Source organism: Streptomyces monticola (genome assembly GCF_042665355.1).
Lineage (GTDB): Bacteria > Actinomycetota > Actinomycetes > Streptomycetales > Streptomycetaceae > Streptomyces > Streptomyces monticola.
Genome location: NZ_JBHTCF010000015.1, coordinates 1 through 56,227 on the forward strand (window position 1 = coordinate 1; position 56,227 = coordinate 56,227).

A 56,227-nucleotide genomic window follows, 5' to 3' on the forward strand; every position below is an offset into this window, starting at 1 on the left:
AGACGGGGTATCAACATATCTGGCGTTGACTTTTGGCACGCTGTTGAGTTCTCAAGGAACGGACGCTTCCTTTGTACTCACCCTCTCGGGCTTTCCTCCGGGCGCTTCCCTTCGGTCTTGCGTTTCCGACTCTATCAGACTCTTTCGTGTCCGATTCCCGGTCGAAGCGGGTTTCGCTTTCCGGCCTTTCGGCCTTCCGGCGGTGTTGACTCTATCAGATCCTTTCGGGCCTGATTCCCAGTCAACTGGGCTTGTCTTTGCGGCTGTTGGGCCGTTCCGACGAGTGAGACTTTAGCGGAATCGCGGCCCCGGACCTAATCGGGGTGCGTTCTCTCGAACGCGGATTCCTCATTCCGCAAAAGCGCACGAAAAGAAGACCGCGACTGGCGCGGTTCGCTTCGAGAGTTCTTGCTGAATGGCTGTCCGGGGACCAACCGGAGTCGGTGCTCACGTCGGACAACTCGCAGGACTCTACGTAGACGCGTAGGGCGTGTCAACTCGGTGCGTACGGCCCTCGCCTTGCCGTCATAAGGGCCTGTGACGGCCGGCCCGGGAGGTGCGGTACCTAAGGCTCAGCGGTCGTGGCCGTTCGGCCGATCTCCGGGCGGGAGCTGTTTCCTAGCGTGGAAGGCTGTCCGATCGCCTCTGGCTGGAGCCCGACCTTGTCGACTGTGCCGTGCCTTCCCCGACGTATCGCCGCAGTGTCCGCCGCTGTCGCCGCGGCTCTGGCGGTGTCGGCGGCGCCTGCGGGGGCTCATGTGTCGGAGGGCGGTGAGCACATCGCCGTGCTGCGGGCCCGGGTTCTCGACCGTGTGAACGCGCAGCTGGAGAGCGAGCTCGTACGGCTGCACGAGAACGGCGGGCGTGCGGCGGAGACGGCCGAGGTGGAGCGGCGGCTGCGGCACGGGTGCGAGGTGGCCGAGCAGCTGCACCTGGTGGCCCGGCCGGACGGACGTTCCTAGCGAGTGGTCAGCCGTTGCCGGAGGCGAGCTGGCGGCTGCGGTCGCGGGCGGCTTCGAGGGCCGCGATGAGGGCCGCGCGTACACCGTGGTTCTCGAGTTCACGGATGGCGTTGATGGTGGTGCCGGCGGGGGACGTGACGTTTTCGCGGAGTTTGACCGGGTGTTCGCCGCTGTCGCGCAGCATCACGGCGGCACCGATGGCGGCCTGGACGATGAGGTCGTGGGCCTTGTCCCTGGGCAGGCCGAGCAGGATGCCGGCGTCGGTCATGGCCTCGACCAGGTAGTAGAAGTACGCCGGGCCCGAGCCGGAGAGGGCGGTGCAGGCGTCCTGCTGGGTCTCGGGGACGCGCAGGGTCTTGCCGACGGCGCCGAAGATCTCCTCGGCGTGGGTGAGGTCGTCGCGGGAGGCGTGGCTGCCGGCCGAGATGACCGACATGCCCTCGTCGACCAGGACCGGGGTGTTCGGCATGACGCGGATGACGGGGGTGCCGTCGGCGAGGCGCTCTTCGATGAAGGCGGTGGTGATACCGGCGGCCGCGCTCACGACCAGGCGGTCGGCGGTGACGTGGGGGGCGAGTTCGTCGAGGAGCTTGCCCATGTCCTGCGGCTTGCAGGCGAGGATCAGGGTGTCCGCCTGCTTGGCGGCGTCGGCGTTGCTGACCGGGTCGACGCCGTAGCGGGTGCGGAGTTCCTCGGCGCGCTCGGCACGGCGGGTGGTGACCAGGAGGTCGGCGGGGGCCCAGCCGGCCCTGATCATTCCGCTGAGCAGGGCCTCGCCGATCTTGCCGGTGCCGAGGACTGCGACTTTCTGGGTCATGAGCGGCTGCCTTCCGTGAGTCGTCCCCGGCCATCCTCGCATCGGGGTCCGGTGGTCGGCCGGGGTGTCCGATGGGCGGTACGCCGTGCGGCTCAGGTGGTGCGGCGGCGCAGGGTGGCGGCGCCCAGGGCGAGGACGAGCAGGGCGCAGGCGGCGACGATGAGGACGTCGCGGATGAAGTCGGCGGTGACGTCGGTGTGCCGCAGGACCTCGTTCATGCCGTCGACGGCGTACGACATGGGCAGGACGTTGGAGATCTGCTCCAGGACGGGGTGCATGTTGCCGCGGGCGGTGAACAGGCCGCAGAGGAGGAGCTGGGGGAAGATCACGGCCGGCATGAACTGGACCGCCTGGAACTCGGACGCGGCGAAGGCGGAGACGAACAGGCCGAGTGCCGTGCCGAGCAGGGCGTCGAGGAGCGCGACGAGCAGCAGCAGCCACGGCGAGCCGATGACGTCGAGGCCGAGGGCCCACAGGGCGAGGCCGGTGGCGAGGGCGGACTGGATGACCGCGAGGGTGCCGAAGGCCAGGGCGTAGCCGGCGATCAGGTCGGCCTTGCCGAGGGGCATGGCGAGGAGGCGTTCGAGGGTGCCCGATGTGCGTTCGCGCAGGGTGGCGATGGACGTGACCAGGAACATCGTGATCAGCGGGAAGATGCCGAGCAGCGAGGCGCCGATGCCGTCGAAGGTGCGCGGGCTGGCGTCGAAGACATAGCGGAGCAGCAGCAGCATCACGCAGGGGACGAGCAGCATCAGGGCGATCGAGCGCGGGTCGTGGCGCAGCTGCCGCAGTACCCGGGCCGCTGTGGCGAGAGTGCGGGCCGCCGAGAAGGTCGTGCCGGTGCCGGCGGGGGCGGCGGTGGTCGCTGTGGTGGTCATCGCGCCGACTCCTTCGGCTGGTCGGTGCCCCGGCGGGCGTTGGCTTCGTCGACGAGGCGCAGGAAGGCGGCCTCGACGGTGTCCGTGTTCATACGGGTGCGCAGGGCGTCCGGGGTGTCGTCGGCCAGGATCTCGCCCTCGCGCATGAGCAGCAGGCGGTGGCAGCGCTCGGCCTCGTCCATGACGTGGGAGGAGACCAGGAGGGTGGTGCCGCGTTCGGCGATGGCGTGGAAGAGGTTCCACAGGTCGCGGCGGAGCACCGGGTCGAGTCCCACGGTCGGCTCGTCGAGGACGAGGACCTCCGGGCTGCCGAGCAGGGCGACCGCGAGGGAGACGCGGCTGCGCTGGCCGCCGGAGAGGTTCCCGGCGAGCGCGTCGGCGTGCGAGGTGAGGTCCACGTCGGCGATGACGTCGGTGACGTTGGCGTGGCGGCGCTGAGCGGCCGCGCGACCCGGGGTGAGGATCGCCGCGAAGTAGTCGAGGTTCTGGCGGACCGTCAAGTCGGCGTAGACGGACGGGGCTTGGGTGACGTAACCGATGCGGGAGCGCAGTGCGGCGTCGCCCGCCGGGCGGCCGAGGACCTCCAGGGTGCCGGTGACCTTGGCCTGGGTGCCGACGATGGCGCGCATCAGGGTCGACTTGCCGCAGCCGGACGGGCCGAGCAGGCCGGTGATCTGGCCCCTTGGCACATCGAAGGCGAGCTGGTGGAGAACGGTTCGAGGGCCGCGTACGACGGTGAGGCCATCGGCGTGGATGGCGGGAGCGGCCGGGTCCGGGGGCGCCGTCTCCGGCGCGGACGCCGAATAATTCATCATGTGATGAATAATGCGCCTGGCCGGGTGAAGCGTCAAGGGGACACGGGGCCCGGCCCCGGCCCCGGCCCCCTGCCGCGGTCGGGGGCCGGGGCTGCCCGGGCCTGGTCCGGCCCCGGCCGGTTCAGCCGAGGTAGGGGACCCTGCGGGCGGCCACGGGGTGGCGGGACACGGTGTGGAGGAGGCGGACGGTGTTGCGGACGACCTGTTCCTTCGTGACGGCGGCGGGGCGGCCCGTGAGGATCAGTTCCCGTGGGGAGTCGTCGGCGCGGACCTTCTGGATCACGCCGTCGTGGCGGCCCAGGCTGACGCACTGGATGAGATAGCCGAAGCGCGGAGGACGTGGGGCCGTGCCCTTGAGGGAGGCGATGACCGAGGCCGCCGCCTGCCCTCCGGTGGGCAGGGCCGTGGCACAGGCCATCCGGAGCAGACTGCCGTCGCGGGCCCGGCGGGCGGACGCGTCGCCGGCAGCGTAGACATCGGGGTGCGAGGTGGAGCGCTGGGTCGCGTCGACCTCGATACGGCGCGAGACAGGGTCGAGGGCGAGCCCGGCGGCGGCCGCGAGTTCGGTGTTGGGGATCATCGAGGCCGCCCAGACGACCGCGTCCGCGTCCACTTCGGCCGGGTCGGACACCCGGCGCCCCTCGGTGAGCGAGACCGTGACGCCGAGGGTGTCGAGGGCGGCGCGGACATGGTCGCGGCCCTTGCGGGAGAGGCTCTCCGCCAGGCCGCTGGAGAGCAGCTCGACCTCCCAGGCGGGGTGGGACTCGGCCAGTTCCGCGGCCATCTCGATCCCCGTGAGACCGCCGCCCACGACGGCGATCCGGCCCGGGCCGTCCAGCAGGCGCTTGTGGAGTCCGGCGGCGGATTCGGCGGTGTAGGCGCGGGGGTCGCCGTTGCCATCGCCATGGCCGTTTCCATTGCCACTGCCACTGCCACTGCCACTGGCGTCGCCGTCGCGGACCGTGTCCTGAACGGCCGGGATGGCGGTGCGGCTGCCCAGGGCGTAGACGAGGCGGTCGTACGTGAGGCTGCGGCCGTCGTCCGTGGTCACTGCGCGCGCGTGGAGGTCGATTCCGGTGGCCCGTGCCGCGAGGTGCTCGATGCCCCTGCGCACGGTGAACACGCTCAAAGGGTGGGTGACTTCGGGGCGGCCCGCTGCCAGTTCGTGCAGGCGGACGCGTTCCGTGAAGCGGTCGCTCGGGTCCACCAGCGTCACGCGCGCGTGCGGGGCGATACGGAGGGCGGACAGGAGGCCCGCGTAGCCCGCGCCGAGGACCACGACGTGTGGGCGGGGGTGCCGGGGGCGGGGGTGCCGGGCTCGAAGTTCGGGAGTCGTCGTCATATCGAGGGGACGACGCAGCCGCTTGCGATGTGACACGGCCCCAGGGGTCAGACCTCGCTCAGGTCCAGGTGGCCGAGCTTGTCCGGGTTGAGGACCGCGTCGACCGCCGTGATCCGGCCCGCGTACACCGTGAACGCGAACACCATCGCGAGGTCCCGCTCCGGGACGACCACGACCAGGCCGGGTGCGCCGTTGACCTCACGTACCGCCACCCGGCCCGTCTCCGGGTCCAGGCCGCGGGCGATACGGGCCGCGAAGCGCGCCACCTGCTCCGCTCCGAGCACCGGCACCCGGGCCGCGAACACCCTGCCGCCGCCGTCCGAGCGCCAGACGACCTCGGGGTCGAGCACCCGCAGGAGCCCGTCCATGTCCCCCTCGACCGCGGCCGCCAGAAACGCGTCGACCGCCTTGCGGTGCTCACCCCGGTCGACCGAGCGGCGCGGCGCCTCGCCTCGTACTCGCCTGCGGGCGCGGGACGCCGACTGCCGTACGGAGTCCGGGGTGCGGCCCACCACGTCGGCGATCTCGCGGAACGGCACCGAGAACACGTCGTGCAGGACGAAGGCGGTGCGCTCGGCCGGAGTGAGCCGTTCCAGAACGGTGAGGACGGCCATGCCCACCGACTCGTCGAGTGTCGCCCGGTCCTCGGGTCCCGGTGCTTGCGGACTCCCCAGGGGCGCCGCCTGTGCGGCCCCGCTCACCACGGGCTCGGGCAGCCAGGGCCCGACGTAGGACTCGCGGCGGGCGCGGGCCGAGCCCAGCTGGTCGTAGCAGATACGGCTGACGACGGTCGTGAGGTAGGCGCGCGGGTCATCGGCCTCGCCGTCCGGCAGGGACTGCCAGCGCAGCCAGGTGTCCTGGACCGCGTCGTCGGCGTCGGCGACCGAGCCGAGGATGCGGTAGGCGATGCCCCACAGGCGGGGGCGGTGTTCCTCGAAGAGCGCGAGTTCCGCCATGAACCGATCATGCCAGCCGATGCGGGCGGCGGTGCGACCCACCCCGGCCAGGTGCGGCCGCACCGTAGCCCTCAACTCCGTACGCCCACCGCGGCCCTCAACTCCGCACGCCCACCGCACCCCTCAACTCCGCACGCCCACCGTCAGATCCACCGCGAACGCCTCCTCGACCATCGCGTCGGGGAAGGTCCGCAGCACCTCGGCCCGCTCCCTGGCGAGAAGCGGGGCGGCGGCCTCCGGGCCTATCGCGGCGAAGTAGGAACGGCTGCCCAGGTGAGCCATGTGGAGGTCGAGGGGAACGCGCCGGCTCCAGTGCAACTGCCGCTGCACCGGGCGCAGTTCGGGAGCGATACGGGCGATGATCGCAGGGGCTTCGGGGGCGATGCCGCGGGCGTGGTAGCCGGGCAGGGTGCGCTTGAGGCGGCGTTCCTGCTCGGCGCACCAGTCGACGGCGGGGTCGGGGAAGTTCCACCACAGGGCGAGGGCGCCGCCGGGGGCGAGGACCCGGCTCGCCTCCGGGAGCGAGCGCTCCGGCTCGGTCCAGTGCCAGGCCTGCGCATAGGTGATCAGGTCGGCGGTGCCGTCCGCGAACGGCAGCGCGTCGCCCACCGCGCGCACCAGCGGGACGTCCGGGAGCCCGGCGCCGAACTGGGCACCCATACCGGGTCCCGGTTCGACCGCGACGACCCGCGCACCGCGCCCGGCGAGCAGACGGGTGGCGATGCCGGTGCCCGCGCCGACGTCGAGGGTGCGGGCGCCGAGCAGCGGACGGCCGATGAACTCCTCGACGGCGTCGAGGAGTTCGGGCGGATAGCCGGGGCGTGCGTCCGCGTACTGGGCGGCCACCGTGTCGAAGGAGAGCGCGAAGTCCGTCATACGGCCATGGTCGGGTGCGGCATGCGGCCATGGTCGGGTGCGGCATGCGGCCATGGTCGGGTGCGGCACCCCGCGCAGGCCGTTACTTCCGCTTCTTCTTGCGGCCCGACGGGTTGCCCGTGCGCCGGGCGGAGCGGCGTTCGTACTGCTCGCGGGCCGTTTCGTACTCACCGCGGCGCAGCTTCTCGCCCGGGGCCTCCGTCAGGGAGCGGAAGAAGTACGCGAGCAGGACGCCGACGAAACCGATGGCCATCATCGTGCGCAGCGACTGCTGTTGCTGCGGGTCGAGGCGTTTGCCGTACGAGTCCCAGGTGCGGCGGAACGCGATGGCGCTGCAGATCGCGAAGACCACCACGACCAGGAGGTTCACGAAGCTGCCCACCTTCGCGATCTCCAGGCCCTGGTAGGCGAAGCGCAGCAGGAAACAGCCCGCGGCCGCCGCGGCGAGGGAGCCGACGGCCACGCCCGCGCGACGCAGGGCGTATCCGCCGGAGTGGTCGACCCAGGTCGTACCGAAGAAACGGATGGACTCGGGCTCGGGGCCGCCGGCGGGGACCTGACTGCGGTCGGTTTCGTCGCTCACGCCCTCGATTATCGCCCGGCACGGCCCTTCGGAGGGATCTCGGGCGGATACGGAGTGGTTGCTACCGCCCCCGCGCCGCCCTGGCTCCCCCGCCGGACCGCTAGTTTGGTGCGGCGGCCGTGGTCCGGGACACAGGGCGGATCCGGAGCGGACTCAGGGCAGAGGGCGGCCGCGTGAGACGGGGGAGGTCGGTGGCTGTGCGGCTGCGGTCAGGCGATCCGGAGGCCATCGGGGGCTATCCGCTCGAGCGACGGCTCGGCGCGGGCGGCATGGGCACCGTCTATCTGGCGCGTACGGCGTCGGGGCGGCGGGTGGCGATCAAGCTCATCCACCGGCAGTACGCGGACGACGAGGAGTTCAGGACCCGGTTCCGGCAGGAGGTGTCGGCGGCCCGGCGGGTCAGCGGCGCCTTCACCGCGGCCGTCGTCGACGCCGACCCCGAGGGCGAGCACCCGTGGATGGCGACGGCGTACATCGAGGGCCCCACGCTCTCCCAGCGGATCACCGACGAGGGCCCGCTCGGCGGCCGCGAGCTGCGCACGCTCGCGGTCGGCCTGACCGAGGCGCTGCGCGACATCCACCGCGCGGGCGTCGTGCACCGCGACCTCAAGCCGTCGAACGTCGTCCTGTCGGGCGAGGGCCCACGGGTGATCGACTTCGGTATCTCGCGGGCCGCGGACAACCAGACACTCACCATGACGGGCCGGGTCATCGGCACCCCGCCGTTCATGTCGCCCGAGCAGCTGCAGTCGCCGCGGGATGTCTCCGCGTCGTCCGATGTGTTCTCCCTCGGCACGCTGCTCGTGTACGCGGCGACCGGGCAGGGGCCCTTCGACGCGGACAGCCCGTACATGACCGCGTATCAAGTGGTCCATGAGGCACCGGAGCTGGGGGCGGTCCCCGAGCCGTTGCGGAGGGTCGTCGAGCCCTGTCTCAGCAAGGACCCGGCGGGCCGGCCGTCCGCCGGTGAGCTCCTGGCCGGGCTGCTCGCGCTGCCGGAGGAGTTCGGGGCGCCGACGGCTGCCGCCGACGCCGGGGCACGGGGCCCGCACGACACGGAGACCCGGCTCCTGTCGGGGGCGGGGCGCCGGTCGGGCACCGAAACGACGGCCGCCCCCGGGGAACGCGGTCGTGGCCGTACCGCCATCGGCCGTGGTCTGCGCACCCGTTGGCGCGCGGTGCTCGCCGCCGCCGTCGCGGTCGCCGCCATCGCGGGCGGCGTCGCGCTGCTCAGGCCGGGCGGCGGCGACGGCCAGGACGCCGCGCAGGGAGCCGACGGCGGGCCCCGCTCGGTGACGGCCACCGGCGAGGCGCTGCCCGCGGGCTTCAAGCCCTGGCAGGTGACGGTGCGCGGCGGTGCGGACGTGCCCGACGAGCTGCGCTGCGAACCGCACGCCGGGGCGCTGTACTGCGGGGGCGGCGGGGTCGTCGCCACCCGCCTGAAGGTCTCCAACGGCAAGGCGGAGTGGACGGTGAAGAGCCCCGGCGTCCCGACGGTGGGCATGCATCTCGTCGGCGTCACCGGCAGCGGCGCCGACACCGCCGTCGTCGGCTACCGCCAGCCCGCCCTCGACTCGGGCGGCCCCTCGAAGGCCGTCGCCCTGACCCAGGACGGCGAGGAGCTCTGGTCGACGCCGCTCGGTTCGGGCTCCGCTGTGCTGCTGGGCCGTACGCAGGAGGCCGTGCTGCATCGCGGCGCCGTCCTGTCCGTGGACGCCGCCGGTACCCGTATCGAGTCCCGCGCGGCGCGTGGCGACGGCTCGCCGCGCTGGACGACGCCGTTCCCGGCGGGCACCGAGTGCACTCCGTACGCCGCAGGGCCCGATGCCGAGCGGCTCTACGCGGTGTGCGCCCCGCAGGCCGAGGAGACGGCCGGAGTGGTCCGCAACCCGGTGGTGCACACCATCGATCCCGACAGCGGCGAGCTGGGGGCGGCGGTACGCCTGAAGGGCCGGCTGCGTCCCGCGGGCGAGGCCGACGGGGCGCTGGTGCTCGTCGAAGACCGTTACCAGGGCGCGGAGTTCACCGGCTGGTCGGGCGTCGCGGTGCTCGATCCACGGACCGGGGGCGTACGCCGGCACCCCGTGCGGCAGGCGTCGGGCGCGGATCCGGCGGTGGTGGGCGGCACTCTCTACTTCACGGCGCGGGACGGCCGGGTGAGCGCCGTCGACCCGGACACCGGCAGGCAGAAGTGGAGCCGGCAGACCGGCGTGGAGTGGGCCTCGGGTCCTGCGGCGGCCGACGGCGTGCTGTATTTCAGCTCGGCCAGCGGCCGGGTCGCCGCCCTGTCCGCGCGGGACGGCGACCGGCTGTGGAGCACCGACCCGCGCGCGGAGAGCCCGGGTGGCGAGGCCCGCGCCACGGGCAGGGTGAAGGTTTCCGGCCGCGCCGTGTTCGTGACCGCGGCCGGGAACACCGTGTTCGGCATCGACGCGAAGCGGCCGCCCGAAGTGGAGTAGCGGGGTTGTCACCCGGGGCGGCCGAGAGGTGCCCGGGGCGGCCCCGGTGGCCGAGAGGTGCCCAGGGCGGCCGAATTGCTCACATCTGCGGGTGCGTCGTGGCTGGTCGCGCCCGCGCGGCGGAGCCGCACATCGACACAGCCCCGCGCCCCTTCGGGGCACGACCTGCCCCTGACCGCCTAGCAGCGCGGCGCCACGTACCCGTCGCTGCCCGTGCGCACATACGTGTCCGAGACGTACCGGCCCGCGCCGATCCGGTCCCAGATGCGTGAGGTGCCGGTCGGGCCGACGATCAGCTGGCCGGGTGTCTGGCAGCCGATGGTGACCTGCGAACCGGCTGAGAGGCGGCCGACCTTGGCGTACGAAGTGCTGGGCCCTGAGCGGACGTTGACGTCGGCGACGACGGTGTAGCTGCGGGCCGCCGTGGCCTCGACGGCCGCTTCGTCGGCGGCACCGGCAGTGGCACCGGCAGTGGTGGTGCCGGCAGTGGCGCCAGTGGTGGTGGCTCTGGTGACGTTCTCGGTCATGCTGCTCTCCCCCGTGGCTGGCGGCGTACGGCCGCCGTTGGCATGTCCCTCACACCATAGACGGGGCCCGCGCACCGGCCGGTTCCCGCCATATCTAGTCTGTACGCGTCAACCTGCGGGGGAGGAGACGGGGCGTGCCGCTGAGCACAGACGATCCGGAGCGCATCGGCGATTACTCGCTGCTCGACCGGCTCGGGTCGGGAGGCATGGGCGTCGTGTACCTCGCCCGTTCGTCGTCCGGGCGACGGGTCGCCGTAAAGGTGGTGCACCAGCAGTTCGCCGACGACGAGGAGTTCCGGATCCGCTTCCGGCAGGAAGTGGCGGCCGCACGCCGGGTGAGCGGCGCGTTCACGGCCGCGGTGATCGACGCCGACCCGGAAGCGGTACGTCCGTGGATGGCCACGTCGTACATCACCGGACCGACCCTCGCCTCCCGGGTCAAGGAGCAAGGGCCGGTGCGCGGGGACGAGTTCAGGAGCCTCGCGGTCGGCCTCACCGAGGCGCTGCGCGACATCCACCGCGCGGGCGTGGTGCACCGTGACCTCAAACCGGCCAACATCGTCCTGTCCGAAGAGGGCCCGCGCGTCATCGACTTCGGGATATCGCGGGCCGCGGACAACCAGACGCTCACGATGACGGGCCGGGTGATGGGCACCCCGCCCTTCATGTCGCCCGAGCAGCTGCAGACCCCGCGCGAGGTCTCGCCCGCGTCCGATGTCTTCTCCCTGGCCGCCGTCCTGGTGTACGCGGCGACGGGACGCGGGCCGTTCGACGCGGACAGCCCGTACATGACGGCCTATCAGGTGGTGCACGAGGCGCCGAGCCTGGAGAACCTGCCGGCGGCGCTGCGGGACGCGATAGAGCCGTGCCTCGAAAAGGACCCGCAGACACGGCCCGCGCCGGCCGAACTCCTCGCGGAATTCCGGGCGTTGCGGGCGGAGTCGCTGGGACTGGAACCGGAACCGGAACCCGAACCCGAACTTGAACTGGAGCTGGGGGCGGAACCCGAGCCGATTCCGGAGCCGGAGCCGCAGCCGCAGCCGGAGCCGCAGCCGCAGCCGGTGACCGAACCCAGGTCGATTCCCGAGCCGAAGCCGGAATCAGAGCCGGAATCGGAGGCGGAGACCGCCGCCCCCGCCCCCACGACGGCCGAGCCCCGCCCCCGTACCGCCAAGAGACGTATGACCGTCATCGGCTCGGTGATCGCCGTGTGCGCGCTCACCGTGGGTGCCGTGCTCACCTTGGGGCCGAAGGGCTTCCCCTCCGTATTCAAGTCGGAGAAGACGGGCAACGGCCCGGAGCTGCCGGAGGCGTGGGACCCCTGGGACACCACGATCGACTCCGCCGCGACCAAGGTCTCCGACGTCGCGGAACCGGGATGCCTGCCGGCCGGTACCGAGGTGTACTGCGGCAGCCTCCGGCACGCCGTGGTCAGCGTGGACGCCGCCACCGGCACGGTGCTGTGGCGAGCCGGAAAGACCAAGACCCCGCATCCTCCGGTCGGTGTGCGGGACGGGGTCGTCGTCGTACAGCAGGAGCTGTCGGACAGGCTCCTCGAAGTGGTGGCGTACGACACCGAGACCGGCAAGCGGCGCTGGTCGCACCGCCTGCCCTCGTCCTGGACCTGGGTGGGCCTCTCCGGCGACCTCGTGGTCGCCGAGACTCCGGACGGCAACCACCTCGTGGCCTGGGACCTGAAGTCCGGTCAGCAGAAGTGGAATTCACGGCTGCCGGAAGGCGGTTACTGCGGCGGCATGATCATGGGCTCCGCCATCCTCGCGCACTGCGACTCCGACGACGCCGGCGCCACCTCGGCCGCGCCGAGGCGGATTCTGCGCTTCGACCCGCGCACCGGGAAGCAGCGTGTGCTCGCCAAGTTCTACTACCACGCCGAGACGGCCGGCTACCACGACGGGGCGGCGCTGTTCCTCGGGTTCGAGGACCGCGGAGACGGCGAGTCCGGCGGCTACACGGTGCTGGTCCGTATGAACGTGGAAACGGGCTCCCTGAGCAGCCTGCCCATCTCCAGCGCCGCTCCCTCCGAACTCGCCGAACCCGCGGTGGTCGGCGGCACGATCTACTTCATGACGACGAAGGGCTCGGTCACCGCCGTCTCGGCACGGACCGGACGGCACATGTGGAGCCGCAAACTGTGGGACCTGCACGAGGGCGACGGATACAACGTGGTGACGATGCCGACGCCCGCCCTCTCCACGGACGGCCGGACGGTGTACTTCGGCAATCTCGACGGCGCCCTCTCCGGAGTCGACCGCAAGACCGGTGAGTTGCGGTGGGAAGCCCCGGCGCGCTGGTCCAAGGGCAAGCGGCCCAAGGGGCAGACGCAGCTGATGACGGTACGGGACGCGCTGATCGTGGGCACGGGGCAGCGGTTGTTCTCGGTGAGTCCGGCGGACCCGGAGGCGCGGCCGTCGATGTCCCCGTAAGCGCACACACGAAGCCCGGCTCGCAGACGGACGCACGAAGGCCCGGCTCCCAGAAGAAGGAGCCGGGCCCACACGCTTCAGCGGCCTCACGGCCTCACGGCCTCAGCCGAGCATGCTCACATCCCGCACAGCGCCCTTGTCCGCGCTGGTCGCCATCGCCGCGTACGCGCGCAGCGCCGCGGAAACCTTGCGCTCGCGGTTCGCCGGGGCGTACACGCCGTCGAGCGCGGCCTCCCGGCGCTTCAACTCCGCGTCGTCCACGAGGAGTTCGATCTGCCGGTTCGGGATGTCGATCCGGATCCGGTCGCCGTCCTGGACCAGCGCGATGGTGCCGCCGGACGCCGCCTCGGGCGAGGCGTGGCCGATGGACAGGCCCGAAGTGCCGCCGGAGAAGCGGCCGTCGGTGACCAGGGCGCAGGCCTTGCCGAGGCCGCGGCCCTTCAAGTACGAGGTCGGGTAGAGCATTTCCTGCATGCCGGGGCCGCCCTTGGGGCCCTCGTACCGGATGACGACCACGTCGCCCTCCTTGACCTGCTGCGTGAGGATCTTCTCGACGGCCTGCTCCTGGGACTCGCAGACGACCGCAGGGCCCTCGAAGGTCCAGATCGACTCGTCGACGCCCGCGGTCTTCACGACGCAGCCGTCCACCGCCAGGTTGCCCTTGAGGACGGCCAGTCCACCGTCCTTGGAGTAGGCGTGCGCCACCGAGCGGATGCAGCCGCCCTCGGCGTCCGTGTCCAGGGTCTCCCAGCGCTCGGACTGCGAGAAGGCCTCGGCGGAGCGCTTGCAGCCGGGCGCCGCGTGCCACAGGTCGAGCGCCTCGGCGGACGGCGACGCGGCGCGCACGTCCCACTCCCCCAGCCACTCGTCGAGCGAAGCGGAGTGGACGGTGTGCACGTCCTTGTTGAGCAGTCCGCCGCGGTGCAGCTCGCCGAGCAGGGCGGGGATGCCGCCCGCGCGGTGCACGTCCTCCATGTAGTACGTGCGGTCCTTGGCGACGTTCGGCGCGACCTTGGCCAGGCAGGGCACGCGGCGCGAGACCGCGTCGATGGCGTCGAGCCCGAAGGGCACGCCCGCCTCCTGGGCGGCGGCGAGCAGATGCAGGATCGTGTTGGTGGAGCCGCCCATGGCGATGTCGAGGGCCATGGCGTTCTCGAAGGCGCTGAACGTCGCGATGTTGCGCGGCAGGACGCTCGCGTCGTCCTCGTCGTAGTAGCGCCGGGTCAGCTCGACGACGGTGCGGCCCGCGCGCTCGTACAGGTCCTTGCGGGCGGTGTGCGTGGCGAGCACCGAGCCGTTGCCCGGCAGGGACAGGCCGATCGCCTCGGTCAGGCAGTTCATCGAGTTGGCGGTGAACATGCCGGAGCAGCTGCCGCAGGTGGGGCAGGCGTTCTCCTCGATCCGGAGCATGTCCTCGTCGGAGATCTTGTCGTTGACGGCGTCCGACATCGCGTCGACCAGGTCGAGGGTGCGCACGGTGCCGTCGACGAGCGTGGCCCGGCCGGACTCCATCGGGCCGCCGGAGACGAAGACCGTCGGGATGTTCAGGCGCAGGGCGGCGTTGAGCATGCCCGGCGTGATCTTGTCGCAGTTGGAGATGCAGATCAGGGCGTCGGCGCAGTGGGCCTCGACCATGTACTCCACGCTGTCGGCGATCAGGTCGCGGGACGGCAGCGAGTAGAGCATGCCGCCGTGGCCCATCGCGATGCCGTCGTCGACGGCGATGGTGTTGAACTCGCGCGGGATGCCGCCCGCCTCCGTGATCGCCTCGGAGACGATCCGGCCGACCGGCTGCAGGTGGGTGTGGCCCGGCACGAACTCCGTGAAGGAGTTGGCTACGGCGATGATCGGCTTTCGGCCGATGTCCGCACCAGGTACACCGGAAGCCCGCATAAGGGCGCGGGCGCCCGCCATGTTGCGGCCGTGGGTGACTGTGCGGGACCTCAGCTCGGGCATCGTCGCTCGCTCCTCAGTAACAGATATGACTGCTGTCGAGCGTACGCCGAAGATCCAAGATCCGGACAGGCCGTCCGGAATACGGGATACCCGGCTCACACCTCGGTCACTTCCGCCGGGACGGCACCGCTCACGCCTCGGTCAGATAGCGCTGCAGGGTGGGCGCGACCATCGCGATGATCTCTTCCTTGTCCACCGATGCCAGCGGCTCGACCTTGACCACGTACCGCACGAAGGCGATCCCGATCATGTGCGAGGCCGCGAGCTCCGCACGGAACTTCGGCTCCGGTACGTCGAGGTCGACCGCCACGCGTTCGAGCAGCCGCCGCAGCACAAAGGTCCGCAGCACCTTCGCCGCGGCCTCGTGGGTCACCGCGGAACGGATCACCGCGAGCATCGGGGCGCGCGTCGCCGGGTTCTCCCAGATGCCGAAGAAGAAGCGGGCGAGCCGCTCCCCGACCCCCTCGGGCCCCTCGCCCACGACGGCCGGGACGATCAGGGCGGGTTCGAAGCTGATCTCGATGGCGGCGGCGAAGACCTCGTCCTTGCTGCCGAAGTAGTGGTGCACGAGCGCCGGGTCCACCCCGGCGGCCTTGGCGATGCCGCGTACGGACGTCTTGTCGTAGCCGCGCTCGGAGAACTCCGCACGCGCGGCGGCGAGAATCCGGTCCCGGGCAGCCGGGCCCTGCTCCGCCTCCGTACGGGAGGGGCGGCCGCGGCGGCGCGGCGCGGCGTCGGTCACGACCGCTCCGAAGAGGCCCTGTTCAGCGCCGAGGCCAGGTGCAGGCGCGTGAAGGCGAGGGCCTCCGCCAGATCGGCCTCACGTTCGGCGCTGGACATCGCACGCCGCGTATTGACCTCGATGACGACATGGCCGTCGAAGCCGCCGAGCGCGAGCCGTTCGAGGAGTTCGGCACAGGGCTGGGTGCCGCGCCCCGGCACCAGGTGCTCGTCCTTGGCCGAGCCCCTGCCGTCGGCGAGATGGACATGGGCGAGCCGGTCGCCCATGCGGTCGATCATCTCCATCGCCTCGGTGCGGGCGGTCGCGGTGTGCGAGAGGTCGACCGTGAAGTGCCGGTAGTCGTCCTTCGTCACATCCCACTCGGGGGCGTACGCGAGCATCTCGCGGTCGCGGTAGCGCCACGGGTACATGTTCTCCACGGCGAACCGCACATCCGTCTCGTCCGCCATCCGCCAGAGGCCGCTGACGAAGTCCCGGGCGTACTGCCGCTGCCAGCGGAACGGCGGATGCACCACGACGGCGGACGCGCCCAGCTTCTCGGCGGCGGCCTGCGCACGCTGCAGCTTCACCCACGGGTCCGTGGACCACACGCGCTGCGTGATCAGCAGGCAGGGCGCGTGCACGGCGAGGATCGGGATGCGGTGATAGTCGGAGAGCCGGCGCAGGGCCTCGATGTCCTGGCTGACGGGATCCGTCCACACCATGACCTCGACACCGTCGTAGCCGAGGCGCGCGGCGATCTCGAAGGCCGTCGCCGTCGACTCCGGGTAGACGGAGGCCGTCGACAGGGCGACCTTCGCATCCGGGATGCGCACCACTGGTTCTGCCACGAAGGACAGGGTACGGGCCGCGCGGCGGCGACCGGCAGGCGACCTCAAGCCGTCGAACGACCGTCCGAACCGCGCTGTCTCACCCGACGGACCCGACCCTTCCGACTCACCTGGCGGACCCGACCCGTCCGGCTCCGGCTCACCTGGCGGATCCGCTCCTTCCGGCTCACCCAGCGGACCCGGCCCGACCCGACCCGTCCGGCTCCGGCTCACCTGGCGGATCCGCTCCTTCCGGCTCACCCAGCGGACCCGGCCCCTTCCGGCAGATGGTCGAGGCGCTTGAGGATCACGCCTTCGCGCAGCGCCCACGGGCAGATCTCCAGGGTCTCGACCCCGAACAGATCCATCGCACCCTCGGCCACGAGGGCCCCGGCGAGCAGCTGCCCGGCCCGGCCCTCGGACACCCCGGGCAGCTCGGCGCGCTCGGCCTCGGTCATCGCCGCGAGCTGCGGAACCCAGTCCTCCAGGGACTTCCGCTTCAGCTCCCGCTGCACATAAAGCCCCTCGGCGGACCGCGCGGCCCCGGCGAGCCTGGCCAGCTGCTTGAACGTCTTCGATGTCGCCACCACATGGTCAGGGGCGCCGAAGCGGCTGAACTCCCCGACCGTACGGGCGATTTGAGCACGGACGTGGCGCCGCAGCGCCTTGACATCCGACGGGTCGGCCGGGTCGCCGGGCAGCCAGGCCGCGGTGAGCCGCCCCGCGCCGAGCGGCAGCGACACGGCGGCGTCGGGGTCCTCGTCGATGCCGTACGCGATCTCCAGGGAGCCGCCCCCGATGTCGAGGACGAGGAGCTTGCCCGCGGACCAGCCGAACCAGCGGCGGGCGGCGAGGAAGGTGAGCCGGGCCTCCTCCTCGCCGGTGAGCACCTGCAGGTCGACGCCGGTGGCCTCTCTGACCTTGCGCAGCACCTCGTCCGCGTTGCCCGCCTCGCGCACCGCGGAGGTGGCGAAGGAGACCACGTCCTCGCAGCCCTTGTCCTCGGCGGCTTCGAGTGCGTCACGGACGGTGGTGACAAGGCGGTCGACGCCTTCGGGGCCGATCGCACCGCCCGCGTCGAGGAGTTGGGCGAGCCGCAGCTCCGCCTTGTGCGAGTGCGCGGGCAGCGGGCGCGCGCCGGGGTGCGCGTCCACCACCAGCAGATGCACCGTGTTCGATCCCACGTCGAGGACACCGAGTCTCATATGGAAAACGCTACTGCGCGTTGGGCGCCCGCCCGTCCATGTACGGCCGCCGCCGCGCATACCCTTGAGGTGTGCCCAAGACGAAAAAGGCGAAGACCGACAAATCCTCCAAGGCCTCGAAGAAGGACGGGAAGCGCCCGAAGGCCGCGCCGCCGAAGCAGAGCAAGGACACCCGGAGCGACGCGCAGGGCAAGGACACCAAGCACGCGACGATCGCGAAGAACCCGAAGGGAGCGAAGCCCGTGCGGGACGAGCAGGGCCTCGATTTCGCCCGCGCCTGGGTCGAGTTCCCCGACCCGGCCGACGACGAGCAGGTCTTCCGCTGCGATCTGACCTGGCTGACCTCGCGCTGGAACTGCATCTTCGGCAGTGGCTGTCAGGGCATCCAGGCGGGCCGCGCGGACGACGGCTGCTGCACGCTCGGGGCGCACTTCTCGGACGAGGACGACGAGAAGCGGGTCGCCGGATATGTGGCCAAGCTCACGCCGGACATCTGGCAGCACCACGATGTCGGCTCGAAGTCGGGCTGGACCGAGGAGGACGAGGACGGCGACCGTCAGACCCGCAGGTACAACGGCTCGTGCATCTTCCAGAACCGCCCCGGTTTCGCCGGCGGCGCGGGCTGCTCGCTGCACATCCTGGCGCTGCAGGAGGGCCGTGAGCCCCTGGAGACCAAGCCGGACGTCTGCTGGCAGCTCCCGGTCCGGCGCACCTACGAGTGGATCGACCGGCCCGACGACACCCGTGTCCTGCAGGTCTCCATCGGTGAGTACGACCGCCGCGGCTGGGGTCCCGGCGGCCATGACCTGCACTGGTGGTGCACCTCCGCCACCTCGGCGCACGGCGCGGGTGACCCCGTCTACGTGTCGTACCGCCCGGAACTCATCGAACTGATGGGCAAGGCGGGCTATGACCGCCTCACCGAACTCTGCGAACAACGTCTGGCCTCCCAACTCCCGTTGGTGGCCCCGCACCCGGCGGACTGACGCGCTCAGCGCCCGGGATCCGCCTGGGGGCCGGGGTGGCTCAGCCCTACGGGCTCGGGGATTCGGAGTCACCGGGCGCGGAGTCCGATGCCGTGGGCGTCGGGTCGGTGGTGCCCGGGTCCGACGGTGACGGGTCGGACGGCGAGGGATCGGACGGCGTGGGGTCCGGGTCCGACGGCGAGGGGTCGGACGGTGACGGGTCCGAGGGCGACGGGTCGGACGGTGTCGGATCCGGGTCGGACGGCGAGGGATCCGAGGGCGAGGGATCCGAGGGCGACGGATCGGACGGCGTGGGGTCGGACGGCGAGGGCGACCCGGCCCCATAACCGTCGATCACCACAACGGAGTTCCCGGGTCCGATCCGGACCCGCGCGCTCCAAGCCCCGGCGGGCTCCCGCGCGGAGTCGGCGTACACCCGGATCGTCGTGGACTCCCCCGGCCGCAGCACACCGGACGACCGGCTCAGCCACAGCCAGGAGACGCCTTCGTACGCCGACCACTCCACCGGCGAACCCCCGGACGCCGTCAGGGTGATGAGGGTCGTGCCCCCGCTCGGCTGTGCGTCGACCGTGAGCCGCCCGGGTCCGACACCCGGCCGGCTCGGTCCGCCGTCGTGACTGATCACCTCGACGGAGACATCCGGGGCCCGACTGCCCGCGGTGAAGCGGGAATCCGGCTCACCGCGCGCGTTCCCCGCGTTCTCGTAGGGGTTCTGTGCCTCGTCGCCGTCGAGCCCGCCGGTGCCGCCTGCCTCGCTGGCGCTGACCGAGCGGCCGTCCTGCCCCTCGCCGGTCAGCGGCGCTCCGCGGTACGCCGCCCACAGGGCGAGCACCGGGGCCGCGACGACCGTGGCGACGACGGTGGTGGTGACGGCACGCGCGCGCAGCCGGTCCCGGCGCGCGGCACGGTCCTTGGGGTCCATGGGGAAACCGCGCCGGTCGAAGCGGGGGGCGTGCGCACGCGCGCGTGGCGTATGCGCCATCGCGACGTGCACGGCCGCGCGGGGTGCCTCGACGACGGGCAGTTCGGCGGGCGTGACGGCGGTGCCCGGCCAGGCCCCGGCACCGGCCCGCTCCGCGGTGCGGCGGCAGCGCGGGCAGTCGTCGACGTGCCGCACGAGTTCACGGCGCAGGGCGGCGCCCAGGAGTACTTGGTTGTCACCGGTGAGGCGGGCGACGCTCGGGCAGGTGCCGGTCTCGACCACGGCGAGCGCCGCGCGGGTGCGCTCCACCTCGCAGGCGGCGGCCGCGAGGAGCTCGCGCGCGGCGGGGGTCTCCATGCCGAGGACGGCGGCGACCTCGGCGGTGCCCAGGTGGTGGCGCACCGCGAGCTCCAGGGCCTCGCGCTGCTCGGGCGTGGTGCCGGCCGCCTCCGGCCAGGCGAGCAGGGCGAGTTCACGCCGTCGCTCCTGGTCGGCCTCGTCGGAGACGGGCGGCTTCCCGGTGCCGTGCTGCGCTCCTTTGCCCGCCACGTGCGCGCCCTGGCGCCGGCGCTTCGCCTCGGCCAGGTGGCGCAGACAGGCCCAGCGCGCGAGGGCGTACAGCCAGGCGCGGCGCTCGGACGCCTCCTGGGGGAAGCGCGAGGACCGGCGCTCGGCGAGCGCGAGGACATCGCCGAGTGCCGTGGTCGCGGCGTCGTGATCGCACAGCACGGACAGGCAGTACGTGAACAGGCCGTCCAGATAAGGCTCGTAGCGCGCGGGCGGGGCCTGCGGAACGGTCCGGGGCGCACGACGGTGCGCCCGGTGTGCGCCGGTGGTGTGCGTGGGGTGCTCCGGACTGCTTGTCGTCACCCGTGCGACCGTAGGCGCCAGGCCCCTCAAGGGTCCGCCCCCTTGGGGACCTTTAATCCTTACGGGTGAACAGATCCCTCAAAAGGGGACAGGAACCCCACATTCCATGGCCTCCACTGTGACAGGGCGCAAGGAAGCACGGTCGTCCGGCGACCGTCCGCGACCGTCGGCGAGCGGCCGCCGGGTCCGATGTCAGAGGTCACCGCTACGGTTTCGCACATGGCTGCCCGTACGAAATCCACCAAGGACCGTCCGTCGTACCGCTGCACGGAGTGCGGCTGGCAGACGGCCAAGTGGCTCGGCCGCTGCCCGGAATGCCAGGCCTGGGGCACGGTCGAGGAGTACGGCGCGCCCGCGGTCCGCACCACCGCCCCCGGCCGCGTCACCTCCTCCGCCCTGCCCATCGGCCAGGTCGACGGCCGCCAGGCCACGGCCCGCTCGACCGGTGTGGACGAGCTGGACCGGGTGCTCGGCGGCGGCCTCGTCCCCGGCGCGGTGGCGCTCCTCGCGGGCGAGCCCGGCGTCGGCAAGTCCACGCTCCTGCTCGATGTGGCGGCGAAGGCGGCGAGCGACGACCACCGCACCCTCTATGTGACGGGTGAGGAATCGGCGAGCCAGGTCCGCCTGCGCGCCGACCGCATCGGCGCTCTGAACGACCACCTGTATCTGGCGGCGGAGACCGATCTGGCCGCGGTGCTCGGCCACTTGGACGCCGTGAAGCCCTCGCTCCTGATCCTCGACTCGGTGCAGACGGTCGCCTCGCCGGAGATCGACGGCGCCCCGGGCGGCATGGCCCAGGTCCGCGAGGTGGCGGGCGCCCTGATCCGCGCCTCCAAGGAGCGCGCCATGTCCACGCTCCTGGTGGGCCATGTCACGAAGGACGGCGCCATCGCGGGCCCCCGTCTCCTGGAGCATCTCGTCGATGTCGTCCTCTCCTTCGAGGGCGACCGCCACGCCAGGCTCAGGCTCGTGCGCGGCGTCAAGAACCGGTACGGCGCGACGGACGAGGTCGGCTGCTTCGAGCTGCACGACGAGGGCATCACCGGCCTCGCCGACCCCAGCGGCCTGTTCCTGACCCGCCGCGCCGAGGCGGTCCCCGGCACTTGTCTGACCGTCACCCTCGAAGGCCGCCGCCCTCTGGTCGCCGAGGTGCAGGCGCTCACGGTCGACTCACAGATCCCCTCCCCGCGGCGTACGACTTCGGGCCTGGAGACCTCCCGCGTCTCGATGATGCTCGCCGTCCTGGAGCAGCGCGGCCGCATCACGGCCCTCGGCAAGCGGGACATCTACAGCGCGACGGTCGGCGGAGTGAAGCTCTCCGAGCCCGCCGCCGACCTCGCCGTGGCCCTCGCCCTGGCCAGCGCCGCGAGCGACACTCCGCTGCCGAAGAACCTGGTGGCGATCGGCGAAGTGGGGCTCGCGGGCGAGGTCAGAAGGGTCACGGGAGTCCAGCGCCGCCTTGCCGAAGCGGCCCGTCTCGGCTTCACGCACGCGCTCGTGCCGAGCGACCCCGGCAAGGTGCCGCCCGGTATGAAGGTCACCGAAGTCGCCGACATGGGGGACGCGCTGCGGGTGCTCCCGAGATCCCGTCGCAGAGAGGCCCCGCGGGAGGCCGATGACCGCCGGTAGACTTTGCCCCGGTCTCGCCCATCCGTACGAACCAGGGGCCGTACGGATGGGGTCCGTACGCACCTCCGCACCGAGGTTCCGTACGCACCCAGGGCAAGGACAACCGCGACCGGAGGAGTGCAGTGGCAGCCAATGACCGGGCGGCAGCTCCCGGCAAGTCGGGTGGGAGCTCCGGCACCGATGGGCTGATGCGCGCCTCACTGAGCGCGGTCGCGCCCGGTACGGCGCTGCGCGACGGCCTGGAGCGCATCCTCCGCGGCAACACCGGCGGACTCATCGTGCTCGGCTCCGACAAGACCGTCGAAGCGATGTGCACCGGCGGGTTCGTGCTCGATGTGGAGTTCACCGCGACCCGGCTGCGCGAGCTGTGCAAGCTCGACGGCGGCATCGTGGTGTCGTCGGACCTCTCCAAGATCCTGCGGGCCGGTGTCCAGCTGGTGCCGGACCCGACCATTCCGACCGAGGAGACCGGCACCCGCCACCGCACCGCGGACCGGGTCAGCAAGCAGGTCGGGTTCCCCGTCGTCTCGGTCTCCCAGTCGATGCGCCTGATCGCCCTGTATGTCGACGGCCAGCGCCGCGTCCTGGAGGACTCGGCGGCGATCCTCTCCCGCGCCAACCAGGCCCTGGCCACCCTGGAGCGCTACAAGCTCCGGCTCGACGAGGTCGCGGGCACGCTCTCCGCCCTGGAGATCGAGGACTTGGTGACGGTCCGCGATGTGACGGCGGTCGCGCAGCGGCTCGAGATGGTCCGCCGGATCGCCACGGAGATCGCCGAGTACGTCGTGGAGCTGGGCACCGACGGCCGTCTCCTCGCCCTGCAGCTGGACGAGTTGATCGCGGGCGTGGAGCCGGAGCGCGAGCTCGTGGTCCGTGACTACGTCCCCGAGCCCACCGCCAAGCGCTCCCGCACGGTCGACGAGGCACTGCTCGAGCTGAACGAACTGACCCACACCGAGCTGCTCGAACTGCCCATAGTGGCAAGGGCCCTCGGCTACAGCGGCTCCCCGGAGACGCTCGACTCGGCGGTCTCGCCGCGCGGCTTCCGGCTGCTCGCGAAGGTGCCGCGCCTGCCAGGGGCGATCATCGACCGCCTGGTGGAGCACTTCGGCGGTCTCCAGAAGCTGCTCGCGGCGAGCGTCGACGACCTGCAGACGGTGGACGGCGTGGGCGAGGCCCGCGCGAGGAGCGTCCGCGAGGGCCTGTCACGCCTTGCGGAATCGTCCATCCTGGAGCGCTACGTATAGGCAGGCACGCCGTAGGGCCGCCGCCCCCTGTCTTGAAGCCGTCTTGAGGGGCGGGGCTCAGTCTTCCTTGAGGACGAAGGACGTCCGGACCGTCGGCAGGCCCGGGGCCTTCGCCTCCACCAGGTAGGTGCCGGGCTCCGCCGATCCGGGCCGCGGCGTGGCGCAGTTCTTCTCGCTCGCCTTGCGGTCCCACTCCACGGCGTGTGTGATCCGCTGCCCGGCCGGCACCCGGAGCAGCAGGCTGCCGGCGCCGCTCGGGCAGTCGTCGGAGGACCACATCGGGTCGTCCGCATCGGCCTGAGTGATCGTCAGTACCGCTTCCTTCGGACCGACATCGACCTTGCAGGCCGCGCCCGAGGTGTTCTCGGCGATCAGCTCGACCTTGGGCTTCTGGTCCGGCGCGTACTCGTTGCGCACACTGCGCAGGCTCCACTTCACCGTGGACGGCGTGCAGTTGGGGATGTTCGAGCCGGCCGGAAGCCCCGCGCCCGAGCCTCCGCCGCCCTTGGCGTCACCGCTGCCGCTGCCGTCCCCGGACCCGGAATCCGAGCCGCTACCGGAGCCGGAGCCGTCCCCGGAGCCGGAGCCGTCCCCGGAGCCGGCGCCCGATCCGTCACCCGACCCGTCGCCGTCCCCCGACTCGTCGCGCCCGCCGGGCTGTTCGCTGATCGCGGGCCCGGAGCCCGAGGGCCCGGGGGTGATGGAGGGCGCGGGGCCCTTGCCGTTGGGGGTGTCCGCGCCGTCGCCGCCACCGCCGGATGTGACGGCCCACACGATCAGCAGGACGAGCACCCCGACCACGGACAGCAGGACGGCCCTCCGTCGCCAGTAGATGGAGGAGGGAAGCGGCCCGATCGGATTGCGCAGAGATCCCACGGCCCAAACCTTACGAGAGATCGGCCCAACTCCCGCCCCCACCCGCCGCCCTGAGCCCCAACTTTTCCGGATCATCAGCCTGCGGCGACACCTCCGTGACCTTCGGAGCCCGGCTTTCGTCAGGTGCCGGCCCCGCCCGTCGCAGGATGTGACGGCGCCACGCCTCTCCGTAAGTCCGTGATCATGGATGCCATGGACCCGAACACTCCGATCGACACCTCCGGCCTCTACCGCGACATCACCGGCTTCGCGCAGGACACCCCCACGTGGCTGCAGCACCTCGCCGAGGTGTGGACGGAGGCGGGTCTGCTGCTCTTCGGGGTGCTCTTCGTGGCCGCCTGGTGGCGGGCCAGGCGGCGCGGCTCCCGGGCGCTCGCGATAGCGGTCCTGGCGCCGCTCGCCACGGCGGTGGCCTATGTGGTCAGCGAGTTGCTCAAGTCGGCGGTGGACGAGGAGCGTCCGTGCCGGGCGGTCGCGGGCGCCGCGGCCTCGCTGGTGCAGTGCCCTCCGGCCGGCGACTGGTCCTTCCCCAGCAACCACTCGACGATCGCGGGTGCCGCAGCCGTCGCCCTGGCCCTCGCCTGGCGCTCCCTTGCCTGGCTGACCCTGCCGATGGCGGTCCTGATGGCCTTCTCGCGGGTCTTCGTGGGCGTGCACTACCCGCACGACGTGGCGATCGGTCTCGCCCTGGGCGCGGTGGTGGCCTTCCTCGCGGTACGGGGTGGCACGCGCGCGTGCGCACGGATCGTGGACTCGATGCGCTCGTCGTCAACGCCGGCGGTGCGGTGGTTCGCCGGTCCCGGTGACCGTGCCGGGCAGACGCCGCACCCCGCGGAAGCGGCCGCCGCCGCTCACGGCACGGCGCCCGGCGCAGGACAGGGCCGGGGCCGGGACTGACTGCGGCCGCCGGGGCGCGGCCGTCGTCCCGGCACGCCCTGCACCGCCGCCCAACTCCCCCATGGGACACTCGCCCTGCCATGACTGCGACCGCTTTCACCCCCGAAGTCCCCGACGCCCCCGACTCGCTGCACTCCCTTCACGAGCCCGTGATCGCGTGGTTCGACGAGCACGCGCGCGATCTGCCCTGGCGCCGCCACGACGCGGGCCCCTGGGCCGTGATGGTCAGCGAGTTCATGCTGCAGCAGACCCCGGTGAGCCGGGTCCTGCCGGTGTACGAGCAGTGGCTCGCGCGCTGGCCGCGCCCGGCGGACCTGGCCAAGGAGCCGCCCGGCGAGGCCGTGCGCGCCTGGGGCCGGCTCGGCTATCCGCGCCGCGCCCTGCGCCTGCACGGAGCGGCCGTCGCGATAACGGAACGGCACGGCGGTGACGTACCCGAGCAGCACTCCCAGCTGCTCGCACTGCCCGGCATCGGCGAGTACACGGCGGCAGCCGTGGCGTCCTTCGCGTACGGACAGCGGCACGCGGTGCTCGACACGAATGTGCGCCGGGTATTCGCGCGTGCGGCCGCCGGGGTGCAGTACCCGCCGAACGCGACGACCGCCGCCGAACGCAAGCTCGCGCGGGCGCTGCTGCCCGAGGAGAAGGAGACGGCAGCGCGCTGGGCCGCCGCATCCATGGAGCTGGGCGCCCTCGTCTGCACCGCCAAGAACGAGAACTGCGCGCGCTGTCCGATCGCCGCGCAGTGCGCCTGGCGCCTCGCGGGCAAGCCGGCGCACGAGGGCCCCGCCCGGCGCGGTCAGACGTACGCGGGTACGGACCGGCAGGTACGCGGCAAGCTTCTGGCCGTTCTGCGCGAGGCCGTGGCGCCGGTGCCGCAGTCCGCGCTCGACCAGGTGTGGCACGAGCCGGTGCAGCGGGCCCGCGCGCTCGACGGACTCGTGGCCGACGGGCTGGTGGAGCCGCTGCCGGACGGGCTTTACCGGCTGCCGCTGAGTTAGCCGGGTGCTCGTACGTCCGGCCGTACGCGGAGGCTCTGACCGACAGATCCAGTGCATCAACGGCCGTACACCTGGAAATGCTGTGCATACGCCGCCCATACACCGCCCAAATGCGGGCTGATCAGGCAAATCACCGGCGTTTTTTAGGTTGCCCTTAGGCCTGTTACACAACCGAGGGGTAGCCGTGCGTCGGCCGAAGGCTGCTTCGCAAGGCCCCGTTACACCGCCTCCGTAGCTTCGTAGATGTACCGGAGAGAGATCCGGTTCCACTTCGAATGGGTCCAATGCGGACACCAGGTGTGACGAACGGAGGCGGTTGAGAATGGCGCACGGCGAGGTGCTCGAGTTCGAAGAGTACGTCCGTACCCGGCAGGACGCCCTGCTGCGCAGCGCTCGTCGCCTCGTGCCGGACCCGGTGGACGCGCAGGACCTGCTGCAGACCGCGCTGGTGCGGACGTACCACCGCTGGGACGGCATAGCCGACAAGCGCCTCGCGGACGCCTATCTCCGCCGCGTGATGATCAACACACGCACCGAGTGGTGGCGGGCCCGCCGCTTGGAGGAGGTCCCCACCGAGCAGCTGCCGGACGCCAGCGTCGAGGACTCCACCGAGCAGCACGCCGACCGCGCCCTGCTGATGGATGTGCTCAAGGTTCTCGCCCCGAAGCAACGCAGCGTCGTCGTCCTGCGACACTGGGAGCAGATGTCCACCGAGGAGACGGCTGCCGCCCTCGGGATGTCGGCCGGTACGGTCAAGAGCACGCTGCACCGGGCGCTCGCCCGGCTCCGCCAGGAGCTGGAGAGCCGCAACGCCGAAATGGCGACGGGTCGGGTGCTCGAACGTGAGGAGCGGGAGCGTTGCGCGGCCTGAAGAGGCTCAGCGGCCCTAGCGGGCTCAAAGGCAAGAAGGCGGGGAACACGGCAGTGGCTGCGTTCGCCGCCGTCGGCCTTTCCGTGGCCGCGCTGACCGCCTGCTCCACCGGCGGCACGGGCACCCGTGACGAGGGGGCCGCCCGGAACGAACCGGTCCCCCAGGCCTCACCCGCCCCGTCGACCACGCCCGTGAAGGAACAGCAGGTGGACGCCGTCGCCCTGGTCAAGAAGGACCCGAAGGTCAGCGCGACCGTCAAGGCCGACCTGAAGCCCTGCAGCGGCGACGAGTACCCGGTGGACGTGTCCTACGGCAACCTGACCGGCGCAGCGCGCAACGACGTGGTGGTCAACGTCCTGACCTGCAGCGATGCCATCGGAGTCGGCAGTTACGTCTATCGCCCCGAGGGCAGTTCGTACAAGAATGTCTTCCAGACCGAGGTCCCCGCGTCCTACGCCGAGATCGACCGGGACGGTCTGATGGTCACGACCCAGACGTACGAGAAGGACGACTCGGTGGCCCTGCCCTCCGGCGAGGACATCAAGCTCTACAACTGGAGCAACGACGCCTTCGTCCAGGTGAAGGCGTGGAGCACCGATTACAGCAGCGCGGGTGAAGCCCAGCCCGCGCCCGAGGAGAACTGAGAGCGAGCGGATGGCAGAGCAGACCCACGTCCTGTTCGTCGAGGACGACGATGTCATCCGCGAGGCCACGCAGCTCGCCCTGGAGCGCGACGGCTTCGTGGTCACCGCCATGCCCGACGGCCTGTCCGGGCTCGAGGCGTTCCGGGCCGACCAGCCCGACATCGCCCTGCTCGACGTGATGGTGCCCGGGCTCGACGGGGTCTCCCTGTGCCGGCGGATCCGCGATGAGTCCACGGTGCCCGTGATCATGCTGTCGGCGCGGGCCGACTCCATCGACGTGGTCCTCGGCCTCGAGGCGGGCGCCGACGACTATGTGACCAAGCCCTTCGACGGCGCCGTCCTGGTGGCCCGGATCCGCGCGGTCCTGCGCCGCTTCGGGCACGCAGGCGGCCCCGGCAGCGGCTCGGCAGGCACCGCGGAGGACGACTTGGAGCCGGTGAGCACCGGTGTGCTGCACTTCGGCGACCTGGAGATCGACACGGAGGGCATGGAGGTGCGCCGCGGCGGTGACCCGGTCGCCCTGACGCCCACCGAGATGCGGCTGCTCCTGGAGTTCTCCCACGCCCCCGGCACCGTGCTCTCCCGGGACAAGCTCCTCGAGCGGGTCTGGGACTACGGCTGGGGTGGCGACACCCGCGTCGTCGACGTTCATGTGCAGCGTCTGCGCACCAAGATCGGACAGGACCGCATCGAGACGGTCCGTGGCTTCGGTTACAAGCTCAAGGGATGAGGCTGACAGCGCTGCCGAAGGGGCTGCGGACAGGACTGCGCTGGAAGCTCAGCGCGGCGATCGCGCTGGTCGGCGCCCTGGTGGCGCTCGCCCTCAGCCTGGTCGTACACAACGCGGCCCGGGTCTCGATGCTCGACAACGCGCGCGATCTGCAGGACGAACGACTCCAGATCGCCCAGCGCCTCTACGAGACCTCGAAGCGGCAGCCGAAGCTGAACTCGAAGATCGACGACCCGGAACTGCCGGCCGAACTGCGCCTGAAGGCCGAGGCGGGCCGCCGTGCCACCTATGTGCAGGAGAACGGCGGCGCGCCCGACATCTGGGCCGCGACCCCGGTGAGCGACGGCCGCATCCTGTCGCTGCACACCCGTTTCACCGACCGCAGCGCGGCCGTGATGAAGGACCTCGACCAGGCCCTGGTGATCGGCTCGATCGCGGTCGTCTTCGGTGGCTGCGCGCTCGGCGTGCTGATCGGCGGCCAGCTCTCCCGCCGGTTGCGCGAGGCGGCGAGCGCCGCGCACATGGTCGCCCAGGGACAGACCGACGTACGGGTGCGGGACGCCATCGGCGGTGTCGTACGTGACGAGACCGACGACCTGGCACGCGCGGTGGACGCCATGGCCGACGCCCTCAAGCAGCGTTACGAGGCGGAGCGCCGGGTCACCGCGGATATCGCGCACGAGCTGCGCACCCCGGTGACGGGTCTGCTCACCGCCGCCGAGCTGCTGCCGCCCGGGCGGCCGAGCGAGCTGGTCAAGGACCGGGCGCAGGCCCTTCGTACCCTCGTCGAGGATGTACTCGAAGTGGCCCGGCTCGACGGCGCGTCCGAGCGGGCCGAGCTGCAGGACATCACGCTCGGCGAGTTCATCACCCGCCGGGTCGCCTCCGCGTATCCGGACGTGGAGGTGCGGGTGGTGCACGAGTCCGAGGTGACGACGGACCCGCGCCGCCTGGAGCGCATCGTCGGCAATCTGCTCGCCAACGCCACCAAGCACGGCGGGGCGCCCATCGAGATCTCCGTCGAGGGCCGGGTGATCCGGGTGCGCGACCACGGCACCGGCTTCCCGGACGAGCTGCTCGCCGACGGCCCGAGCCGCTTCCGCACCGGCTCCACCGACCGCGCGGGCCATGGCCACGGCCTCGGCCTCACCATCGCCGCCGGCCAGGCCCGGGTGCTCGGCGCCCGGCTCACCTTCCGCAATGTGGGGCCCGAGCACGGGGACGGTCCGGCCGAGGGCGCGGTCGCCGTGCTCTGGCTGCCCGAGCACGCGCCGACGAACACGGGCAGCTTCCCGATGCCGGACCTGCCGGATCTGCCGTAGCGGCTCGTTTCGTTCTGGACTGCGGCGACTCGTAACGGCCGCCGTGGCTGTGGGCTCAGGCCCAGTCCTTGCTGAAGTCGAGTTCCGCGCTCGGTTCGGTCAGCGAGTACCAACTGCCGTTGTCGTCGCGGAAGATCGCCTCGATGCCGTAGGGACGCTCCTGCGGCTCCTGCAGGAACTCCACGCCCCTGGACTTGAAGGTCTCGTAGTCGCCCCGGCAGTCGTCCGTGGTCAGGGCGCAGGCGCCGATGACGCCCTTGGTGACCAGCTCGGTGAGCGCCTTCGCCGACTCGGGGTCGACACCGGGCCCGTCGGGCCGCATCAGGGCCAGCTGCAGTTCCTGCTGGTCCTTGGCACCCACGGTGACCCAGCGCATGTCGCCCATCGGCATATCCGTGCGGGCTTCCATGCCGAGCTTCTCGGTGAAGAACTTCTTGGTCCGCTCCTGGTCCAGGGTCCAGATGGTGATGAGCCCGACGCCCTTGATCATTCCTTGCTCCTCGGCTGGGGTGTGTCTGCCCGTCCACCGTAGGCAGCGGCCGGTTTATCCGGCTTCTTCAGAATTGCTGGGCTGCGGCGACCGCTGCGGCTTGAATCCGCCGGCCCACAGCAGGGCGTAACAGCCCGGAATGAGCGCGGCACCGCGGCCGACGTTCTTCCTCCTGTATTCGCTCGGGCTCAGCCCGGTCTGCCGCTTGAACCGGGCGGAAAAGCTGCCGAGGCTGGTGAATCCGACCAGATGGCAGATCTCGGTGACCGCCAGATCGGCCGAGCGCAGCATTTCCTCGGCACGCTCGATACGGCGGCGCGAAAGGTATTGCCCGGGCGTCTCTCCGTAGACCGCCTTGAACGCTCGGACGAAGTGGAAGCGCGAATAGCCCGCGTGCGCCGCCACCGCGTCCAGATCGAGCCCCGGATCGGCCCAGTCCCGGTCCATCGCGTCCTTGGCCATCCGCAGCTGCCGCAGATGGACCAGGTGCCCGGTGAGGGGCGTCGCGCTCAGGGGGGCCGCGTCCCTCGGAGCGGCCGCGTCCCTCAGGGGGTCCGCGTCCCTCCGGCGGTCCGCGTTCTTCGGGGTGTCCACGTTCCGATGCTGCCACGGGGCACTGACACAGGCCGCTGCGCTGCCGCGCTCCCGCACGAGCCGCTGCCGAGGCACGCACGAGGCCCCCGGCGCCGCGCGGCGCCGGGGGCCAGGAGGCCGGGCTCAGGCCTGGTTCAGGGTCGAGATCGAGATCGGGAGCAGGGTCCGGATCCGGATCGGGATCGGGATCGGGATCGGGATCGGGATCGGGATCGGGATCGAGAGCAGAGTCGGGATCCGGATCGGGGCGGGATCGGAGTCGGCGTCACACCGGCTCAGGAACCCTTTCCTTCCCGGCGGCCGACTCCTCCTTCTGCGGGCCCGCCCCCTTCAGCGGCACCTCCTTGACGAACAGCGCCGCCACAAAAGCGATCAAGGCAAGCGCCGAACCGACCAGGAACGCCGCATGCGTACCGGACGAGACCGCGAACTGGTACGCGTCACGCATCTTCTCCGGCAGCTTCGCCAGGCTCGCCGCGTCCAGCTGGGCGTTGGGCAGCGCGCCCGAGCCACCGAGGCGCTCGGTCATCTCGTGCGCGACCCGGTTGTTGAAGATGACGCCCATGATCGCGACACCGAAGGAGCTGCCGAGCGTGCGGAACAGCGTGGTCGAGGAGGACGCGACGCCCATGTCCTTCATCTCGACGCTGTTCTGCGCGACCAGCATCGTGATCTGCATCAGGAAGCCCATGCCGGCGCCGAGCACCGCCATGTAGATCCCGGAGGTCAGCCGGGAGGTGCCGGTGTCCATCTGGGCGAGCAGGAAGAGTCCGACGACCATCAGGGCGCCGCCCGCGATCGGGAAGATCTTGTACTTGCCGCTGTTGGTGGTGATCCGGCCTGCGATCAGCGAGACGACCATCATCGCGAGCAGCATCGGAAGCAGCAGGAGACCGGAGTTGGTGGCCGAAGCGCCCTGCACCGACTGCTGGTAGAGCGGCAGGAAGAGCGTCGCGCCGAACATCACGAAGCCGACCAGGAAGCCGATCACCGACATCAGCGTGAAGTTGCGGCTGCGGAAGATGTGCAGCGGCATGATCGGCTCGGGGGCCCTGGTCTGCGAGTACAGGAACGCCGCGAGGGCGGCGACGCCCACCGCGATCAGCCCGATGATCATCGTCGAGCCCCAGGCGTACTCCGTACCGCCCCAGGTGGTGACGAGGACGATCGAGGTGATGCCGACCGTCAGGAGGATCGCGCCGAGGTAGTCGATCCGCGTCTGCGAGCGCTTCTTCGGCAGCTGCAGGACGACGGTGACCATCGCGAGGGCGATCGCACCGAGCGGCAGGTTGATGTAGAAGGACCAGCGCCAGCCCCAGTTGTCCGTGATGGTGCCGCCGACGAGCGGGCCGCCGATCATGGCGAGGGCCATCACACCGGCCATCATGCCCTGGTACTTGCCGCGCTCACGGGGCGGAATCAGATCGCCGATGATCGCCATCACGCCGACCATCAGACCGCCGGCGCCCAGACCCTGAACGGCACGGAAACCGATCAGCTGGCCCATGTCCTGGGCCATTCCACTGAGCGCGGAACCGACCAGGAAGATCACTATGGACGTGAGGAACGTGCCCTTGCGCCCGTACATGTCGCCGAGCTTGCCCCAGATCGGGGTGGACGCGGCGGTGGCGAGCGTGTAGGCCGTGACCACCCAGGACAGGTGCTCCAGGCCGCCGAGCTCACCGACGATCGTCGGCATCGCGGTGCCAATGATCATGTTGTCCAGCATCGCGAGCAGCATCGCGATCATCAGGGCGAGCAGCACCACGCGCACACTGCGCTGCGGCGGCTCCGCCTTCTGCTGCTTCGGGGGCTTCGGCGGCTCCCCCGCCTTCTCCCGCTTGGCTATCGCCATCCTCATCACTCCCTGGACCCTGGCACTTACTTGCCGCCCGGCTAGTTCTTTACAGTGACGGAAGGTAGACCGTAAACTAGCCGGGCGTCAAGTAAGTTTTGCTTGAGCGCGAAGCGAGCCGCAGGAGAGACGACGATGACCAGCAGCGAAGGCACGCGGGGCGGCCGAAGGGGCAATACGCGACAGCGGATCCAGGACGTCGCCCTGGAGCTCTTCGTCCAGCAGGGGTACGAGAAGACCTCGCTGCGGGAGATCGCCGAGCATCTCGATGTCACCAAGGCGGCGCTCTACTACCACTTCAAGACCAAGGAAGACATCCTGATCGGCCTCTTCGAGGACCTGGCGAGGCCGGTCGACGAGCTGATCGAGTGGGCCAAGGAGCAGCCCCGCACCCTGGAGACCAAGCACGAGATCCTGCGCCGCTACAGCGCGGCACTCGCCGGAGCCGAGGGCCTCTTCCGGTTCATCCAGGAGAACCAGGCCGCGGTGCGCGAGCTGCGCACCGGCGAGGACTTCAAGGAGCGGATGCTGCGTCTGCTCGAAATGCTCAGGGAGCCGGACGCGGCCCTGGCCGATCAGGTCCGCTGCTTCAGTGCGCTGTTCTCGATGCACGCCGGGATGTTCGTGCTCCGGGACGCAGAAAGCGACCCCGAGGAGAAGCGCAAGGCCATCCTCGAGGTCGCCACCGATCTGGTCACCCAGGCCAACGCGGGCCAGGGGGAGAAAGGCTAGAGACCCTGACGTGGGTCAGACGGTCACGCCGAGCCCGCGCAGGTAGTCGACCGGGTTGATCGCGGTGCCGTAGTCGGCGGACGTACGGATCTCGAAGTGCAGGTGCGGGCCGCTGGAGTTACCGGTGTTGCCGGAGCGGGCTATCTCCTGGCCGGTGGTCACGGTCTGGCCGACCTTGACGTCGACCCGGGACAGGTGGGCGTACTGCGAGAAGCGGCCGTTGTCGTGCTTGATCACCACGGCGTTGCCGTAGGCGGGGCCGTCGCCGGCGCCGTTCGGGCCGGCCTTGACCACGGTGCCGGAGTGCACGGCCTCGACCGGGGTGCCGACCGGCACGGCGAAGTCCTGGCCCGAGTGCTTCTGCGACCACATGTTGCCGCCCTGGCCGAAGCCGGCGGAAAGCGTGTAGTCCTCGACCGGGTCCTCCCAGCCGGCGGCCTTCTTCGCCGCGGCCTGCTTGGCCGCGTCGGCCTTGCTCTTGGCGGCGTCGGCCGCCTTGGCCTGCGCCTGAGCCTGCGCCTCCACGGAAGCGGCGGCGGCCGACAGACCGTCGTCAGCGCCGTCCTCCGCGGCCACCGAGATCCCCGCGCCGAGCACCGCCGCCATACCGACACCGGCGGCGAGGACCGTCGCGCGGGTGCGGAACAGCGACGGCTTGGGACTGTGGGACTTGGCGGACTTCGACATCGCGGATGACCTCCGTGGTCGGACAGGCGAGACCGGACGCGAGGCGCCCGGAGTCAAGACATGAACGGACCCGGCCGCGCAGACCCTGCGACCGGGATGGCTCCACTTTGGTAACCCGCGCCCCCGCCGCGGCTCAAACAGCCCTCCTACTACCCCCGCTCGTAGCCGGATCCCGGAACTACGTCCCCTTGACGCCCTCGCGCCCCCTTACTCCGACTCGTCGGAATTCTTCTGCAGCGGAAGGTTTAACCCCACTTCGCGAAGGTGCCCGGGGCCCTGGCTGCCGAGTTTTGCCCGTGTCACCCCGGTTCGGGACCTCGGTCCCACGGGTTGCCCGCCGAAAGACCTGTCCCGAACCGCCCCGTGTCCACTATTCCGCCTAGTAACGAACAAATCGCCTGTGCGTCATGTCACCGAGCAGCAAGATCCACGGCCTCGGCGATGTGACCGGCGCTACTCCGGCGCCGTTGGCGTACCCGGCCTTCGGGCCGGCATATGGGGCCCACCCGACAGGCCGCGGGCGGGCGGCCGTCTCAGGTCTGTGAGCGTCCCTCACACGCCCCCAGAGGACAGCCGACACCCTCTTGGCTCTTTCATCCGCCGGGCGCCCTTGAGCCCCCTCAGGAACCACTGGACGCGAAAAAGGGGCCGGCCCCGAACCGCCATGCGGTCCGGGGCCGGCCCCTCTTGCCGTCCTGCGCGTCAGCCCGTGGGCGTCATACGCGCGGCACTCCTCAGCCCTTGGTCAGGTCAGGACCCGACCCGCCCGTCGCGGACTCCACCGGAGGAACGTCGGGCAGCGCCGACTTCTCCTCGCCGCGGAAGGTGAAGGTCTGCTCCTCACCCTCGCCCTCGGTGTCCACGACCACGATGTGACCGGGGCGCAGCTCACCGAAGAGGATCTTCTCCGACAGGCTGTCCTCGACCTCGCGCTGGATCGTGCGACGCAGCGGCCGCGCGCCGAGCACCGGGTCGTAGCCCCGCTTGGCGAGGAGCTCCTTCGCGGACTGGGAGAGCTCGATGCCCATGTCCCGGTCCTTCAGGCGCTCGTCCACCTTGTCGATCATCAGGTCGACGATCCGCAGGATGTCGTCCTGGCTGAGCTGCGGGAAGACCACGACGTCGTCGACACGGTTGAGGAACTCGGGGCGGAAGTGCTGCTTCAGCTCGTCCGAGACCTTGTTCTTCATCCGCTCGTAGTTGCTCTTCGTGTCGCCCTGCGCCGCGAAGCCCAGGTTGAAGCCCTTGGAGATGTCACGGGTGCCGAGGTTGGTCGTCATGATGATGACCGTGTTCTTGAAGTCGACGACCCGGCCCTGGGAGTCGGTCAGACGACCGTCCTCCAGGATCTGCAGGAGCGAGTTGAAGATGTCCGGGTGGGCCTTCTCGACCTCGTCGAAGAGGACCACGGAGAACGGCTTGCGGCGCACCTTCTCGGTGAGCTGGCCGCCCTCTTCGTATCCGACATAGCCGGGAGGCGAGCCGAAGAGCCGCGAGACGGTGTGCTTCTCGCTGAACTCCGACATGTCGAGGGAGATCATCGCGTCCTCGTCGCCGAAGAGGAACTCGGCGAGCGCCTTGGACAGCTCGGTCTTACCGACACCGGACGGGCCGGCGAAGATGAACGAACCGCCGGGACGCTTCGGGTCCTTGAGGCCCGCACGCGTACGCCGGATCGCCTTCGAGAGCGCCTTGACGGCGTCCGTCTGGCCGATGACCCGCTTGTGGAGCTCGTCCTCCATGCGCAGCAGGCGGCTCGACTCCTCCTCGGTCAGCTTGAAGACCGGGATGCCGGTGGCGGTGGCGAGGACCTCGGCGATCAGCTCGCCGTCGACCTCGGCCACGACGTCCATGTCGCCGGCCTTCCACTCCTTCTCCCGCTTGGCCTTGGCGGCCAGGAGCTGCTTCTCCTTGTCGCGCAGAGAGGCGGCCTTCTCGAAGTCCTGCGAGTCGATCGCGGACTCCTTGTCCTTGCGGACACCCGAGATCTTCTCGTCGAACTCGCGCAGGTCCGGCGGCGCGGTCATCCGGCGGATACGCATCCGGGAACCGGCCTCGTCGATCAGGTCGATCGCCTTGTCCGGCAGGAAGCGGTCCGAGATGTACCGGTCGGCCAGGGTGGCGGCCTGGACGAGGGCCTCGTCCGTGATGGAGACGCGGTGGTGCGCCTCGTACCGGTCGCGCAGACCCTTGAGGATCTCGATGGTGTGCGGCAGCGACGGCTCCGCGACCTGGATGGGCTGGAAGCGGCGCTCGAGCGCGGCGTCCTTCTCCAGGTACTTGCGGTACTCGTCGAGCGTGGTGGCGCCGATGGTCTGCAGCTCACCGCGGGCCAGCATCGGCTTCAGGATGGAAGCCGCGTCGATGGCGCCCTCGGCGGCACCCGCACCCACGAGCGTGTGCAGCTCGTCGATGAACAGGATGATGTCGCCGCGGGTGCGGATCTCCTTGAGGACCTTCTTCAGGCGCTCTTCGAAGTCACCGCGGTAACGCGAGCCGGCGACCAGGGCACCCAGGTCGAGGGTGTAGAGGTGCTTGTCCTTGAGGGTCTCGGGCACCTCGCCCTTGACGATGGCCTGGGCGAGGCCCTCGACGACGGCGGTCTTGCCGACGCCGGGCTCACCGATCAGGACCGGGTTGTTCTTCGTGCGGCGGGACAGCACCTGCATGACCCGCTCGATCTCCTTCTCGCGCCCGATGACCGGGTCGAGCTTGGACTCACGAGCGGCCTGCGTCAGGTTCCGGCCGAACTGGTCGAGGACCAGGGACGTGGAGGGCGTGCCCTCGGCAGGACCGCCGGCGGTGGCGGTCTCCTTGCCCTGGTAGCCGGAGAGCAGCTGGATGACCTGCTGCCGCACCCGGTTGAGATCGGCGCCCAGCTTGACCAGGACCTGGGCGGCGACGCCCTCGCCCTCACGGATCAGGCCGAGCAGGATGTGCTCCGTGCCGATGTAGTTGTGGCCCAGCTGAAGGGCCTCGCGGAGCGACAGCTCCAGGACCTTCTTGGCACGGGGGGTGAAGGGGATGTGCCCGGACGGGGCCTGCTGCCCCTGCCCGATGATCTCCTCCACCTGCTGGCGGACCGCCTCGAGCGAAATCCCGAGGCTCTCCAGGGCCTTAGCGGCGACACCCTCACCCTCGTGGATCAGGCCCAGGAGGATGTGCTCGGTGCCGATGTAATTGTGGTTGAGCATCCGGGCTTCTTCCTGAGCCAGGACGACAACCCGCCGCGCGCGGTCGGTGAACCTCTCGAACATCGTTAATCGCTCCTCAGAGCGGTCAGGCAGTAAAGGGGTCGGTCCCCTCCCTGTCCTTCCGCAGCTTAGTCCCGCAAGCGGGGACCGCTCATTCCAACTGCCGACACCCGGCCGAGAACAAGGGTGCCTCCTGTGCCCCGAACGCCGACATCTGCTCCAACCCGATGGTGCGAGACGATGTTCCCGCAGGCCAGACAGTTACCCCCTTCGCCAGTACGCCGATGGCGAACGTGAGACGTCCGAGACTGCGTGTCGCCCCTCCCCACTAGGAATGTCTTACCCGTAAGGACTGACACTCCATGCGGCGCGCACCGGTTCCCTCCGCTATGGGCGAACAACTTTGCGCCCCCGAAGGCACGCGTACGCTCCCTTTGCGGACACTCTGCGCATCCATCAACGCACGCTGCGTAACCCTTGGCCCGCTTGGGAGTTGCTCCTGGCATGCCCCACAAAGTTCCGCTCCCCCGCCGGCCGGTCACCACGGGTGACCCGGTGCAGCAGTGGTACGAGAACGCACTCGGGTGGGCGGCGGTGTGCGGACCGCCCGCGCAGCTGCTGACAGGGCTTCGCTTCGATGTGCTCGAGCTGCCCGCCGAGGCGGGGCTCGCCGTGCTGCGGCGCCTGGGAACCGCGGTGCCCACCGGCCCGGTGGCGATGGAGGGGGGCACGATGCGGCTGCTGGTCGCCGCGGGAAGCGCGGACGAGCTGCCCGGACTGCTCGACTGGCTCGAGTGGGGCGCTCTGGCGCGGGATCTGCGGGCCGTGGGAGCGGGAGGCCGGATTTCGGCCCCGCTGCCGCCCGGCTGGTCCGGCCCCCGGGAAGCCGCTGTGTGGCTGCGGCCCCCCGGGCCGGGGTGCGAGGTGGAGCCGACGCTGCCGGCTCTCACCAGTCTCGGGGAGCGCGCGACAGCCTCAAAGGGCGGCTGCGCCGCCGGCCCCGATCTCGTACGACTTGTGGAGACGGCGGCCACTGAGTGCCACCGGCTCCGGTTGCTGCGGGCGCGCAGCGCTCAGCCGTTGGCCTTCTCGTAGGCCTCGCGGATCGAGGCGGGGACGCGGCCGCGGTCATTGACCTCGTAGCCGTTCTCCTTGGCCCAGGCGCGGATCTGCGCGGTGTTCTCGCTGCCGCCGGAAGCGGCGCGCGCCTTGCCGCGACCACCCGAAGCGCGGCCTCCGGTGCGCCGGCCACCCTTCACATAAGGCTCGAGCAAACCACGGAGCTTGTCCGCGTTGGCAGTGGTGAGGTCAATCTCGAACTGCTTGCCGTCCAGAGCAAACGTCACGGTCTCGTCCGCCTCGCCGCCGTCGAGGTCATCGACAAGAAGGACCTGAACCTTCTGTGCCACCGGATTTCCTTTCATCGATAACTTCAAGGCCCGCTCTCGACGACGCGTCCGCCGCTGTTTCCGGGGCCCCGGTTATATGGAGTACGTCGGAAAGCAAACCGCTTTTGCCGGAAAAACACAAACCCCTGGGGAGAGACCGAGACCTCAAGAGCCCTTGAAACATGCGCGTTTCGGACATAGCCACCGCTTGACCCGGTGACCGGCGAGCGACTCTGGTAAAAACGCGCGGCTCGATCACAGGTGCAGAAGCATCCGGCTGTTGCCCAAGGTGTTCGGTTTCACTCGTTCGAGACCGAGGAACTCGGCGACACCTTCGTCATAGGACCGAAGCAGCTCGCTGTAGACATCCCCGTCGACCGGCGTCTCGCCGATCTCCACGAACCCGTGCTTGGCGAAGAAGTCGACTTCGAAGGTGAGGCAGAAAACCCGTCGCACACCGAGCCAGCGGGCGGTCTGCAGCAACTTGCCCAGGAGTTGATGACCCACTCCGGAACCCTTGACCTCGGGGTTCACCGCAAGAGTGCGGACTTCTGCGAGGTCTTCCCACATCACATGCAGAGCACCACACCCGACGACCTGTGCGTTGTCGTCGCGTTCCGCCACCCAGAACTCCTGGATGTCCTCGTAAAGCGTCACGGTCGCTTTGTCGAGCAGGATGCCGCCGCGCGCGTAGGAGTCGAGGAGCTGACGCACCGTCGGGACATCGCCGGTGCGCGCCCGGCGGATGGTGACGGCTTTAGCAGGTGCATCGGGATACGCGGGGATCTCTGCGGGCATGTCCGGACGCTATCGCCCCGCGGAGCCCTCTGCCGCGCCGGGGTTCTCGGGTCCTTGCACCATGCGTACGGCGTCGTTGAGTGCTTCGCGTTGTTCCGGCGACATCATGCCGAAGAAGGCGACGAGTGCGGCCGCCGGGTTGTCGCTCTGCGACCAGGCCTCGTTCATCAGTGCGGCGGCGTAGGCGGCTCGTGTGGAGACCGCCTCATATCGATAGGCGCGGCCTTCCGCTTCCCTGCGCACCCAGCCCTTCTGATGGAGATTGTCCAATACGGTCATGACCGTGGTGTACGCGATGGACCGTTCCTGCTGAAGGTCTTCCAGGACTTCTCGAACCGTGACCGGGCGGTTCCACTTCCAAACCCTCGTCATGACGGCGTCTTCGAGTTCTCCCAATGGGCGAGGCACACCAGAACAATAGTGGGAGTTGTCCCGATTTCGGGAACAAAAAGGGCGTACGGCTCGAAATTGAGTGAGCCGTACGCGAAGGATGAGGCGAGGGAACGGTCAGGCGTCGCCGGTCTTGGGGGCCTTCGGGGCCGACTGGCGCACGCTCTCGGCGCGGGCGACGGCGGCGTCCACGGCCGCGTCTTCCTTGGCCTTGTTGGCGCCACCCTGCGTCTTGACGATCGTCACGATCAGCGCGGTGAAGAAAACCGCCATCACTACGGGGGGCAGGAGCGCGGAGACGTAGTCCATGCCCCCCAGCGTAGCTATCCGGCGGCGAGCTTCTGCGGCGGGGCTTCCGGATGACCCGGGGCGCCGGGGGCGGCGGGGCGCCGCTTGGGCGGGAAGACCTCCGCGGGGGTCGGCACGGGGCGCGCCGGCGCCGGGCGTTCCGGGGCGGGCTTCTTGGGTGCGGGGGCCGGCTTGGCCTCGTCGGCCCGGCCGCCGGGCAGGGCGAGCAGGCGGGTGCGTGACGGCGGCACCTGGCGGCCCGCGAGTCTGGCACGCACGTCCTCCTCGGCGAGGGTGCGGCAGCGGTCGAGGAGGGCGGCGGCGACCGGGTTGCCGCGCAGGGCGCGCAGCGCGACCAGGTCGTCGGCCTCGGGGCGGTGGCCCGCCGCCAGGGCGTCGGCGAGCAGCTCCAGATAGCTGGTGGCCGTGCCGGGCAGCGCCGCGCGGTAGCGGCCCAGGTCGGCGAGGAGGAAGGCGTGCAGGCGGGCGCTCTCGCGGACCGCCTCGTCGACGCCGTCGGCTAGGCGGAGGCAGTCCTGGACGTCCTCGGCGGAAGCGTTGCTGGGGTGGAGGGCGACGGCGAGGGCGCGTCGGAGCACACGCAGCTCGTCTGCGCTGAACGCCATGCCGCCGCGGGATCCGTATGGCGTGGGCATGGGCCGACGATAAGCGCTAATCGGACAAAATCGACTAAACGCCATTCCCGTGGGCGCGCCGTCGGGTGCGCGCCCACGGGTGGCACCCGCAGGTGTCGTGCCGGACTTCCCGCGGAGCGCTCAGCTGCGCGAGACGTTGCGTTCGTAGACCAGGCGCAGGCCGATCAGGGTCAGCCAGGGCTCGTGCTCGTCGATCACCGAGGATTCGCCGAGGACCATGGGGGCGAGGCCGCCCGTGGCGATCACGGTGACGTCGTCGGGGTCGTCGGCCAGCTCGCGGGACATACGGTTCACGACGCCGTCGACCTGGCCCGCGAAGCCGTAGAGGATGCCGGACTGCATGGCCTCGACGGTGTTCTTGCCGATCACGCTGCGCGGACGGGCCAGTTCGATCTTGCGGAGCTGGGCGCCGCGGACGCCGAGGGCGTCCACGGAGATCTCGATGCCGGGGGCGATGGCACCGCCCGCGTACTCCCCGCGCGCCGAGACCGCGTCGAAGGTGGTGGCCGTGCCGAAGTCGACGACGATGGCCGGGCCGCCGTAGAGCTCGACCGCCGCGACCGCGTTGATGATGCGGTCGGCGCCGACCTCCTTGGGGTTGTCCATGAGGATGGGTACGCCGGTCTTGATGCCGGGTTCGACCAGTACGGCCGGGACGTCGCCGTAGTAGCGGCGGGTGACCTCGCGCAGCTCGTGCAGGACCGAGGGGACCGTGGCGCAGATCGCGATGCCGTCGATGCCGTCGCCGAGTTCCTCGCCGAGCAGCGGGTGCATGCCCATCAGGCCGTTGAGCAGGACGGCGAGCTCGTCGGCGGTGCGGCGGGCGTCGGTGGAGATGCGCCAGTGCTCCACGATCTCCTCGCCGTCGAAGAGGCCGAGCACGGTGTGGGTGTTGCCCACGTCGATGGTCAGCAGCATCAGGCGTCCACCGCCTCGCTGCCTGCCGCACGCAGGTCGAGGCCGATGTCGAGGATCCGCGAGGAGTGGGTCAGGGCGCCCACCGCCAGGAAGTCGACGCCGGTCTCGGCGTACGCGCGGGCGTTCTCCAGGGTCAGGCGGCCGGAGGATTCCAGGATCGCGCGGCCGTTCACCAGGGCGACCGCCTCCTCGGTCTCGCCGGGCGTGAAGTTGTCCAGGAGGATCAAGTCCGCGCCCGCGTCGACCACTTCGCGCAGCTGGTGCAGAGTGTCGACCTCCACCTCGATCGGTACGTCGGGGAAGCGCTCGCGTACGGCCTCGAAGGCCTGGGCCACTCCGCCGGCCGCCACCACGTGGTTGTCCTTGACCAGGGCCGCGTCGGAGAGGGACATACGGTGGTTGACACCGCCGCCGCAGCGCACCGCGTACTTCTCCAGGGCGCGCAGGCCCGGAGTGGTCTTGCGGGTGTCGCGAACCCGTGTACCAGCCTTCGTGCCGTCCAGCGCGTCCGCCCACGCGCGCGTGGCGGTGGCGATGCCGGAGAGGCGGCACAGGAGGTTCAGGGCGCTGCGCTCGCCGGTGAGCAGGTCGCGGGTGCGGGTGGTGACGCTGATGAGCTTCTGGCCGGGGGCGACGAGGTCGCCGTCCTCGACGTGGCGCTCCACCTCGAACTCGTCCTCGCAGACCACCGACAGGACCGCCTCGGCGACCCGCAGGCCCGCCACGACGCCGGCCTCGCGGGCGGTGAAGTCGCCGGTGGCGACGGCCTCTTCGGGGATGGTGGCGACGCTGGTGACGTCCACGCCGCCGTCCAGGTCCTCGGCGATCGCCATGTGCGCGATGTCCTCGACCAGGACCGGGTCGAGGCCCGCCTCGGCGAGGAGCCCGGCGAGTGCGGGGTCGAGGCCGCACTCCATCAGGGCCGCTTCCTCGTCGTACTGCGCGGATCCGCAGCCGCAGGCGTCGCCGCAGCCACCGGTGGCCGCGAGCGGGAGTTCGGGGTGGTCGGTCACTTCGGTCACTGCTCCTGAGGGGCGGCTGGGGACGGCCGGGTCGGGGGGAAGTCCTGGGACTCGGTGGGGTGTACCGCGAGAGTGCGGTCCGGGTTCAGGGCGACGACGAGGTGACGGCGCCAGGTGTCGTCGTCGCGCTCCGCGTGGTCCTCGCGCCAGTGGCAGCCGCGGGTCTCCTCGCGGCGCAGGGCGGCGGCCACCAGCACGCGCGCGACGCACAGGAGGTTGGTGGCCTCCCAGGTGTCGGTGCCCGGCTCGGCGGTCTTGCCGTTCTCCACGAGGGCGCCGCGGGCGGCCGCGTGGATCTCGTCGAGCGCCCGCGCCGCCTTGGTGAGGCTGGCGGCGGAGCGCAGCACTCCGGCGCCGTCGGTCATGATCCGCTGGATGGCGAGACGGGCCTCGGGCGGGAGCAGCGGGTGTGCGGGGGTCTCCGTGTACGCCACCGGGACCGGCTCGCGGGGCGTGGCGGTGTCACGGGGCGCGGAGGTGTCACGGGACGTGGCGGTGTCATGGGACGTGGCGGCGCGGGCGATGTCCGCCGCGATCCGCTCCGCGTAGACCAGGCCCTCCAGAAGGGAGTTGGAGGCGAGGCGGTTGGCGCCGTGCACGCCGGTGCAGGCGACCTCGCCGCAGGCGTACAGGCCCGGGACCGTGGTGCGGCCGTGGTGGTCCGTGCGGACGCCGCCCGAGGCGTAGTGGGCGGCGGGGGCGACCGGAATGGGCTCGGTCACCGGGTCGATGCCGTGGGCACGGCAGGCGGCGAGGATCGTCGGGAAGCGGTTCGCCCACATGTCGGCGCCGAAGTGCCGTGCGTCCAAGTACATGTTCTCGGCGCCGAGTTCCTGCATACGGCGCGTGATGCCCTTGGCCACGATGTCGCGCGGGGCGAGCTCGGCCAGCTCGTGCTGTCCCACCATGAAGCGCACGCCGTCCGCGTCGACGAGATGGGCGCCCTCGCCGCGTACCGCCTCGGAGACCAAGGGCTGCTGGCCCTCCGCGTCCGGGCCGAGGAAGAGCACCGTCGGGTGGAACTGGACGAATTCGAGATCGCTGACCTCGGCTCCCGCGCGGAGGGCGAGTGCCACGCCGTCGCCCGTGGAGACCGAGGGGTTGGTGGTCGCCGAGAAGACCTGGCCCATGCCTCCGGTGGCGAGCACCACCGCGCGGGCGTGCACCGCGCCCACACCGTCGTGCTGGCCCTCGCCCATGACGTGCAGGGTGACGCCCGCGGCGCGGCCTTCGGCATCCGTCAACAGGTCCAGGACCAGGGCGTTTTCGATGGTTTCGATCCCACGCGCGCGTACCGCGTCCACCAGGGCGCGGGAGATCTCCGCTCCGGTGGCGTCGCCGCCCGCGTGCGCGATCCGGCGCCGGTGGTGGCCGCCCTCGCGGGTCAGCTCGATCTCGCCACTGTCGGCAGTGTCGAAGTGGGCGCCGGTCTCGATGAGGCGGCGTACGGCGTCGGGCCCCTCGGTCACGAGGGTGCGCACCGCCTCCTCGTCGCACAGGCCCGCGCCCGCCACCAGGGTGTCGTCCAGGTGCTGCGCGGGGGTGTCGCCCTCGCCAAGTGCCGCCGCGATGCCGCCCTGCGCCCAGCGCGTGGAGCCGTCGTCCAGGCGGGCCTTGGTGACGACGACGGTCCGCAGACCGCTCGCCGCGCAGCGCAGCGCCGCAGTCAGTCCCGCCACCCCGGAGCCGACCACGATCACATCTGATTCGCGGGCCCAGCCGGGGACAGGGGCGTGCAGGCGTATGCCGGTTGTTCCGGGGGCGGTCATACGGCGGCTCCTGGGGTGTCGTTCTGGGCGGGCCCAGGGGCTTCGGGGGCCTGCTGAGCCGGGGCTTCAGCCTCGGGGGCGTGCTGGTCCGGGGCGGAGGCCTCGGGGGCCTGTCGGTGCGGGGCGGAGGCCTCGGGAGTCTGCTGATCCGGGGCGGAGGCCTCGGGAGTCTGCTGATCCGGGGCGGAGGCCTCGGGAGTCTGCTGATCCGGGGCCGGGATGCCGGAGGTGTGGGGGCCGAAGGTGAGCGGGAGGTTGTCGATCAGGCGCGTGGTGCCGACTCGGGCGGCGACCGCGAGAACCGCCTCGCCCTTGAAGTCGTCCGGGATCTCGGTGAAGTCGGACGGGTCGACGAGCGCCAGATAGTCGAGCTTGAGCGGGGGCTGGGAACGGGCCGCGTCGTCGAGCACCGCGCGGGCGGCGGCCCGCACGGCGGCCGGGCCACAGAGCGCCACCTGCGCCACCGCATGGGTGTCGGCAGCGGCACGGGCCTCGCCCAGGGCGGTCAGGGCGTCGGCACGCGCGCGTGAGGCGGGGGCGGCCTGGGCGCGTGCGTGCAGGGCCTGTTGGGCCGCGAGGCGGTCGCGGCCGGCGAACAGGGCCGCGGACAGGGTGAGCGCGGTGCGGCGCTCTCCCTCGGAGAGGTAGCGGTTACGGCTGGACAGGGCGAGGCCGTCGGGCTCGCGCACGGTCGGTACGCCGGCGATCTCGACCGGGAAGTTCAGATCGCGCACCATGCGCCGGATCAGGGCGAGTTGCTGCGCGTCCTTCTGGCCGTAGAGCGCCACATCGGGCGCCGTGAGGTGCAGGAGCTTGGCGACGACGGTGAGCATCCCGTCGAAATGGCCCGGCCGCGCGGCGCCTTCGAGCCGCTCGCCCATGGGGCCCGCGGCAATCCTGACCTGCGGCTCACCGCCCGGGTACACCTCGTCGACAGCGGGGGCGAACACCACATCCGCGCCCGCCCGTTCGGCGATCCGGACGTCGGCGTCCAGGGTGCGCGGATAGCGGTCGAGGTCCTCGCCCGCACCGAACTGCAGCGGGTTCACGAAAACCGTGACGACCACCTGGCCGCGCGGGCCCGTCAGTTGGCGGGCGTACCGGATCAGGGTCGCGTGGCCCTCGTGCAGGGCGCCCATCGTCATGACGACGGCGCGCCGTCCGTCGTAGGAGAGCTTCCGCAGCTCCGGTGCCGTGCGCAGCAGTCGGGTGCTCATCAGCGGTCCCCGTCCGTGCCGCCCGACGTGCCTGTGCCACCCGGAGCGCCCGTGCCGTTGGCGAGCACCCCGAGGAGGTCTTCGGCGAGCTCCGGCTTCAACAGGCCGTGGGCCAGGGCGCGGTCCGCGGTGGCCCTGGCCATCGCCAGATAGCCGGCGACGGTGCCGGGGGCGTGCTTGCGCAGCTCCGCGACGTGCGCGGCGACGGTGCCTGCGTCACCGCGCGCGACGGGGCCTGTGAGGGCCGCGTCTCCGGACCGCAGGGCGTTGTCTAGGGCGGCTCCGAGCAGCGGGCCGAGCATGCGGTCGGGGGCGCCGACGCCGGCCTGGCGCAGCAGCTCCATGGCCTCGGCGACCAGCGTGACCAGGTGGTTCGCCCCCAGTGCGAGTGCCGCGTGGTAGAGCGGACGGGCCGACTCCGCGATCCACTCGGGCTCGCCGCCCATCTCGATGACCAGGGCTTCGGCGGCAAGGCGCAGCTCATCGGGGGCGGTCACGCCGAAGGAGCATCCCGCGAGCCGCTGCACGTCCACCGGGGTGCCGGTGAACGTCATGGCCGGGTGCAGCGCGAGCGGCAGTCCACCGGCGCGCAGCGCGGGTTCGAGCACACCCACGCCGTACCGCCCGGAGGTGTGCACGACGAGCTGGCCGGGGCGGACCGCGCCGGTCTCGGCGAGGCCCTCGACCAGACCGGGCAGCGCGTCGTCGGGGACGGTGAGCAGGACGAGGTCGGAGCGCTGCAGGACCTCGGCGGGCGGCACGATCGGCACATCGGGCAGCAGCGACGCGGCTCGGCGCACCGAGGCGTCGGAGACCCCGGATACGGCCACCGGGCGGTGCCCGGCCAGCTGCAGCGCGGCCGCGAGCGCGGGTCCGACCCGGCCCGCTCCCACGACGCCGACGGCCAGACGGGCCGGTCGGTCCTTCGGATCCGCTTGCGGTGTGTTCACTCGGGGAGTGCCTTCCGTTCCAGTCCGCTCGGGGTACCGGACGATTTCTCGTCATGCTAACGCGAGGGGGTGCCGAGGTCTCCAGCTGTCCACAGGCTGTGCGGTACGGGGGCCGGGTTCCGACAGTTGTCCACAGGCTGTGGGAATTCCGTATGCACGTACGAGAGCCGGTGCGCGAGTATCTGTGGATGAGCGAGAACGGGCAGCACTCCCCCGAGGAGACCGAGCAGCACTCCCCCGAGGGGACCGAATCAAGGACCGGATCAGGGGCCGGATCCGGATCCGGGGCCGGATCGAGGGCCGAACGGGCCGGGACCGGCCCAGACGTTCCCGACGAGCGGGAGCGGCGGCTCGCGGCGCTGCGCGCGGCCCGGCGGATCCTCGCGCGGCCGGGGGCCGACGCCGTGATCGGGGAGCGACTGGCCCGGCTCGCGGCGGACGCGGCGCAGGTGTACGACCTGGAGCGCACGGTCGACCTCTATGGCGACGGAGTCGTCGCGGAGGTGGAGAACCGTGTGGCCGCACTCCTCGGCAAGGAGGACGCGGCGTTCTTCCCCACCGGCACCATGGCGCAGCAAGTGGCCCTGCGCTGCTGGGCGGGCCGCACCGGGAACGCGACGGTGGCACTGCACCCGCTCGGCCACCCGGAGCGGCACGAGCGCGGTGCGTTCGGGGCGGTCAGCGGCTTGCGGACGGTGCACCTCACCGCCGAGCCACGGCTTCCGGACGCGGACGAAGTGCGGGACTTCGAGGAGCCCTTCGGGGCGCTGATGCTCGAACTCCCGCTTAGAGAGCCGGGTTTCGTACTGCCCTCCTGGGAAGAGCTGGCCGATGTGGTCGAGGCCGCCCGTGAGCGCGATGCCGTCGTGCACTTCGACGGGGCCCGGCTCTGGGAGTGCACCCCGCACTTCGAGCGCCCGCTGGACGAGATCGCGGCGCTCGCGGACAGCGTGTACGTCTCGTTCTACAAGTCGCTGGAAGGCCTCGGCGGCGCCGCCCTCGCCGGGCCCGCGTCCTTCGTGGCGGAGGCCCGCACCTGGCGGCACCGGTACGGCGGCCAGCTCTTCCAGCAGTTCCCGACGGCACTCTCGGCCCTGCTCGGCCTGGAGCGCGAACTCCCCAAGCTGCCGTCGTACGTTGCGCACGCGCGCGTGGTGGCGGAAGCGCTGCGCGAGGGCTTCGCCAAGGCGGGTGTGCCCTGGGCCCGGGTGCATCCGGAAGTGCCGCACACGCACCAGTTCCAGGTCTGGCTGCCGTATGCCGCCGAGGTCCTGAACGAGGCCTCCGTCGCCCAGGCCGAGGAGACGGGCACCGCCCTGTTCCGGCGCTGGACGGCGGACGGACCGCCCGGACTCGCCGTCACGGAGGTCACGGTGGCGGAGCCGGGCCTGGAGTGGAAGGCGGAGGACGTGATCGCGGCGGTGGCGGAGTTCGTACGACGGCTCTGACCCTCGTCCGAAACTGCGGCGACTCTGGACCCTCGTCCGAAACTGCGGCGACTCTGGACCCTCGTCCGAAACTACGGCGAATCTGGACCCTCGTCCGAAACTACGGCGACTCTGGACCCTCGTCCGAAACTACGGCGAATCTGGACCCTCGTCCGAAACTACGGCGACTCTGGACCCTCGTCCGAAACTACGGGCGGCTCTGGACCCTCGTCCGAGATACGGCGGCTCTGGACCCTCGTCCGAGATACGGCGGCTCTGGACCCTCGTCCGAGATACGGCGGCTCTGGACCCTCGTCCGAGATACGGCGGCTCTGGAGCCTCGTACGAACGAAACCGACGACGGGCCCCGGGGACCCCCGTACCCCGGGAACTCCGTACGCCGCACCCCGTGACCCGCCTAGTGGGCCGTTTTCCCCGTACCCCGCCTAGTGGGCCGCCCGCCCTGCTCGTCCCGCCCTCAAGAAGCGGGCCAGGGCCAGGCGCAGCCGCCCGTGTGCCGCGTGTTCATGAGTGACGGCCTCGAACCGGCGGCGGTCGCGCAGTTCACGCAGCACCTGCCATTCGTTCCGGCCGGGGGCCGGCGGCTGCGGGGTGCCGTGCTGGGCGGCGCGGTAGGAGTCGATCATGTACTGCTGCGTAATGCTCATGACAGGTCACCTCTCGGGTGGTTCTGAGGCTTGCTCGGGCTGTGGGTGAGAGGGCCCCGCGGAAAGCCCGTTCTCTTCGATGCCTCAAGACTGCCCAGGTGGGAAGCGGCTGTCGCGTCGATTGACGGCTCCCGTCAATCGACGCCGAGCGCCTCGCGCGGAGCGGGCAGGATGGGGCCATGGCCAACGTTCTCGACCTTCACGGGCTGCCCCAGGAGCGCATCGTCTTCGCGCTCTCGCCACTGGCCGAGCTCGGCTCCGCGCTGCATGTCCTCGCGGAGCCCGCGCACCACCCCGCCCTGCACGGCTGGGCCACGGCGACCGCCTCGGCGCTCAAGCCGGACCTGGCCGACCGCCTGTGCGAGGCGGAGTTCCTGTGGTCGTCCATCCGCTGCGACCTGCTGCTGCCGGCCCGTCCCGGTGACACCCTCGCCGATGAGCTCGACCAGCTGGACCGCATCGACGACGAGACGTTCGTGGCCACCGCCTTCGAGATCACCTGCACGGGCCGGTACGAGATCTCCACACCGTCCCCGCTCGTCGACGAGGACCAGCGCAGGCGCGTACGCGAGCAGGCGGCCGCGCGCGGCCCGCGGCAAGCGGCCTTCGTGGGCCGGATGCTGCTCGACCCGGACGGTCTGCGGGCCTGGCTGCGGCGGCTCTTCGAGGACTGCGAGCAGGCCTTCTTCGGGGACGCCTGGGAGCGGGTCAGGGTGCAGCTCGCCGCCGACGCCCGGCACAAGACGGAACTCCTGCGCCACAAGGGTTTGGCGGACGCGCTCACCGCCGCGTCCCCTGCGCTGCGCCTGGACGAGGACGGACAGCGCGTCCACATCGACAAGCTCACGACGGGCAGGGCCTCGGCCTTCGCCGACCCCGACGACCCCGGTGTCACACTGCTGCCGACCGTCTTCGGCCGCCCCCATCTCACGCTCGCCCACCCCGTCGGCTGGCGGCCGGTGCTCCAGTACCCGGTGGCCGGGCACCAGGCGCCGCAGACGCTCACCGTCCAGGACGTGCAGCAGCGCATGGAGGCGCTGGCGCACCCGGTGCGGATGCGGCTGTGCCGCAGTCTGGCGCGCGGCCCGCACACGACCAGCGAGCTGGTGGACACATACGGCCTGAGCGCCCCCGAGATCTCCCGCCATCTCACCGCCCTGAAGAAGGCGGGCCTGATCAGCACGCGCCGCCGGGGGCGCTACGTCCTGCACCAGCTGGACCTCACGGCCGTCGCCCGGCTCGGCAGCGACTTCATCGAGGGCGTACTGCGGTAATCGAGGGTGCGCTGCCGAAACCCACCCGAAGCGGCCCGAGTTCAGTCGAACTTCAGTCGAACTTCAGCCGAGCTCCGGCCGAGCTTCAGGGCTTCAGTCGAACCGGATGTGCCGGATTCCCGTACCCGCCTTGCGCAGCCAGTGCCGTACCGGCCCGTCCGTGTTCGGCGCGAGGCGCAGGCCCGCGGCTGCCGCGATGTGGTCGGCGACCTGCGGGACCGTGACGCGGTCCGTCCACAGGTGCTCCCCGAACCCGGGCTCCGCGAGCCGTTCCAGGCAGTGGTCGAGCTTGCGCACCGCGAAGGACTCACGGCGCAGCGGTGCGTCCTTGCCTGCGACGTACTGCACGACGTGCCCGAGGCCACGCTCCCGCAGCCGCCGCAGGACCGTCTCCCGGGACGCGAGCAGGGCGAAGTGCCGTACGTCGTGGCCGGCTTCGCGCAGCCGCCCGACCGTATCGGCGAAGTAGGCGGGCTCCACCACCGTCATCGGCACGATCACCGGGCCGTCCTCGTACTTCCTCAAGGTCAGGTCGAGCACCTCGAAGACGCCCTGGCGCCAGGCCGCCAGATCCTGGAAGTCACCGCGGAGACCGGGCGGCAGCATCCGGTGCAGGCCGAAGCCGAGCCGTTCCGGGTCGCACACCACGCTGCCGGGGAGGCGGCGGTTCAGTTCGTACGCGGTCTGCGTCTTGCCGCCCCCGAAAGGGCCGTTGATCCACAGGAGCACGGTTTACGCCCCGCCTCCCGCCCGCACCAGGCCCGTCTCGTAGGCGAGCACCACCACCTGGACCCGGTCGCGCAGGCCCAGCTTGGTGAGGATGCGGCCGACATGGGTCTTCACCGTCGCCTCGGAGAGCACCAGGCGCGCCGCGATCTCGCCGTTGGACAGCCCCTGGGCGACCAGGATCATCACCTCGCGCTCGCGCTCGGTGAGCCGCTCCAGCTCCTTGTGCTGCGGCTGCGGTCCGCTCTGCGGCAGCATCGGCGCGAAGCGGTCGAGCAGACGCCGGGTGGTGGAGGGCGCCACGACCGCGTCGCCACTGTGCACCGACCTGATGGCGGCGAGGAGTTCACCGGGCGGCACGTCCTTGAGCATGAAGCCGGAGGCCCCGGCCTTGAGCCCGGAGAAGGCGTACTCGTCCAGGTCGAAAGTGGTCAGGATCAGCACCTTCGGCGGGTCCGGCTGCGCGCAGATACGGGAAGTGGCCTCGACGCCGTCCAGCTTCGGCATCCGTACGTCCATCAGGACCACGTCGACCGCCGTGGACCGCAGCACTTCGATGGCCTCGGCACCGTCCCCGGCCTCCGCGACGACCTCCATGTCCTGCTGGGCGGCGAGGACCATACGGAAGCCGGTGCGCAGGAGCACCTGGTCATCTACGAGCATTACGCGGATCGGCATTCCGGGTTCCCTCCGGGAGGAGCAGGACTGGTGAGGAGCTGAGCGGGGACGGGCGAGGAGCTGAGCGGGGACGGGCGAGGAGCTTGGCGGGCGGGTCGAGCGGCGGGGCCGAGCGGGGCTGACAGGTGTCAGCGGGCGTCAATGGGCGGGCTTGAGCGGCAGCAGCGCGCTGATCCGGAAGCCACCGCCCGGACGCGGGCCCGCGTCCAGGGTGCCGCCGACCATACCGACGCGCTCCCGCATCCCGATGAGTCCGTGGCCGCGCCCGTCCGCGCCGCCGTCCTCGTACAACTCGTGTGGGGCGCCCTTGCCGTCGTCCTCGACGAGCAGGCCGAGGCCGTCGTCGAAGTACACGATGCGCACGCTCGCCCCCGCGTTCTCGCCGCCGTGCTTACGGGTGTTGGTGAGGGCCTCCTGCACGATGCGGTACGCGGTGAGCTCCACGCCGCTGGGCAGCGGACGCGGGGTGCCTTCGACCTTGAAGTCGACGGTGAGGCCCGAGTTCCGTACCTGCTCGACCAGTTCGTCGATCTGCTCGACATCGGGCTGCGGCACGTACTCGCCGCTCTCCCGCTGCTCGCCGGTGCGCAGCACGCCGAGCAGCCTGCGCATCTCGGCGAGCGCCTGACGGCCGGTGCCCGAGATCGTCTCCAGGGCCTTCTTGGCCTGGTCGGGGGAGGTGTCCAGGACGTACGCGGCGCCGTCGGCCTGCACCACCATGACCGAGACGTTGTGCGCGACGACGTCGTGCAGCTCGCGGGCGATCCGGGCGCGCTCGGCGGCCACCGCGACCTTGGACTGCGCCTCGCGCTCCTGTTCAAGGCGGGCGGCGCGCTCTTCGAGCTGAGCGAAGTAGGCGCGCCGGGTGCGGATGGAGTCACCGAGGGTCCAGGCGAGCGCGAAGGGCACCATCGAGAAGCCCGCGAAGAGGATGTTGCCCCAGACGCCGGTGTGCTCGTTGAACCAGCGCACCTGGGCGATCGGCGCCGCGAGCAGCCCGCCGACGAGCGCGAGTCTGCGGGCCCAGGAGGCGCCTTCCGCCGCCACCGTGTAGATCAGCACGAGCATCGCGAAGTCGGCGGGCATCGTGCGTACGTCCAGGACCACCTGGGCGACGCCCGCCGCGGCCACGAGCAGCAGCATCTTCTCCGGCGCCTTGCGCCGCAGCGCGACGGCGACGTTCAGGACGACGATGAGCAGGGCGGTGAGGACCTCCGGAGCATGCCCCTCGCCGTTCGCCACCGACGCCATGCCCACCAGGGACACCAGGAACAGCGCGACGGCCCAGAAGGAGTCGACGCCCGTCGGGTGTCTGCGGAGGAAGTCGTAGAGGCGCTGCACATAACCCAGCGTAGGTACGCGGCATACGTGCGTGGGTCAACCGCAGGTTCGATCCGGGCTCCCGGCTCGTACTCCCCAAGGTGGAGGGCGCCTAGCCTTTGCGGTGGGACGACCGGAAACGTCATAGGTACGAAAGAGCGCGGTAAGAGCGCGGGAGAGGGTGACTCGTGGAGCGTGCGGGCCTTGAGGCAGGGACTGCGGGCCTTGACGCGTGCGGGGCGCGCGGCTGGCGGGTGGCCGCCGAGGAGGCGCTCTACGGACCCGCCGGGTTCTATCTGCGGCCCGAGGGGCCCGCGGGCCACTTCCGTACGTCGGTGCACGCCTCACCCCTGTTCGCGGCGGCCGTGGCCCGGCTCCTGTGCCGGGTGGACGCCGCCCTCGGGGCGCCCGCCGAACTCGCCTTCGTGGATGTCGGCGCGGGCCGCGGCGAGCTGACAACGGGGGTCCTTGAGGCGCTGCCCGCAAAAGTCGCGGCACGCGTGCGTGCGTACGCCGTGGAGCGCGCCGCCCGCCCCGAGGCGCTCGACGATCCCCGGATCGAGTGGACGGCCTCCCTCCCGCACGGCGTCACCGGGCTGCTCTTCGCCAACGAATGGCTCGACAACGTCCCGCTCGACGTCGTCGAGACGGACGCACGCGGAGTGCCGCGCCTGGTGCTCGTACGGGAGGACGGCAGCGAGACCCAGGGGCCCGAGCCCACGCCCGGCGGTGCAGACGCGCGGTGGCTGGAGCGATGGTGGCCCCTCGGTGCGGAACCCGGCCCGCACGGGGAATCCGTCGCCCGCGCGGAACCCGGCCCGCACGGGGAGCCCGGTCTGCGCGAGGAACCCGGCGCGCGTGGGGAGCCCGGTCTGCGCGCCGAAATCGGGCGCCCCAGGGACGAAGCCTGGGCCAGCGCCGTCGCGGGCCTGGAGCGGGGCCTCGCGGTGGCCGTGGACTACTGCCACGCGCGCGTGGCGCGGCCTGCGTTCGGCACGCTGACCGGTTTCCGTGACGGCCGCGAGTGCCGCCCCGTGCCGGACGGCTCGTGCGACATCACGGCCCATGTGGCGCTCGACGCCTGCGCCCGCCCCGACGCGCTCCTGCTGACCCAGCGCGAGGCCCTCGCCGCGCTCGGGGTGTCGGGCGGCCGCCCCCCGCTGTCCCTGGCGTCCACGGATCCCACGGCGTACGTACGCGCCCTCGCCACCGCCGGCGAGGCAGCCGAACTCACGGCATCCGGCGGCCTCGGCGACTTCGGCTGGCTCCTGCAGCCGGTCGGCCTCCGGGCGGGCGCGGAGCCCCTACTTGTCGATGTCGCCGACGACGAAGAACAGTGACCCGAGGATCGCCACCATGTCGGCGACGAGCGTGCCGGGCAGCAGTTCGGTCAGGGCCTGGATGTTGTTGTACGAGGCCGAGCGCAGCTTCAGCCGGTACGGGGTCTTCTCGCCCTTGGAGACGAGGTAGTAGCCGTTGATGCCGAGCGGGTTCTCGGTCCAGGCGTAGGTGTGGCCCTCGGGGGCCTTGAGGACCTTGGGCAGGCGCTGGTTGATCGGCCCCGGCGGGAGGTCCGCGATCCGGTCGAGACAGGCGTCGGCGAGGTCGAGCGCGACATGGGTCTGCTCCAGGAGGCACTCGAAGCGGGCCAGGCAGTCGCCCTCCTGCCGGGTCACGACCTTCAGGACGTCCTGCAGCTCGCCGTACGCCAGATAGGGCTCGTCCCGGCGCAGATCGAAGTCGACCCCGGAGGCACGGCCGATCGGACCGCTCACGCCGTACGCGTGCACGGCCTCGGGCGTAAGGACGCCGACGTTCCGCGTACGGCCGCGGAAGATCTCGTTGCCGAGGACCAGACGGTCGTAGACGTCCATGCGTGAGCGCACCGAGGCAACCGCGGCACGGGCCCGCGACGTCCAACCGAGCGGAAGATCCTCCTTGAGGCCGCCGACCCGGTTGAACATGTAGTGCATCCGGCCGCCGGAGACCTCCTCCATGACGTTCTGGAGCTCCTCACGCTCCCGGAAGGCATGGAAGACCGGGGTGATTCCGCCCAGTTCGAGCGGGTACGAGCCAAGGAACATCAAATGGTTGAGCACGCGGTTCAGCTCGGCGAGCAGCGTGCGCGTCCACACCGCGCGTTCGGGGACCTCCATGCCGAGCATCCGCTCGACGGCGAGGACCACGCCCAGTTCGTTGGAGAAGGCGGAGAGCCAGTCGTGGCGGTTGGCCAGCATCACGATCTGCCGGTAGTCGCGGGCCTCGAAGAGCTTCTCGGCGCCCCGGTGCATATAGCCGATCACCGGCTCGGCCTGCTGGATACGCTCACCGTCGAGGACCAGGCGCAGGCGCAGGACGCCGTGTGTGGACGGGTGCTGGGGGCCGATGTTGAGCACCATGTCGGTACTCTCCGCGGCGCCGCCGATACCAACCATGGTCTCCGTCTTGGGACTCATGGCGAACAGTCTCTCGTACGGAGGGCACATTGATGGAGACGGGGACGGATACCGAGACGGATACGCGAGGGAGACGGGCATGACTTCCAGTACGGCCCCACGGACGACTCCCGACGAACCGGTATGGAACGGGCTCCCCGAGTCCATGCTCCGGCTGCGGCGGCTGCTGCTCGTGGTGTGGATGGTGCCCCTGACCGTGGCCACCGGAGTGCTGCTGTGGATCTTCGCGGGCCCCGTCTGGGCGGCCTTCGCGGCGGTACCCGCCTTCTTCCTGGTGTGGGGCTGGCCGATGCTCGCGCGCAACTGGCGCTCGTGGCGGTACGCGGAGCGCGCCGACGACCTGCTGATCCAGCGCGGGGTCCTGTGGCGCGAGGAGACCGTGGTGCCGTACGGCCGGATGCAGCTCGTGGAGGTCGAATCCGGGCCGCTGCAGCGGAAGTTCGGCCTGGCGAGCCTGCAGCTGCACACCGCCGCGGCCGCGACCGACGCGACCATTCCCGGCCTCGACCCCGAGGAGGCGGAGCGACTGCGCGACCGGCTCACGGAGCTGGGCGAAGCACGATCGGCGGGGCTGTGAGCGGCGCGGAAGACGGGGACGTGGGGCGGCACGTGAAGGAGCCGAAGCAGGTCGCGGGGCGGCACGCGGAAGGGCCGGACGAGGTGCGGCACGCGAAGGAGCCGGAGCAGGTCGCGGGGCCGCACCCGGAAGGACCGGACGCAGACCAGCCACACCCGGAAGGACCGGACGAGCCGGGCGCCGAGGAGTCTCCCGTACCGGAGCGTCGTCTTCACCCCGTCACGCCGCTGCGCCGCGCCTGGGCGCCGATGGCCGTCGGGGCCGGCTGGGCGGTCCACGATCCGGACGGCGCGTATCGCCGGGTGTCCGATCTGGCCGCCGAGACCCTGCTGATCGGCGGCATACTCCTCGTCCTGGCGGCCTCCCTCTACGGCTTTCTGACCTGGTGGTTCACCCACTTCGCCGTCACCGACACGGAGTTGCGCATCCGCACCGGCCTGCTCTTCCGGCGCACCGCGCACATCCGGCTCGACCGGTTGCAGGCCGTCGATGTCAACCAGCCGCTCCTGGCCCGCTTCCTCGGCGTCGCCAAGCTCAAGATGGACGTCATCGGCACGGACTCCAAGGACGAGCTGGCGTACCTGAGCGAGAAGGACGCGAGCGCCCTGCGGGCCGAACTCCTCGCCCGCGCCGCCGGGTTCGCCCCCGAGTCGGCCTCCGAGGTCGGCGAGGCCCCGGTCGCGAACCTGGTCCACGTGCCGCCGCGCCAGCTGGCCGTCGCCCTGCTCCTGTCGGGCACGACCTGGGTGCTGCTCATCGCCGCCCTCGCCGTGCCGCCGCTGCTGTG

At 71.2% G+C, this 56,227-nt stretch carries 53 protein-coding genes (1 of these 53 cut by a window edge); 19 read left to right on the plus strand and 34 right to left on the minus strand.

Going from position 1 to position 56,227, the window contains the following annotated elements; genetic code table 11:
* Window positions 1–662: 662 nt before the first annotated feature.
* Entirely contained in the window at window positions 663–962 is a 300-nt protein-coding gene (locus ACFQVC_RS29085; protein WP_381836095.1) for a hypothetical protein, read from the plus strand.
* A 7-nt stretch (window positions 963–969) separates the two neighbouring features.
* On the opposite strand, the gene proC is transcribed toward ACFQVC_RS29085, so the two are convergent.
* The 7 genes from proC to ACFQVC_RS29120 form a co-directional block, all read right to left on the minus strand.
* Complete coding sequence (proC, locus tag ACFQVC_RS29090) at window positions 970–1,779, minus strand: pyrroline-5-carboxylate reductase (protein ID WP_381836097.1); 810 nt, start codon at window positions 1,777–1,779, stop codon at window positions 970–972.
* Between the two features lie 92 nt (window positions 1,780–1,871).
* Window positions 1,872–2,657, minus strand: a complete 786-nt coding sequence (locus ACFQVC_RS29095) for an ABC transporter permease (RefSeq protein WP_381836099.1) — start codon at window positions 2,655–2,657, stop codon at window positions 1,872–1,874.
* Complete coding sequence (locus ACFQVC_RS29100; RefSeq protein WP_381836101.1) at window positions 2,654–3,472, minus strand: ABC transporter ATP-binding protein; 819 nt, start codon at window positions 3,470–3,472, stop codon at window positions 2,654–2,656. Before ACFQVC_RS29100 ends, ACFQVC_RS29095 begins: the two co-directional genes overlap by 4 nt.
* Window positions 3,473–3,593: 121 nt before the next feature.
* A complete protein-coding gene (locus tag ACFQVC_RS29105; protein ID WP_381836103.1) occupies window positions 3,594–4,850 on the minus strand; it encodes an NAD(P)/FAD-dependent oxidoreductase in 1,257 nt (418 codons plus the stop codon).
* Window positions 4,851–4,861: 11 nt separating this feature from the next.
* Window positions 4,862–5,770, minus strand: a complete 909-nt coding sequence (sigJ, locus tag ACFQVC_RS29110; protein WP_381836105.1) for an RNA polymerase sigma factor SigJ — start codon at window positions 5,768–5,770, stop codon at window positions 4,862–4,864.
* A gap of 123 nt (window positions 5,771–5,893) precedes the next feature.
* Window positions 5,894–6,646, minus strand: coding sequence for a class I SAM-dependent methyltransferase (locus tag ACFQVC_RS29115; protein WP_381836107.1), 753 nt, complete (start codon window positions 6,644–6,646; stop codon window positions 5,894–5,896).
* A gap of 82 nt (window positions 6,647–6,728) precedes the next feature.
* Complete coding sequence (locus ACFQVC_RS29120; protein WP_381836109.1) at window positions 6,729–7,229, minus strand: EamA/RhaT family transporter; 501 nt, start codon at window positions 7,227–7,229, stop codon at window positions 6,729–6,731.
* Window positions 7,230–7,426: 197 nt separating this feature from the next.
* On the opposite strand from ACFQVC_RS29120, the gene ACFQVC_RS29125 reads away from it, so the two are divergent.
* Window positions 7,427–9,688: a protein kinase domain-containing protein gene (locus ACFQVC_RS29125; protein ID WP_381836111.1), complete on the plus strand. Its 2,262-nt coding sequence runs from the start codon at window positions 7,427–7,429 to the stop codon at window positions 9,686–9,688.
* 179 nt (window positions 9,689–9,867) lie between these two features.
* Here the strand turns inward: ACFQVC_RS29125 and ACFQVC_RS29130 are convergent, their stop codons facing one another.
* Window positions 9,868–10,215: an SH3 domain-containing protein gene (locus tag ACFQVC_RS29130; protein WP_381836113.1), complete on the minus strand. Its 348-nt coding sequence runs from the start codon at window positions 10,213–10,215 to the stop codon at window positions 9,868–9,870.
* Window positions 10,216–10,349: 134 nt separating this feature from the next.
* Here ACFQVC_RS29130 and ACFQVC_RS29135 point away from each other — a divergent pair, with 134 nt between their 5' ends.
* Window positions 10,350–12,659, plus strand: a complete 2,310-nt coding sequence (locus ACFQVC_RS29135; RefSeq protein WP_381836115.1) for a protein kinase domain-containing protein — start codon at window positions 10,350–10,352, stop codon at window positions 12,657–12,659.
* Between the two features lie 102 nt (window positions 12,660–12,761).
* Here ACFQVC_RS29135 and ilvD read toward each other — a convergent pair whose 3' ends face one another.
* From ilvD to ACFQVC_RS29155, 4 genes are all read right to left on the minus strand, one after another.
* Complete coding sequence (gene ilvD, locus ACFQVC_RS29140; RefSeq protein ID WP_381836117.1) at window positions 12,762–14,615, minus strand: dihydroxy-acid dehydratase; 1,854 nt, start codon at window positions 14,613–14,615, stop codon at window positions 12,762–12,764.
* Window positions 14,616–14,745: 130 nt separating this feature from the next.
* Window positions 14,746–15,357, minus strand: coding sequence for a TetR/AcrR family transcriptional regulator (locus ACFQVC_RS29145; RefSeq protein WP_381836119.1), 612 nt, complete (start codon window positions 15,355–15,357; stop codon window positions 14,746–14,748).
* Window positions 15,354–16,187: a sugar phosphate isomerase/epimerase family protein gene (locus ACFQVC_RS29150; RefSeq protein ID WP_381836121.1), complete on the minus strand. Its 834-nt coding sequence runs from the start codon at window positions 16,185–16,187 to the stop codon at window positions 15,354–15,356. Before ACFQVC_RS29150 ends, ACFQVC_RS29145 begins: the two co-directional genes overlap by 4 nt.
* Before the next feature lie 236 nt (window positions 16,188–16,423).
* A complete protein-coding gene (locus ACFQVC_RS29155; RefSeq protein ID WP_381836123.1) occupies window positions 16,424–17,371 on the minus strand; it encodes a Ppx/GppA family phosphatase in 948 nt (315 codons plus the stop codon).
* A gap of 71 nt (window positions 17,372–17,442) precedes the next feature.
* Here ACFQVC_RS29155 and ACFQVC_RS29160 point away from each other — a divergent pair, with 71 nt between their 5' ends.
* Window positions 17,443–18,357, plus strand: coding sequence for a DUF3109 family protein (locus ACFQVC_RS29160; RefSeq protein WP_381836125.1), 915 nt, complete (start codon window positions 17,443–17,445; stop codon window positions 18,355–18,357).
* Window positions 18,358–18,403: 46 nt separating this feature from the next.
* On the opposite strand, the gene ACFQVC_RS29165 is transcribed toward ACFQVC_RS29160, so the two are convergent.
* Window positions 18,404–20,149 carry a hypothetical protein gene (locus ACFQVC_RS29165; RefSeq protein ID WP_381836127.1) on the minus strand — a complete coding sequence of 582 codons (1,746 nt, stop codon included), beginning with the start codon at window positions 20,147–20,149 and terminating at the stop codon, window positions 18,404–18,406.
* A 219-nt stretch (window positions 20,150–20,368) separates the two neighbouring features.
* On the opposite strand from ACFQVC_RS29165, the gene radA reads away from it, so the two are divergent.
* Together radA and disA are read left to right on the plus strand one after the other, a co-directional pair.
* Window positions 20,369–21,778 carry a DNA repair protein RadA gene (gene radA / locus ACFQVC_RS29170; RefSeq protein ID WP_381836129.1) on the plus strand — a complete coding sequence of 470 codons (1,410 nt, stop codon included), beginning with the start codon at window positions 20,369–20,371 and terminating at the stop codon, window positions 21,776–21,778.
* 122 nt (window positions 21,779–21,900) lie between these two features.
* Window positions 21,901–23,025, plus strand: coding sequence for a DNA integrity scanning diadenylate cyclase DisA (gene disA / locus ACFQVC_RS29175; protein ID WP_381836131.1), 1,125 nt, complete (start codon window positions 21,901–21,903; stop codon window positions 23,023–23,025).
* A 57-nt stretch (window positions 23,026–23,082) separates the two neighbouring features.
* Here disA and ACFQVC_RS29180 read toward each other — a convergent pair whose 3' ends face one another.
* Window positions 23,083–23,901 (minus strand): hypothetical protein, encoded by an 819-nt coding sequence (locus ACFQVC_RS29180; RefSeq protein ID WP_381836133.1) that lies wholly within the window; start codon window positions 23,899–23,901, stop codon window positions 23,083–23,085.
* A gap of 192 nt (window positions 23,902–24,093) precedes the next feature.
* Between ACFQVC_RS29180 and ACFQVC_RS29185 the strand changes: the two genes are divergently transcribed.
* The 6 genes from ACFQVC_RS29185 (at window position 24,094) to cseC (ending at window position 29,366) form a co-directional block, all read left to right on the plus strand.
* Entirely contained in the window at window positions 24,094–24,798 is a 705-nt protein-coding gene (locus ACFQVC_RS29185; RefSeq protein ID WP_381836135.1) for a phosphatase PAP2 family protein, read from the plus strand.
* Between the two features lie 80 nt (window positions 24,799–24,878).
* Window positions 24,879–25,799 carry an HhH-GPD family protein gene (locus ACFQVC_RS29190; protein WP_381836136.1) on the plus strand — a complete coding sequence of 307 codons (921 nt, stop codon included), beginning with the start codon at window positions 24,879–24,881 and terminating at the stop codon, window positions 25,797–25,799.
* Between the two features lie 322 nt (window positions 25,800–26,121).
* Window positions 26,122–26,670, plus strand: coding sequence for a SigE family RNA polymerase sigma factor (locus ACFQVC_RS29195; RefSeq protein WP_381836138.1), 549 nt, complete (start codon window positions 26,122–26,124; stop codon window positions 26,668–26,670).
* 53 nt (window positions 26,671–26,723) lie between these two features.
* Entirely contained in the window at window positions 26,724–27,314 is a 591-nt protein-coding gene (locus tag ACFQVC_RS29200) for a hypothetical protein (protein ID WP_381836140.1), read from the plus strand.
* Window positions 27,315–27,324: 10 nt separating this feature from the next.
* Window positions 27,325–28,044 carry a two-component system response regulator CseB gene (gene cseB / locus ACFQVC_RS29205; protein ID WP_381836142.1) on the plus strand — a complete coding sequence of 240 codons (720 nt, stop codon included), beginning with the start codon at window positions 27,325–27,327 and terminating at the stop codon, window positions 28,042–28,044.
* Window positions 28,041–29,366 carry a two-component system sensor histidine kinase CseC gene (gene cseC / locus ACFQVC_RS29210; protein ID WP_381836144.1) on the plus strand — a complete coding sequence of 442 codons (1,326 nt, stop codon included), beginning with the start codon at window positions 28,041–28,043 and terminating at the stop codon, window positions 29,364–29,366. The genes cseB and cseC overlap by 4 nt, the downstream gene beginning before the upstream one ends.
* Window positions 29,367–29,421: 55 nt before the next feature.
* Here the strand turns inward: cseC and ACFQVC_RS29215 are convergent, their stop codons facing one another.
* From ACFQVC_RS29215 to ACFQVC_RS29225, 3 genes are all read right to left on the minus strand, one after another.
* Window positions 29,422–29,856, minus strand: a complete 435-nt coding sequence (locus ACFQVC_RS29215) for a VOC family protein (protein WP_381836146.1) — start codon at window positions 29,854–29,856, stop codon at window positions 29,422–29,424.
* A gap of 54 nt (window positions 29,857–29,910) precedes the next feature.
* Window positions 29,911–30,318 (minus strand): helix-turn-helix transcriptional regulator, encoded by a 408-nt coding sequence (locus ACFQVC_RS29220; RefSeq protein ID WP_381836438.1) that lies wholly within the window; start codon window positions 30,316–30,318, stop codon window positions 29,911–29,913.
* Window positions 30,319–30,715: 397 nt separating this feature from the next.
* The gene (locus ACFQVC_RS29225; RefSeq protein WP_381836148.1) at window positions 30,716–32,305 is read right to left on the minus strand and encodes an MDR family MFS transporter; all 1,590 of its coding nucleotides are present in this window, start codon (window positions 32,303–32,305) and stop codon (window positions 30,716–30,718) included.
* A 135-nt stretch (window positions 32,306–32,440) separates the two neighbouring features.
* Here ACFQVC_RS29225 and ACFQVC_RS29230 point away from each other — a divergent pair, with 135 nt between their 5' ends.
* Window positions 32,441–33,037: a TetR/AcrR family transcriptional regulator gene (locus ACFQVC_RS29230; RefSeq protein WP_381836150.1), complete on the plus strand. Its 597-nt coding sequence runs from the start codon at window positions 32,441–32,443 to the stop codon at window positions 33,035–33,037.
* Window positions 33,038–33,052: 15 nt separating this feature from the next.
* On the opposite strand, the gene ACFQVC_RS29235 is transcribed toward ACFQVC_RS29230, so the two are convergent.
* Together ACFQVC_RS29235 and ACFQVC_RS29240 are read right to left on the minus strand one after the other, a co-directional pair.
* Window positions 33,053–33,724, minus strand: a complete 672-nt coding sequence (locus ACFQVC_RS29235) for a M23 family metallopeptidase (RefSeq protein ID WP_381836152.1) — start codon at window positions 33,722–33,724, stop codon at window positions 33,053–33,055.
* Window positions 33,725–34,458: 734 nt separating this feature from the next.
* Window positions 34,459–36,981, minus strand: coding sequence for an ATP-dependent Clp protease ATP-binding subunit (locus tag ACFQVC_RS29240; RefSeq protein WP_381836154.1), 2,523 nt, complete (start codon window positions 36,979–36,981; stop codon window positions 34,459–34,461).
* A gap of 441 nt (window positions 36,982–37,422) precedes the next feature.
* Between ACFQVC_RS29240 and ACFQVC_RS29245 the strand changes: the two genes are divergently transcribed.
* Entirely contained in the window at window positions 37,423–38,013 is a 591-nt protein-coding gene (locus tag ACFQVC_RS29245; RefSeq protein ID WP_381836155.1) for an SCO3374 family protein, read from the plus strand.
* Here ACFQVC_RS29245 and ACFQVC_RS29250 read toward each other — a convergent pair.
* The 10 genes from ACFQVC_RS29250 to ACFQVC_RS29295 form a co-directional block, all read right to left on the minus strand.
* Window positions 37,992–38,327, minus strand: coding sequence for a histone-like nucleoid-structuring protein Lsr2 (locus tag ACFQVC_RS29250; protein WP_381836157.1), 336 nt, complete (start codon window positions 38,325–38,327; stop codon window positions 37,992–37,994). The genes ACFQVC_RS29245 and ACFQVC_RS29250 overlap by 22 nt on opposite strands.
* 234 nt (window positions 38,328–38,561) lie before the next feature.
* Window positions 38,562–39,104 (minus strand): amino-acid N-acetyltransferase, encoded by a 543-nt coding sequence (locus ACFQVC_RS29255; RefSeq protein ID WP_381836159.1) that lies wholly within the window; start codon window positions 39,102–39,104, stop codon window positions 38,562–38,564.
* 9 nt (window positions 39,105–39,113) lie between these two features.
* Window positions 39,114–39,512, minus strand: coding sequence for a BlaI/MecI/CopY family transcriptional regulator (locus tag ACFQVC_RS29260; protein ID WP_381836161.1), 399 nt, complete (start codon window positions 39,510–39,512; stop codon window positions 39,114–39,116).
* A 99-nt stretch (window positions 39,513–39,611) separates the two neighbouring features.
* Complete coding sequence (locus ACFQVC_RS29265; RefSeq protein ID WP_381836163.1) at window positions 39,612–39,803, minus strand: hypothetical protein; 192 nt, start codon at window positions 39,801–39,803, stop codon at window positions 39,612–39,614.
* Between the two features lie 14 nt (window positions 39,804–39,817).
* Complete coding sequence (locus tag ACFQVC_RS29270) at window positions 39,818–40,438, minus strand: hypothetical protein (RefSeq protein WP_381836165.1); 621 nt, start codon at window positions 40,436–40,438, stop codon at window positions 39,818–39,820.
* Window positions 40,439–40,558: 120 nt separating this feature from the next.
* Entirely contained in the window at window positions 40,559–41,356 is a 798-nt protein-coding gene (locus ACFQVC_RS29275) for a type III pantothenate kinase (RefSeq protein WP_381836167.1), read from the minus strand.
* Entirely contained in the window at window positions 41,356–42,378 is a 1,023-nt protein-coding gene (nadC, locus tag ACFQVC_RS29280; protein ID WP_381836169.1) for a carboxylating nicotinate-nucleotide diphosphorylase, read from the minus strand. The genes ACFQVC_RS29275 and nadC overlap by 1 nt, the downstream gene beginning before the upstream one ends.
* Window positions 42,375–44,147: an L-aspartate oxidase gene (locus ACFQVC_RS29285; protein WP_381836171.1), complete on the minus strand. Its 1,773-nt coding sequence runs from the start codon at window positions 44,145–44,147 to the stop codon at window positions 42,375–42,377. Before ACFQVC_RS29285 ends, nadC begins: the two co-directional genes overlap by 4 nt.
* Window positions 44,144–45,364, minus strand: a complete 1,221-nt coding sequence (gene panC / locus ACFQVC_RS29290) for a pantoate--beta-alanine ligase (RefSeq protein WP_381836173.1) — start codon at window positions 45,362–45,364, stop codon at window positions 44,144–44,146. Before panC ends, ACFQVC_RS29285 begins: the two co-directional genes overlap by 4 nt.
* Window positions 45,364–46,314: a Rossmann-like and DUF2520 domain-containing protein gene (locus tag ACFQVC_RS29295; protein WP_381836175.1), complete on the minus strand. Its 951-nt coding sequence runs from the start codon at window positions 46,312–46,314 to the stop codon at window positions 45,364–45,366. Before ACFQVC_RS29295 ends, panC begins: the two co-directional genes overlap by 1 nt.
* Before the next feature lie 188 nt (window positions 46,315–46,502).
* Between ACFQVC_RS29295 and ACFQVC_RS29300 the strand changes: the two genes are divergently transcribed.
* Complete coding sequence (locus ACFQVC_RS29300; protein ID WP_381836440.1) at window positions 46,503–47,762, plus strand: threonine aldolase family protein; 1,260 nt, start codon at window positions 46,503–46,505, stop codon at window positions 47,760–47,762.
* A gap of 425 nt (window positions 47,763–48,187) precedes the next feature.
* Here ACFQVC_RS29300 and ACFQVC_RS29305 read toward each other — a convergent pair whose 3' ends face one another.
* Window positions 48,188–48,409, minus strand: coding sequence for a hypothetical protein (locus ACFQVC_RS29305; protein WP_381836177.1), 222 nt, complete (start codon window positions 48,407–48,409; stop codon window positions 48,188–48,190).
* Window positions 48,410–48,588: 179 nt separating this feature from the next.
* Between ACFQVC_RS29305 and ACFQVC_RS29310 the strand changes: the two genes are divergently transcribed.
* Complete coding sequence (locus ACFQVC_RS29310) at window positions 48,589–49,683, plus strand: DUF5937 family protein (protein ID WP_381836179.1); 1,095 nt, start codon at window positions 48,589–48,591, stop codon at window positions 49,681–49,683.
* A 93-nt stretch (window positions 49,684–49,776) separates the two neighbouring features.
* Here ACFQVC_RS29310 and ACFQVC_RS29315 read toward each other — a convergent pair whose 3' ends face one another.
* The 3 genes from ACFQVC_RS29315 to ACFQVC_RS29325 form a co-directional block, all read right to left on the minus strand.
* Entirely contained in the window at window positions 49,777–50,412 is a 636-nt protein-coding gene (locus tag ACFQVC_RS29315) for an AAA family ATPase (protein WP_381836181.1), read from the minus strand.
* A gap of 3 nt (window positions 50,413–50,415) precedes the next feature.
* The gene (locus ACFQVC_RS29320) at window positions 50,416–51,087 is read right to left on the minus strand and encodes a response regulator (RefSeq protein WP_381836183.1); all 672 of its coding nucleotides are present in this window, start codon (window positions 51,085–51,087) and stop codon (window positions 50,416–50,418) included.
* Window positions 51,088–51,225: 138 nt separating this feature from the next.
* Window positions 51,226–52,428 (minus strand): sensor histidine kinase, encoded by a 1,203-nt coding sequence (locus ACFQVC_RS29325; protein ID WP_381836185.1) that lies wholly within the window; start codon window positions 52,426–52,428, stop codon window positions 51,226–51,228.
* A gap of 167 nt (window positions 52,429–52,595) precedes the next feature.
* Between ACFQVC_RS29325 and ACFQVC_RS29330 the strand changes: the two genes are divergently transcribed.
* Complete coding sequence (locus tag ACFQVC_RS29330; RefSeq protein WP_381836187.1) at window positions 52,596–53,747, plus strand: SAM-dependent methyltransferase; 1,152 nt, start codon at window positions 52,596–52,598, stop codon at window positions 53,745–53,747.
* On the opposite strand, the gene ACFQVC_RS29335 is transcribed toward ACFQVC_RS29330, so the two are convergent.
* Entirely contained in the window at window positions 53,712–54,863 is a 1,152-nt protein-coding gene (locus ACFQVC_RS29335) for an NADH-quinone oxidoreductase subunit D (protein WP_381836189.1), read from the minus strand. The genes ACFQVC_RS29330 and ACFQVC_RS29335 overlap by 36 nt on opposite strands.
* Window positions 54,864–54,942: 79 nt before the next feature.
* Between ACFQVC_RS29335 and ACFQVC_RS29340 the strand changes: the two genes are divergently transcribed.
* Window positions 54,943–55,440 (plus strand): PH domain-containing protein, encoded by a 498-nt coding sequence (locus ACFQVC_RS29340; protein WP_381836191.1) that lies wholly within the window; start codon window positions 54,943–54,945, stop codon window positions 55,438–55,440.
* A gap of 83 nt (window positions 55,441–55,523) precedes the next feature.
* Window positions 55,524–56,227: the 5' portion of a PH domain-containing protein gene (locus ACFQVC_RS29345; protein WP_381836442.1), read on the plus strand. Its footprint extends 697 nt past the window's final position; the window shows 704 of its 1,401 coding nt (coding positions 1–704); its start codon is at window positions 55,524–55,526; the stop codon falls past the right edge of the window.

What these genes read in the sequence shown, in the direction of transcription:
- proC (WP_381836097.1), bottom strand. Translation starts at nt 1,779, where the DNA reads ATGACCCAGAAAGTCGCAGTCCTCGGCACCGGCAAGATCGGCGAGGCC.
- ACFQVC_RS29095 (WP_381836099.1), bottom strand. Translation starts at nt 2,657, where the DNA reads ATGACCACCACAGCGACCACCGCCGCCCCCGCCGGCACCGGCACGACC.
- ACFQVC_RS29100 (WP_381836101.1), bottom strand. Translation starts at nt 3,472, where the DNA reads ATGATGAATTATTCGGCGTCCGCGCCGGAGACGGCGCCCCCGGACCCG.
- sigJ (WP_381836105.1), bottom strand. Translation starts at nt 5,770, where the DNA reads ATGGCGGAACTCGCGCTCTTCGAGGAACACCGCCCCCGCCTGTGGGGC.
- ACFQVC_RS29115 (WP_381836107.1), bottom strand. Translation starts at nt 6,646, where the DNA reads ATGACGGACTTCGCGCTCTCCTTCGACACGGTGGCCGCCCAGTACGCG.
- ACFQVC_RS29130 (WP_381836113.1), bottom strand. Translation starts at nt 10,215, where the DNA reads ATGACCGAGAACGTCACCAGAGCCACCACCACTGGCGCCACTGCCGGC.
- ilvD (WP_381836117.1), bottom strand. Translation starts at nt 14,615, where the DNA reads ATGCCCGAGCTGAGGTCCCGCACAGTCACCCACGGCCGCAACATGGCG.
- ACFQVC_RS29155 (WP_381836123.1), bottom strand. Translation starts at nt 17,371, where the DNA reads ATGAGACTCGGTGTCCTCGACGTGGGATCGAACACGGTGCATCTGCTG.
- radA (WP_381836129.1), top strand. Translation starts at nt 20,369, where the DNA reads ATGGCTGCCCGTACGAAATCCACCAAGGACCGTCCGTCGTACCGCTGC.
- ACFQVC_RS29185 (WP_381836135.1), top strand. Translation starts at nt 24,094, where the DNA reads ATGGACCCGAACACTCCGATCGACACCTCCGGCCTCTACCGCGACATC.
- ACFQVC_RS29190 (WP_381836136.1), top strand. Translation starts at nt 24,879, where the DNA reads ATGACTGCGACCGCTTTCACCCCCGAAGTCCCCGACGCCCCCGACTCG.
- ACFQVC_RS29195 (WP_381836138.1), top strand. Translation starts at nt 26,122, where the DNA reads ATGGCGCACGGCGAGGTGCTCGAGTTCGAAGAGTACGTCCGTACCCGG.
- cseB (WP_381836142.1), top strand. Translation starts at nt 27,325, where the DNA reads ATGGCAGAGCAGACCCACGTCCTGTTCGTCGAGGACGACGATGTCATC.
- cseC (WP_381836144.1), top strand. Translation starts at nt 28,041, where the DNA reads ATGAGGCTGACAGCGCTGCCGAAGGGGCTGCGGACAGGACTGCGCTGG.
- ACFQVC_RS29215 (WP_381836146.1), bottom strand. Translation starts at nt 29,856, where the DNA reads ATGATCAAGGGCGTCGGGCTCATCACCATCTGGACCCTGGACCAGGAG.
- ACFQVC_RS29220 (WP_381836438.1), bottom strand. Translation starts at nt 30,318, where the DNA reads ATGGCCAAGGACGCGATGGACCGGGACTGGGCCGATCCGGGGCTCGAT.
- ACFQVC_RS29225 (WP_381836148.1), bottom strand. Translation starts at nt 32,305, where the DNA reads ATGGCGATAGCCAAGCGGGAGAAGGCGGGGGAGCCGCCGAAGCCCCCG.
- ACFQVC_RS29230 (WP_381836150.1), top strand. Translation starts at nt 32,441, where the DNA reads ATGACCAGCAGCGAAGGCACGCGGGGCGGCCGAAGGGGCAATACGCGA.
- ACFQVC_RS29235 (WP_381836152.1), bottom strand. Translation starts at nt 33,724, where the DNA reads ATGTCGAAGTCCGCCAAGTCCCACAGTCCCAAGCCGTCGCTGTTCCGC.
- ACFQVC_RS29240 (WP_381836154.1), bottom strand. Translation starts at nt 36,981, where the DNA reads ATGTTCGAGAGGTTCACCGACCGCGCGCGGCGGGTTGTCGTCCTGGCT.
- ACFQVC_RS29245 (WP_381836155.1), top strand. Translation starts at nt 37,423, where the DNA reads ATGCCCCACAAAGTTCCGCTCCCCCGCCGGCCGGTCACCACGGGTGAC.
- ACFQVC_RS29255 (WP_381836159.1), bottom strand. Translation starts at nt 39,104, where the DNA reads ATGCCCGCAGAGATCCCCGCGTATCCCGATGCACCTGCTAAAGCCGTC.
- ACFQVC_RS29265 (WP_381836163.1), bottom strand. Translation starts at nt 39,803, where the DNA reads ATGGACTACGTCTCCGCGCTCCTGCCCCCCGTAGTGATGGCGGTTTTC.
- ACFQVC_RS29270 (WP_381836165.1), bottom strand. Translation starts at nt 40,438, where the DNA reads ATGCCCACGCCATACGGATCCCGCGGCGGCATGGCGTTCAGCGCAGAC.
- ACFQVC_RS29275 (WP_381836167.1), bottom strand. Translation starts at nt 41,356, where the DNA reads ATGCTGCTGACCATCGACGTGGGCAACACCCACACCGTGCTCGGCCTC.
- ACFQVC_RS29285 (WP_381836171.1), bottom strand. Translation starts at nt 44,147, where the DNA reads ATGACCGCCCCCGGAACAACCGGCATACGCCTGCACGCCCCTGTCCCC.
- panC (WP_381836173.1), bottom strand. Translation starts at nt 45,364, where the DNA reads ATGAGCACCCGACTGCTGCGCACGGCACCGGAGCTGCGGAAGCTCTCC.
- ACFQVC_RS29300 (WP_381836440.1), top strand. Translation starts at nt 46,503, where the DNA reads ATGAGCGAGAACGGGCAGCACTCCCCCGAGGAGACCGAGCAGCACTCC.
- ACFQVC_RS29305 (WP_381836177.1), bottom strand. Translation starts at nt 48,409, where the DNA reads ATGAGCATTACGCAGCAGTACATGATCGACTCCTACCGCGCCGCCCAG.
- ACFQVC_RS29310 (WP_381836179.1), top strand. Translation starts at nt 48,589, where the DNA reads ATGGCCAACGTTCTCGACCTTCACGGGCTGCCCCAGGAGCGCATCGTC.
- ACFQVC_RS29320 (WP_381836183.1), bottom strand. Translation starts at nt 51,087, where the DNA reads ATGCCGATCCGCGTAATGCTCGTAGATGACCAGGTGCTCCTGCGCACC.
- ACFQVC_RS29335 (WP_381836189.1), bottom strand. Translation starts at nt 54,863, where the DNA reads ATGAGTCCCAAGACGGAGACCATGGTTGGTATCGGCGGCGCCGCGGAG.
- ACFQVC_RS29340 (WP_381836191.1), top strand. Translation starts at nt 54,943, where the DNA reads ATGACTTCCAGTACGGCCCCACGGACGACTCCCGACGAACCGGTATGG.